Source organism: Exilispira thermophila (assembly GCF_055389015.1).
In genome coordinates this window covers 2,306,857-2,364,527 of the sequence record NZ_AP042476.1, presented here as the reverse complement: position 1 = coordinate 2,364,527, position 57,671 = coordinate 2,306,857, and the positions used below count along the sequence as shown (strand labels likewise).

Sequence of the window (57,671 nt, the reverse complement as noted above, 5' to 3'; positions counted from 1 at the left end):
TAAAACTTACCTTTATTTTTATAAAGGGAAGAAAAATAAAATTTTAGATGAATTTAATGTTGTAAAAAATATAAAAATAGGGTTAAATATTAGAAAAGCAAATTTATACCAGATAACAGGTTTTATTTTTGAAAGAAATATCTTGGAGTTATTATGGGAGAAATCATAACAATAGCAAATCAAAAAGGTGGTGTAGGAAAAACTACAACTGTAGTAAATTTAGCATATTCCCTATCCCATTATAAAGTAAAAGTTTTAATTATAGATTTAGATCCACAATCTAATGCTACTTCTGGATTTGGGTTTAGTGTTAAAGATACAGATTTTACAATTTATAATGTTTTGTTGGGTGATTGTCCAATTGAAAAGGCAATTTACCCATTGGAAGCTTCTAAAAATATTGATATTGTCCCCTCTAACATTCATCTTGCTGGAGTATCTGTTTCACTTTTAAACACAAAAAAAAGAGAATTTAAATTAAAAGAAAACCTTAAAAATATTAAAGACAAATATGATTTCATTTTAATTGACACACCTCCCTCTTTAGGTATTTTAACTATTAATGCACTTTCTGCTTCTGATTCATTTCTGATCCCTGTTCAATGTGAATATTATGCATTAGAAGGGTTAACTCAATTATTAAAAACCATAAAAATTGTACAAAATAAATTTAATCCAGGATTAAAACTAAAAGGTGTTGTATTAACCATGCATGATCCTAGAACAAATCTATCAAAACAGGTTGTTGATGAAGTTAAAAAATATTTCAAAGATTATGTATATAAAAGCATAATACCACGAAATATAGCTTTATCTGAAGCTCCTTCTTATGGAAAACCTTGCTATTTATATGATTCAAAATCAACAGGAGCTATTTCATATTTAAAATTAGCAAAAGAAATGCTTGGAGTATAATATGGGAAAAAAAGCTTTAGGAAAAGGATTGGATGCACTATTTAATTCTCTTGATATGGATGTAAACCCTGAAGAGATAAAAGAAAATGTTTTATATATTGATATATCTCAAATTGAAAGAAATCCTGAACAACCACGAAAACATATAAATAATGAAGAGATTGAAGCACTTGCACAATCAATCAAATCTAATGGTTTGATTCAACCAATTATAGTTAACAAACTAGATAATGGTAAATACTTAATTGTTGCAGGGGAAAGAAGATATCTTGCATCGAAACTGGCTGGACTAAAAAAAATACCAGCAATTGTAAGAGATATAGAAAATGCAAAGATACTTGAATTAGCTTTAATCGAAAATATCCAGAGAGAAAACCTTAATCCAATTGATGAAGCAAACGCTTTTAACTTACTAATTGAAAAATTTAATATTACACATGAAGAACTTTCTAAAAGGGTTGGCAAAAGCAGAGTTTATATTACTAATTCTTTAAGATTATTAAAACTTGATTTTAATATAAAAGAATTGGTTATTGAAAACAAGATTTCCAAAGGACATGCTGTAGCATTATTACAAGTTGATGACAAAGAAATACAAAAAGAACTTGTTAATGAAATTTTAGAAAAAAAACTTTCAGTTAGAGATTTAGAAAAGAAAATAAGAACTTTAAAAAAACCAGCTTCTTTAAAGAAAAAGAAAAATGAAAAATCTCCTTTCCTCTACGATATTGAACAAAAATTAACTTACAAATTCAACACTAAAGTTGAAATTAAAGGTAATCTTAATAAAGGTAAAATAATTATAGAATATTTTTCAAAAGAAGATCTTGAAAAAATTTTAAATACTAATTAATTTTTGAATCTTTTTTGTACAAAAAGTTGTCCATAAATAATAAAGGAGGTTGTTTATGGACAGCTTAACATTAATATCTTTCCTCAATTTTTTAAATAAATTAAATTTATCAAACAATAGAAAAACAACGATTATAAAACTTAATAAAATTTTTTTAGAAAAGATTGGGAAACACTATATTTCTATAACATATTTTGATATAATCAATTTTTTAAATTTTTTAAATGAAAAAGATTTTTATAATTATTCAGAAGCATTTTATTATTTTTATGTAAAATTTCTTGGTAAATATTACAAATTTTGAAATCATTTTTTACATTTCTAATAATATTAGGCAGGATGTTGAATAAAAATAAATATTGTTTAATATTTTTTAATCTTGTTAATTATTGTTTAAACACTTTACATTATTTACATTTTATATATTTTTTCAATATGCCAATAAAGAAAATAGAAAAAATATTTTCAGAATTTTATGAAAAACATCCATTGCGATTTGGCATAACTCCAGAGGAATTATCTTTAAAATTAAAACTAAGTACTGACAAAGTTTTTCAATTAATGGAAAAATATAATAATTTATATGACTATAATGGAAAATGCTTTTTTAAAAAAGGGCGCATTGTTTTATTAAATGAAAATTTAGAAAAAATCAAAGTTGAACTATTATCTATTTTTTCAAAAATTCAAAAATTAGATATAGATGAGTTTTCAATAAAATACAAAATTAACCAAAAAGCTATAATCAATCTTATCAATTACCTTGAAGATATAAATAAGATAGATGAAATAAAAAAACATAAAATTTATTTAACTACTTTAAAAATTAATGAAATTAAACAGCTGATTATAGATAATTTTCATGATTCTTTCTTTACTATTAAAGATATCAAATCACTTTTAAATATCCCAAGAGAACTGGCAATAGATTTAATGGAATATTTTGATAAAAAATATTTTACAATCTTTTATAATGGGAAACGATATTTAAACAGGCAATACAACAATTCTGATAAGATAATAAATAAAATTTAGAAATCTTTAAATCCCCATAATATATTATAAAGTTTTTTATCCCTTTTATTAACTTCTTTTTGTGGATTTCTTAATCTATGTACTGCATGGGGATAAATTATTTCAGTATTAACTTTTTGTATATAATAATGGGGGGAATCATAATAAGGTTTTGTTGTCCAGGTATATTTTGCTTCTGGATTAAAATATAAAGTAGCAATTCTTATATTTTTGTGGTTTAAATTTCTTCTAAGCCCTTCTTTTAGTTTATCAATAACAGAATTAATATGAACACCAGATCTATAAACAGTATCGATTAATAAAATTTTATCTTCATAATTAATATTATCGAATAAATAAGGTAACCCAATAATATTACTTTTATATGACAAATGAGAAGAAGTTGTATTAATAGCAATATGGTCTGGATTTTTCTTTTTATTATTGTTTTTTTTATTTAAATATTTAAAGGCTTCATGGAAATAAACCCCTGCTAGGACACCACCTGGCCATAATGCAATTAAATAATCCGGTTCGAAATCAGAATAATAAATATTAACAGCTAACTTTAAAGAGTTATAAAAAATATCTTCAGGATTACTCCAATAATAAGTAGAATCATAATTCACATTTTTTATTTCAAAGTTTTTTTGTTCTAGTATGTCAAATGCAATTTTATCCTTTTTCTGCAAATAATTTACACCGTTTATATTAAATAAATCAGATACCTCATGAGGATAATTAACCCAGATATCTTTTTTAAGATCTCTCAAATATATTAATTTTGGGAAATATTTGTTGTTTTCTGGTTTCCTTTCAAGTGTAGCAACAACTATTTCTTTTGGCATATTTTTTCTAGCTTTTGTTTTCAATATTTCAATAATTTTTCTTACAGTATTTCCAGAATCAAAAATATCATCAATTATAAGTAATTTGTCTTCTGGCACAACCACTTTTATAACATGTTCCATCCCTTTTACAATAATCTCCTTTTGTTGAAAATCATCGCCATAAGAAGAAGTTGAGATGGAGGTATGGTTAATAAATAATCCATGCATTCTAAAAAATTCATTTAATCCTAATCCAACAATAGTCCCACCTCTCCATAGAGAAATTGCATGGTTTGGTCTAAATCCACTAATATATAATTTTTTCCCTAACTCAAAAGAATCATGATAAACATCATATAAAGATTTAAAATAAAATTCCACTCTTATCTCCAATTTTAAATATTTTCATTTCATTTTAATTAAATATTAATCTATTTTTTTGTAATTTGATTTTATATTTACTTTATACCATCTAATTTTATAAATACTATATTGTTTTATTTGATATTTAATTACCTTAATATTATGAGATATATAAAATAAGTATATCATAAAAAAATAATTTTAAAAGATTATAAAGTAAAACTATTTTTAGTATTTTTGATTAACTTTTTTTAACCATAAATAATACTTTACCTTATTTATTTTCTTTTATTCAAATTTTTAATTATATTTTAAAAAAATGCATGAAATTGCTTAATTAATAATGTTTGACTAAATAATTTTTTATTTTAAATTAAATTAAAATTAATTAAAGTCAAGGGAGGATAAATTTATGGAAAAGAATTACCTTTTCACTTCTGAATCAGTAGGAGAAGGTCACCCTGATAAAGTTTGTGATCAAATATCTGATGCTATTTTAGATGAAGCAATAAAACTTCAAAAAAATTCAAGAGTGGCTATTGAAACTATGGCTTCTAATGGTGTTATATTTATTGGTGGTGAAATGACTTTAAAAGAAGGTTACATTGATATACAGAAAGTTGCTAGAGGTGTTATTAAAAGCATTGGATATACAGATCCTGATTTTGGATTAGATTATGAATCATGTGGAATTATTATAAATATTAATCAACAATCATCTGATATTGCTTTAGGTGTTAATCCTGATCAAAGACATCATAAAGATATTGGTGCAGGTGACCAGGGAATGATGTTTGGTTATGCATGTGATGAAACTCCTGAATTAATGCCCGCTCCAATTCAATTTGCTCATCAAATCATGTTAAAATCAGCAGAAGTAAGAAAAAAAGGGATTTTACATTATTTAAGACCTGATGGGAAATGTCAGGTTACAGTTGAATATAAAGATGACAAACCATATAGAATACATACTGTAGTATTATCTCAACAACATGATGAAAAGATAAATTCCCGTGATCCTGAATTTATAAAAGAAATTAAAGAAAAAATTATATTTCCTGCTCTACCTTCCAATCTTTTAGATGAAAATACTATTTATTATATTAATCCAACTGGTAGATTTGTAATTGGTGGACCACAGGGAGATACAGGTTTAACAGGAAGAAAAATTGTAGTAGATACTTATGGTGGAATGGGAAGAGTTGGAGGTGGTTGCTTTTCAGGAAAGGATCCAACTAAAGTTGATAGATCAGCAGCATATATGGCAAGATATATTGCAAAAAATATTGTAGCTGCAAAAATTGCAAGAAGATGTGAAATTGAATTAGCTTATGCAATTGGGATATCTGAACCTATTTCTATTAATTTAAATTTCTTTAATACTGGTAAAATAGAAGAATCTAAAGTTGAAAAAGTAATTCCTGAAATATTCCCTTTAACTCCACATGGAATTATAGACCATCTACAATTATTAAACCCTATTTATAGAGAAACAGCATCATATGGTCATTTTGGTAGAAATAAATTTTCCTGGGAAAAAACCGATAAAATAGAAGAACTAAAAAAAGCATTAAACTTATAATTTTTATTATAATTGTTTTGTATTATAAAAATAAAAAATATGAAATTTTAAAGATTTCAACTTCAAAACTTTAACAGGACTTTTTATGAGTAATAAAAGATTAACTGTAGATTCTAATTTAAAAATTAGTGAGATTCAGAAAAAAAAATACAAAATTTTGAAAAATTTTGTCTCTATTAAAAATGTTAATAATCCATTCTGGAAAAAAGTAAAAGAGATTATTAATAATAAAAATGATTTTAATACTTTTGAACATTGGGAAAAACATGTTTTTGAAGTTGCTTATAAAAAATACAGAAATTCTCATAATTCTGGAATTATTTTCAGAATATTTTTTTCTATTTTAATTTTAGGTATTTTAGGATACTTGATTTTTATTAAATCATTTATCCCTTTAGATCTTACAATAAAAACAGATACAACATTATTAATTTTATTTGTTAATTTTTTTATATTTTCTTTTTTTGAATTTAGAATTACTTCTCTTGAGGTATTTTCTTTTGTTTTTGCAACGCCAATTTTATTTACCCTACTTTATGGTCCTTTTGTCACCTCAGGTATAATTCTAATTCTGTTTCTTATTTTAACTATCCGTAATTATAATTCTAGAAAAAAAGTTTCTCCAGAAACTACTTCTATTATAAATTCTTTTTCCAGTTATTTAATTAACACAACCACATTTATATTTCTTACTTTCTTTTTTTATTTTGCAATTAACTATTATGGGATAGATTATAAAACTATTGATTTTCTAAATATCGGATATCTTTTCATAATTTTTTTAACCATATCAATCTTAAACTCTATTTTTATATTTTTATCATTGGGAATTGAAGGTTACTTTATCCCAATTCTATTAAATAAATCTTTTCTTGTTAACACAGTAATAGATATTGTAACTTTTTATTATGCCTATCTATTTGTCTTAATATTATATAAAATGCAATACCCTGGATTATTCCTTTACCTTTTATTAACTTATGGAATTATTGTATCCTTATATCAATTAAACAAATTTTCAATTGAATTAGAAAAACGAAATAAAAATATTGAAAAAGAGAGAAACATTGTCACTTCTCTTCTTAACAAATTAAAGTCATCTTCATTTTTTCTAATTGAAAAATCAAAAGATAATGAATCTATTGCAAAAGAAATTAGCAATAATTCTTCGAGTCTTTATAATCAGTTTAAAGAGACTAAAGGGATCCTTGATAATTTTAGTCAAAAAATACAGGTATTAAAAATAAACTTTGAATCTTTAAAAAACCAGGTCTCATTAATCTTTGATGATATTGAAAATTCTAAAGATATAATTTTTCTTTCCACTGAAGTTATCAACAAATTCAAACAAACTACAAATACAATGGAAGAATCTATTTCTTTAATTGAAGATATATCGGATCAAACAAATATGTTAGCATTAAATGCTTCTATTGAAGCAGCAAGAGCTGGTGAAGCTGGAAAAGGATTTGCTATTGTTGCTTCAGAAATCAGAAAACTTTCAGAAAAAACCTCATCAACAACTGACAAAATTTATGCCTTGCTATCTGAAACAAATGCTGAAGTTAAAAATATTCTATCTTATATAAATAAATTAAATACAAAATTTACAGACCTTGAAAATACAATCTCAAGTTTTTCAGAAATTTTTGATAGTGTTAATACAAGTTCTGATGAAATAATGTCTCAAATCAATTATATAAATAATAATGTTATTGGATATTTTGATTTAATTAATAACTTAAATGAAATAGCTGAAAGAATTAACAATTTAATTAATGACTTTTCTTTAACTAGAAAAGAATTGGAAAAATTTACAAAAAACAGATATTAAATTAAAATTTTGATTTTTAATTAATATTTTATTATATTATTTCATATTTTCTCTTATTATTATTTTCTTTATGTTGACATATTAATTTTTATAAATATATTTCTTTTACACCTTCTATCTCCTTTAGAGGTAGGGGATCATTAGACCAAAGGAGGAACAATGAGTAAAACAAACAAGTATGAGTTACTAACCATTTTTTCTTTAAAAGATTCAGTGGATGTTAAAACTTTAAAAGATGAGGTTACCCAGATCTTATCTAATAACAAATTTGAAATTTACAAAGACAATGAACTTGGAAAAAGAACTTTAGCTTACCCAATTAGAAAAGAAACTGAAGGTTATTATTGGGTTCCTATTATCTCTTCTTCTGAAAATTCTTCAATTGACAATCTTTTAATCCTTTTAAAAAGAAAACAATATATTTTAAGAACAATGATTTTAAAATATGATGAAGAAAAATTAAAACGATTAAAAGAAAAAGAAGAAAAATACAAAAAAGCTAAATTTGATGCTAGAAAAAGAAAAATGGAAAGATATAACTCTCAATATTCACAATCAGATAATTCTGATTCTACTGATGCTCGTAAGAACCCTGAATCAGAAAATAATTAATTTTAAGGGAAAGAGCAATGGGATTTGATATTAATAAAATTTTTATTTCTGGGAGATTGGTTAAAGACCCAGAACTAAAAAAAATTAACACAGCTGATGGTAACAGTTATGACCTTTTAACTTTTACAATAGCAAATAGTGGATCAAAAGACGGTGAAAATACTAATTTTTTTGATTGTCAATTATGGGGAAAATCTACCTCATATTTTTCAAATAAATTAACAAAAGGTTCACCATTAATAGTTGAAGGTTCATTAAAACAAAAACGATGGACTAACTCTCAGGACAATAGTAAACAAAGCAGAATTCTTATTAATGTAGAGAAAATTGTTTTAATAAACCCTAAATATAACGATTTTTCTACTACAAATAACTCTTCTTCATTTAATAATAAGAAAGATATTGCTGATGAAATTGAAATTGCTGATCAAGAAGATGTTCAGGACACTAATTTTTACCAAGATCAAATTGGTGATCCCAATTTTGATGAAGATGAAAACAACTTTTAGATTTACTTTTTGTTTTGAAAACTTAAAATTTATTTTAGTTAGTCTATTTTTTTAAAAATTGATTTTTTATTCTAATAACAATTCTTACATTTAAAAAAAATGTATATAAAAGGAGTATTTTATGTCAGATATGAATACACAAAACAACATGAAAGAAAATAAAAAAAGAAAATATTTATTTAAAAAGAAAGTTTGTAGATTTTGTAAAGAAGGGGTAGAGTATATTGATTATAAAGATGTTAATCTTTTACAAAGATACATTATGCCTGTAGGTAAAATATTACCAAGAAGAATAACAGGTACATGTGCAAAACATCAGAGAATGCTTTCTAAAGCCATTAAGAGAGCCAGACAGGCTGCATTATTACCATATAAAAAAGCAATATAATATTATGGCTATTCAGGATACAAGGAAACAAATTTTTCAATATTCTCTCGTTTCTTTACTATTGTTTTTCATATTTCCACCTTTAGCAATAGCACCAATTTTAATGTTGATCTTTAATCTTGGTTATATAAAAGGTGTTTTTTATCATCTTTCATATATTGGTATTGTATTTTTAATTGTGTTCATTATTGAAACAATTAAAGCACCCTACAATATTAAAGGAAACGCTTTTGAATTATTGATTAACCTTTTTACTTATATCATTCTTGTATCTTTGATTGCCATTTACAGTTTTTATATTTTTAAATCAAATAAAAACTTTTTAATTAAACTAATTTTAGTGTCGTTACCATATGTAATTATATTTTCACTATTTATTTATTATGAAACAAAAACAGGATTTTCTTTTATTACATTTTCAAAAACAATAGAATTTTTTAAAGATTTTAGTGAATTTAATAGTATTGCAAAAAAAATAGATTTTGTTTTAAAAACAATATTACCAAGACTATTTATTCCTATATCTTTTCTTTTATCATTTTTAATTGAACAGCATTTTTCTTTCTATTTGAATAGAAACTCATCATTCACAATATTGGAAGAGATTAGCCAAATTAAATTGAATAAATTTATATTATATTTAACTGTTCTTTTACTCTATATTCTTATTCTTTTTCAGTTTATTTTAAAAATAAATAATAATATAATTATGATTATTACTTATAATATTGTTTTTAGTTTTGTAATGATTTATGTAATATATGGATATTCTTTTTTATCCTATTTTTTAAAGAAGTCCGTATTTAACAAATTGTTTTTAAACACATTTTTTATAATTATACTATCTTTAGTTATTGTAATTTATAGTTACTATTTAATTCCATCACTAATTATAATTCTTTTTATTTTAGGAATTATAGACCATTCATTTAATATAAAAAAAATATGAAGTTATTTGTTATTTAGGAGGATATTATGCAAATAATATTGTTAAAAGATGTAGAAAATTTAGGGCTTGAAGGTGAGATTAAAAATGTTAAACCAGGATACGCCAGAAATTATTTAGTTCCATTTGGATTTGCAATTGAAGCTACTAAATCTAATCTCAAAAATCTTGAGAAAAAAATTAAACAACTTGAAGAATCCAGAAAGAAAAGGCTTGCTACTGCTTCTGAAAAAAAGGCAATGTTAGAAGAATTGAACATAAAAGTTTCAGCTAAAGTTGGAGAAAAAGGAAGATTATTTGGTTCAATTACTAACAATGATATTGCTGAAGAACTACATAAACTTGGATTTGAAGATGTAGATAAAAAATATATTAAAGTTCCTCATATTAAAGAAGTAGGTGAATATATTGCAACTATCAAAATACTTGAAGGTGTTAATGCAAACATTAAATTTAAAGTAGAAGGTATTGTTGAAGAAAAGAAAGAAAAAGAAAATAAACCATATCATAGAAAAAGAAGGTATACTAAAAAAGAAGAAAATAATTAATATTTAGAAGTATAATATGAATAAATTACCCCCTTTTTCTGAAGATGCAGAAAAAACCAGTCTTGGTTGTTTATTACAGGATGCTGATTCACTACTTGAAGCTATAAATATTTTAAATGAGGAGGATTTTTATTTTCCTCCTCATAAACTTATTTTCACAGCAATAAAAAATGTTTATCAACTCAATAAACCTGTTGATATTTTAACTGTTACCCAATACTTAAAAGAAAATAATTTGCTTGAAAAAATTGGGGGAATTAATTATATCAATGAAATTGTTGATTCTGTTCCAACAACTGAAAATTTTGAAATTTATTTAGAAATAGTCAAAGAAAAATCTTTAAGAAGAAATTTAATTAAGTTTGCTAATGAGATCATAAGCTATTCAATTGATAATTCACTTCAATTTAAAGATATTATTGAATTAATTGAAAGCAAATTACTTAAAATTACAGATGTAAATAGTAAAGAAAATTATCAAATTTTAAAAAACCTTTTAATTGATATAATTGATGATATAACTGATAGAATTAAAAATGATATTAAATATATTGGTCTTCAAACAGGATATAAAAATCTTGATGATTTAACATCTGGATTTGAAAAAGGAGACCTTATTATAATTGCAGCAAGACCATCTATGGGAAAAACAACTTTTGCACTTAATTTAGCAGCAAATATGGCATTTAAATTTAACTATAAAGTTGCTTTTTTCTCTATAGAAATGCCTGCAGCATCTTTAGGATATAAAATTATTTCCATGCAAACAAAAATAAGATTTGATGATATAAGGAAAGGAAATATCTCCTATCCAAAACTTTCTGATTTAATTAATGAAATTTCTAACTTTTATGAAAAAACTTTAATTTTTGATGATTCCTCAAACTTAACTCTTTTTGATATACAACAAAGATCAAGAAGAATTAAAATGAAATATGGTCTTGATGTTATTTTTATAGATTATTTACAATTAATATCTCCTCCTAAATCAATCAGACCTGATAATAGAAATATAATTATTGGAGAAATATCTAAAGGATTAAAAAGTCTGGCTAAAGAATTACAGGTACCTATCATAGCATTATCGCAACTATCAAGAAATGTAGAAAAAAGGGAAGATAAAAGACCAATGTTATCTGATTTAAGAGAATCAGGATCAATTGAACAGGATGCAGATATTGTTGCATTTTTATATAGAGAAGCGTATTATAAAAAACAGGAATCAGGGAATAATTATACTGAATTTTTAATTAAAAAAAATAGATTGGGTAGTACTGGTGTTTCTTATTTTAATTTTTTGCCTGATTTTTCTTTATTTGAGGAAATATCATTTCCAGAAAATAAATAATTTTTATTAAAATTTGTTTAAAAATATCTTTTTTATAATAAACTATTTTTATGAAAGAAAATATTTCTGAATTAAAACCCTCTTTCTTTAAAATTTCATGGACAATTATTTTTCTTACTATTTTTTTTATGTTTTTTGTATACTATAAAAATATTAGTTTATCTTTACTAAAATTTATAAATATCATAGATATTATAATTTTTTCTATTGTTTTTGTTTTAGAAATAATTAGAAAACAATTTTTTGTTAATTATAAACCTTTTTTTAAAAAGGCATTATTTCTATATTTGTTTCTTCTTTTTTATACATTTGGATTCAAAATATTTTTTAGAAATTTCTTTTTAAATTCCAATAATCTAAAATTTTATTTAACATTGTACCTTTTATTAAAACAAATATTTACTTTTCTTTTATTTTTATATGTTAATAATTTTTATTCACCTTTTTTTAAAAGAATAAACTTAAAAACCCCTCAAGTAATAGTTATAGGATTTTTTTCAGTTATTCTTTTAGGTTCATTTTTATTATATCAACCTTTCTCTGTTACCAATGATATAACTTATATAGATGCTCTTTTTACTTCAACTTCAGCTGTATGTGTTACTGGATTAATTGTTAAAGACACACCAAAAGATTTTACATTTATTGGGAAATTAATAATACTTGTTCTAATTCAAATTGGTGGTCTTGGAATAATGGTATTATATGCTTCAATTTTTATTTTGCTCCCTGGGAAATTTTCTTTAACAAGTTACTATTTTACCTCTTCTGCATTAGAAGTTCAATCCAATAAAATATCATTTATTGGGATAATAAAAATTATACTTTTATATACATTTTTCTTTGAACTTCTTGGTATTTTACTTTTATACTATAGATTTACAAATATAGGATTTTCAAAAATTAGATCTATAGAATTATCAACTTTTCATAGTATTTCAGCATTCTGTAATGCAGGATTTTCTTTATTTTCAAACTCTTTTGTAAATTACAAAAGTGATATTTTTTTAAATCTAACAATTATGTTTTTAATTATTTTTGGAGGGATTGGTTTTACTGTAGGTTATGAAATTTTCTACTATATTAAAAGAAAAATAATAAAAAAAGATTTAAATACAAAACTATCAGTTCAATCTAAAGCCGTTATTTTAATGTATACTATCCTTATTTTTTTAGGAGCTTTTTTATTCTTTATATCTGAAAAAAACAATATTTTGCAAAACCTTAATTTAAAAACAAAAATACTTGCTTCATTTTTTCAATCTATAACCACAAGAACAGCTGGATTTAATACAGTTGATATTTCTAAACTTAAACCTTCAACTTATTTTTTTATGGATATTTTTATGTTTATTGGAGCATCTTCTGGTTCAACAGGAGGTGGTATAAAAGTAACAACATTTTTTGTATTGATCATACTATTTTTATCCTATATAAAAGAAAGAAATAGTGTAGTTTTTAAAAACAAATCTTTTTCTGATGATACAATTAAAAAAGCTCAATCTGTGTTTTTCTCATTTCTGGGATTTGTTGTATTATGGATTTATTTATTGCTCTTATTAGAAAATTTTCCTTTTGAAAAGATTGTTTTTGAAGTTTTCTCAGCTTTTGGAACGGTTGGCCTTTCTGGTGGTATAACTCCATACTTAAAACCTGTATCAAAGTTTTTAATAGTTATAGCTATGTTTACAGGTAGAGTAGGACCTTTAACTTTAGTATCTGCAATGAGTAAAATAGTAATTGATAGAACTATAAAATATCCTAAAGCAAATATTATGATAGGATAAAGGGAGGATAAAATTGAAAGTATTAGTTATAGGATTGGGAATTTTTGGATTTTCTCTGGTAGATACACTACTAAAAGAAGGGGTTGAAGTTTTAGCAATAGACAACCATGAAAATAATATTGAACTAATTAAAAATAAAGTTTCAATGGCATTAACTTTAGATGCTAAAAATAAAGAAGACCTTAAAGTTTTACCATTAAAAGAACTTGACCATGTTATAGTTTGTATTGGGGATGATATGGAATCATCTATTTTAGCTACTTTACATTTAAAACAGCTTGGAGTTTCTCATGTTGTTGCCAGAGCAACTTCTAAACATCATGATACTATTTTAAAAGCTATTGGCGCTGATGAAGTAATTTTTCTAGAACAGGATGCAGGGGAAAGATTAGCAAGAAAACTTGTTAAAGGACATGTTTTCAATTATATCCCTTTATCAGATGATCATGTTATTGTAGAAGTAATCCCAACCCAAAATATGATAGGGAAAAAACTAGGAGAATTAAGATTAAGACAAAGATTCAATATAAATGTAGTTGCTATAAAACAAAAAGTCGCTTCTTTAAGTGAAAATAATGAAAATATTTTTGAGGAAAAAATAATTGATGTACCTATGGCAGATTATGAACTATCAGAAAAAGATATACTAATTGTTGTTGGTTCTTCCATATCTATTGAAAAATTTAAAGAAGAGATACAGAGCTAGTATCTATTATAAGTTAAAATATGAAATAAAAACATAAATAAAATAGAATAAAAATACAAATATATAAAGGATAAAAATGGGAACAAATAACAATAAAATTTTAATTATAACAACTGGTGGAACAATTGCTATGAAATATGATGAAAAATTAGGTGGCTCTGTTCCAGCACTTGATGGTAAAACATTATTATCTTCTATTCATAATTCACCAATTTTAAAAGAATTAGAAATTTATGAATATTCCAATAAACCTTCACCTCACTTAACTATTGAAGATCTATTTAATATAGCAAAATTAATAAAAGCTAATAAAAACAAATATAAAGGCTTTATTATTACATGTGGTACTGATGTTTTAGAAGAAGTTGCATTCTTTCTCGATACAGTTATTCCAGATGAAATCAAGGTTGTAATTACAGCTTCTATGAGATCAAACAATGAACTTGGAATTGATGGACCTAGAAATCTTTTAGGTGCAATTAAAACTATTGATTCAAAGTACTCCGATAATTATGGTGTTCTTGTAGTTCTAAATGATGAAATTCACGATCCTGATACAGTTACAAAAACTTATACATCTAATGTTTCTACATTTAATTCTCCAGGATTTGGTTTATTAGGAATTGTTGATGAAGATAAAATCTATATGGGTAGAAAAAAAGTTAGAAGAATCTTAATTGATACTAATAAATTTGAAAAAAATATTTACCTTTATAAAACATATATTGATGATAATGGAGAGTATTTAAAATATTTAGTTGAAAACAAAAAACCAAAAGGCTTAATAATTGAAGGATTTGGTAGAGGAAATGTCCCTCCAAAATTAGTCCCATACATTAAAAAATTACTCGATAATGGGACAATTATAATAATATCAACCAGATGCCACCTGGGTAGAGTGTTAGGTATATATTCCTATGTAGGAGGAGGGAAATTTCTTGAAAACATTGGAGTTCTACTTTCAGGTGATTTGAAACCACATAAAGCTTATATCCTTTTAGGATTATTGCTTGGAGCTAATTACCCAAAAGATAAAATTAAGAATATTTTACAAAAATTTTAATAAAGTACTTATAGAATTAATTAAAATAATATACAAATAGCAAATAAACAGTAAAACTAAATAAATTTATTTTTATAATACTATTTTATTTTTTTGTTTTTATTTTATTAATAAAATTTTTTAATTTATTTTTTTTCTTGTTTATTTTCTCTCCTATATTTTTATATTATTTACTTTAATATATATATCTTTTTCCTTTTTATATTTTTTATTATGTTTATATTTTTTATTATTTTGATTTTTTCATAATTTACTTTATAATTTTTTTACAAAAAGTTCTTTTTAAAATTGTTTAATATAACAATTATGTAAATATTGATTTTATTTTTTTAAGGAGGGTATTTTGAGATTTCTTGATATAATTAGAAAAAAAAGAGATGGTCAGAAATTGAATGAAAAAGAGATAAAGTTTTTCGTAGAAAGTATAAATTCAGCTGACGTTCCTGATTATCAAATTGCTGCTTTACTTATGGCTATTTTTTTTAAAGGGATGGATTTTGATGAAACTTCTATCTTAACAAGAGAAATGATAAATTCAGGAATAAAAGCTGATTTATCTTTTCTTAATGTTCCCACTGCTGATAAACATTCAACTGGAGGCGTTGGTGATAAAATTTCAATTGTTTTAGCTCCTGTCGTTGCTTCTTGTGGAGTTGCTGTTGGTATGATGAGTGGAAGAGCTTTGGGGCATACTGGCGGTACTCTAGATAAACTTGAATCAATACCTGGTTTTAATGTAAATTTGACTTTAGATGAATATTATAACATTTTAAAAAAATCTTATGTTGCAATGATTGGACAGACAAAAGAGATAGCTGTTGCTGACAAATACCTGTATTCTATGAGAGATGCAACTGCAACTGTTGAATCAATTCCCCTTATAACATCTTCAATTATGTCAAAAAAAATTGCAGAAGGTACAAAAAATTTAGTAATTGATTTAAAAATAGGAAAAGGGGCATTTATTAAAAATGTAAAAGATGGTGAAACTTTAGGTAAATACATGATAGAAGTAGGTAAACAAAATGGAGTTAACACAAAATGTGTTTTAACAGATATGAATAATCCTTTAGGTTATCAAGTTGGAAACGCTCTGGAAATAATGGAATGTATTGATATATTAAAAGGTGATTACAAAGCATATGATGTATATGAATTAATAGTTATATTATCTTCTTATATGGTATCTATGGCAAAAAAGATTTCTCTAAAAGAATCTGAAACTATGGTGAAAACTTCATTAAAATCAGGAAAAGCATTACAAAAATTTAAAGAAATGGTAGAAAATCAGGGTGGAAACTCAAAAATCATCAATGATTATTCCTTGTTTGGTAAAGCAAAATATAACAAAACTGCCACATTAAAAGATATTATAAATTTAAATCCTGAAATTAACAACAATGAATTTATGTCTCAAAATTATTTATATATTAAAGAGATTGATGCTTTTCAATTTGGTCTTGCTTCAACCATTTCTGGTGCAGGAAGAAGCAAAAAAGAAGATAAAGTATCTCCTCATGCAGGTATAACATTATACAAAAAACAAAGCGATAAAGTATCATTAGATGATAAAATTTTTACTATTTTTTCAGATGATGAAAAAAAATTAAATTCTGCTTTTGAATTAGCATGTGAATCTTATAAACTATCTAAAAATCAAGTAAAAAAACAGGATTTAATAATAAAAATTCTTGAATAATTAATTTTTAAAAAAATTTAATAATAAATTAGTAATAAAATTATTAAAAAAATACTATAAAGAGGATTTATGATACCAATAAAAGATTACAATAAAACTAAAAGTTTCCCTTTTTTTAATTACCTTTTAATCATATTAAATATTTTAGTTTTTATTTATGAAACAAGATTATCTTCTTTTGAACTACAGAAATTTATCTTTAAATATGGTTTTGTTCCTTCATTCTTTTTAGAAGATCCCATCCACTATTCATATATGTTAATAACTTCAACTTTTTTGCATGGTGGGTTTATGCATATAATTGGAAATATGCTTTTTCTATTTATTTTTGGTGATAATGTTGAAGATGCTTTAGGCCATTTTAGATATTTAATTTTTTATTTTCTTTCTGGTATATCTGGAAGCTTTTTGCAACTACTATTTACAACTAACCCTGCTATTCCTAACATAGGAGCATCTGCTGCAATTTCTGGAATTTTAGGTTCTTATTTAGTATTGTTTCCTTTAGCTAAAATATTAACTATTATTCCTATAGGATTTTTTCTACTTAATACTAAACTACCAGCATATATTTTCCTCTTTGTATGGATAGGAATTCAATTTTTAAATGGAATAGCTTCTGTTACTATCCAGACAATAAATAATGTTGCATATTTTGCTCATCTAGGTGGATTTTTGTATGGCTTTTTATATACATTACTTAAAAGAAGAAAATTTTTAAATAAACTTTATTCAAAACATCAAAATATTTTATTTTAATAAAGATTATTTTAAATATTTATTTTTCTTCAAAATTATTATTATTTTGCTATATATTTAATAAAACAATGCAATATTAAAAGGAGAAATAATGAGAAAATCAATTTATGAAAAATATGCCAAATTACTTATTAATTACTCTCTTGAACTTAAACCTGAAGAAAAACTAATAATTAGAGGCTCTTACTTATCTGCACCTTTAATAAAAGAAGCTTATAAAGAAGCTTTAAAAGTTGGTGCATATCCAGAAATTATGATCTCAATTGGTGAAACTTCTAAAATTTATTATGATTATTCTAATGAAAAACAACTAAAATATATCTCTCCTATACAAAAACTTGCTGTAAATGAATATGATGCATTTTTAAATATTAAATCTTCTATCAATTTGAAAGAGTTGCAAAATGTAGATCCTGAAAAGAAAAAAATAGCATCAATGGCACAGTCTGAAATTTCAAAAATCTTTATGAAACGAGCATCTGAAGGTTCCTTAAAATGGAGTTTATGTGAATTCCCAACTTATTCACAAGCTCAAGAATCAGGGTTTTCATTAGAAGAATATGAAGATTTTGTTTTTTCAGCTTGTTTCCTTTATGAAGATGATCCAGTTAAAAAATGGGAACAAATACATGATGAACAAGAAAGAATAGTTCAATTTTTAAATAAAAAGAAAAACATTAGATATAAAACTAAGGATACAGATATCAGTTTTTCTACTGAAGGTAGAATCTGGATAAATTCAGATGGAAAACATAATATGCCTTCTGGTGAAGTTTTTACAACTCCTGTTGAAAATTCTGTTAATGGTAAAATTAGATTTTCTTATCCAGGCATCTTTATGGGACAGGAAATTGAAGATATTTCATTTGTAGTAAAAAATGGTGAAATAATTGAATGGAATGCTAAAAAAGGGAAAAAATTATTGGATAGACTTTTTGAAATCCCAGGAACTAAAAGATTTGGTGAAGCAGCTATTGGCACTAACTATGGTATTAAAAAATTTATTAAAAACATGTTATTTGATGAAAAAATTGGTGGAACAATTCACATGGCTGTAGGTGCATCTTATCCTGAAACTGGTGGAAAAAATCAGTCTTCAGTTCATTGGGATCTTTTAGCAGATATGACAGAAAGTGGTGAAATTTACGCTGATAATGAATTAATTTATAAAAATGGTAAATTTATAATATAATTTTAATTGTAAAATAATTTTAATAATTGATTTTTAAAATTGAACTCAAATAAAGAATTTATAATTTTTTATAATTAAAATAAAGCTAAATTTTTGTTAATTTTCTTTTTTATATGCTAGATTATTATGTATATTAAATGTTAATATAACTAAAATTTTATTTATTACTAACTTGTTAAATATTATAAAATAATCAATTCAATATAATTTTAATAAAAGGTTTTTATATGTTTAATAAAAAAATTAAGGAATACAATATTATAAATGGAGCAGAATCATATATATCTTTTCATTCAAAAGAAAAAGGGATTATTTTTTTTCATGGCTTTTCAGGAAGTCCTGCTGAAATGATTCCATTTGCAAAACTTTTTGAAGAAAAAGGGATTTCTGTATATTGCCCCAGGACTCCAGGACATGGAACTGATACAGAGGATTTTATATCAACAAATCATGAAATGTGGTTACAATTTGCACTTGATTCTCTTATGGAATTTAAAAAACAAATAAAACATGTTGATATAGTTGGACTTTCAATGGGTGGTATCCTTGCATCTTATGCTTCTTTATTTTCAAAAGATTCTAAACTAGCTTTACTTTCCACACCTTATGACATACCAGATAAGAAAATGAAATATGCTGATTTTTATTCAAAATTTAAAAAAAAGGTCCCAATAGAAAATAATACTATTCCATGTAATTCACCTGAAGGGAGAAAAATAGTCATAGCATATAGAGATTATTTTTATTTAAAACCCATTCATGAGCTATATAAAATAATTAAAATATTTCATTCATTTATAAAAAAAATAAAGTCTGAAATAATAATAATTCAATCTGAAAAAGATAAAGTAGTTTCATTTAGGTCACCTCAGAAAATATACAATAAAGTAAAATCATATAATAAAAAATTAGTGTACTTAAAAAAATCAGGTCATGTAATAACTGTTGACCTTGAACAAAAAGAACTTTTTAATATGGTTTATAATTTTTTTTATCATAATCATTAAATCTTGTTTAAATTGTTCTTAATATTATACTAATTATTTTTTTTAATTACAAAAATATCTAAGGATACTCGATGGAAGAATTTAGACAAAAAGTTAAAGAATCTGCAACATATTTTAAAAAAAATTGGATAGAATTTGCAAAAATTTTACATGAAGTACATAATAATAAATTATATCTAAAATGGGGTTACAAAACAATTGTTGAGTATGCTAAAAAAGAATTAAGACTAAAAAAGGAAACAGTTTTCAAATTAATAAGTAGTTATTCTTACCTTGTTTCTGAAAATTTAGATAAAATAGATGAAGAAAAATTACCTTCAATTGATTCTATTTATTCTTTAAATAAGATTAAGGATAAAATATTTAATAATAATTCTGATAATGAAAATAAAGAGGATACAGAAGAAAAAAGAAAACTATATGAAGAGATAAAGCAAGAAGTGTTTGAAAAGGATCTATCACCTTCAACAATATATAAAAAATATGATAATTTTTCTTCAAATAATGAAAACTTAGAAAAAGCTGAAATTAAAAAATTAAAATTCCATTTAAAAAGGGCTTATAGTATAATGTCAAAAATCGAATTACCATCTAATATAAATAACTCTTTCTTAGAAATTATGGAATATATAGAAAATTTAGAATAGACATTACTTCTCCACCAATTAAGATTGATTCAATTTTTTAAACTTTTATTAAAGAATTTACTTTTTAATTATATTTAATTTTAATATTTTGAATAAATTCAACATTTATAATTTCAACACCTTTTTTACTTTCTAATTCAAGCCAATTTTCTTTTATATCGTTAATTTTACCTGTAATATTGGTTCCATAAGAACCAAAAGATATAGTAACACTTTTCCCTATATATTTTTTTAAAATTTCATTATTCATATTTTTTCCTTTTTTAATAATTTTTTTTATTCTTCTTTTAATTGATAACTTTTTTAAATTTCTATTTTTCTCTTCTTCCGGGAATATAATAAAAAACAAAACATATAAGGGTGCAAATAATGTTATAAACTTAGAATAATCCATATCTAAATTTTTAATAAAAAATACTAAAATGTCTATATTTTATTTAATTTTTTATATAATTAAAAATATTATTTCACTATAAAATACAATGTTTATTAATTTATTTATAAAATCTAATTAATATAAAAAATATAAAACAATTTCATAGTTTTTGGGAATACACCTAATAAGAGATTAACTTTAAATGGTTTCAAACCTATTAATGATATATTAAACTTTATTCCAATTCCAGAAGTAAAAGTCCATGTATTAAAGTATTCTAAATATAGATTAATATCTTTATTATAGAGATTATTCAAATAATTATTAAGTTCAATTAAATTAAAATTGGATTCATCAAATAAAATTAGATGGGTAAAAGCAAGGAAAGAAAAATTGTTAAAAATAAAAGTTTCTCCAAATGTAAAATTTATTCTATTTAAATTAAAACTTGAATCCAGATTTAATATTAACAATTTATCAGTATTAAACGATTCATTTAAACCATAAAAATAGTCATTATTTCTATATGAAAAATAAAGATTATTATTATTAATTAAATTTTTATTCATTACTCTAATTGAAAAATCACAAAAACTATTAACTCTTGAATTTAAAACAATTTCATTTTCAAATCCATTAGCTTTATTTTCAAGAAAATAATTACTCTTAATTTTTATATAGTTTTTTTTATTTTGAAATAAATTTACTTCCCCTTTGCTAAAAAATAAACTTAATTCCAATCCCGTTTTAATAATACTATCAATATTAAAATTACTATAAGAATTATCAAATCCCAATGTATAAAAAATATTGCCATTCAAATATTCAAATGATAAAAATGGTTTAACCATCAATCTATTAAAATAAAACTTTTGCAAAAACAATTCTTGATACAAATAATAGGTAATGAAATTAAAATTATTTTCAAATAAATTACTACTATATAAAAAACTTTCAAAATTGAAATGCAAATATCCAAAAGGGTTATAATTAAAATTAAAATACAATCCATAATTCTTATTAACACTTACAGTGGGACCAAATAAAATTTGATAATTCAAATTATAGTATTTAAAATTAATAGCAAAAAATTTATCTTTCAATAAATTATGTTTTTCAAAATATTTCTCATAATTAGAATATGAAAAGCTAATATTAAAAGATTTTTCATTTTTTTTAAAATAATAATCTTCTATAATTTTATATTTAGTAATTCTCCATTTGTCTTTAAAACTGTTTTTATTATATTCCCAATCATTTTTTTTCAATTTTTTATCTTTTAATTTAAAGTTATATTTTTTGGTTTTTAAATACTCTTTTAATTTGACAATAATTTTATCAGTTGATAAATACCCCCTGTTAATAATCTCATCTATTTTATCCCAATCCATAAAAGAGAATTTTTCAACATCACATCTAATCAAAAAAGGGGTAAATTTTTTTATATTTTTTACACCCTGTCTTCTTTTCCCTATATCAAATCCAACATTTACAATAGTTAAAGGGTTTTTAAGATTTAAGTTTTTATTATAGAAAGTTGTTGCAACTACATTGATATCGAATAAATTTGCAATATTTTCTAATGGAACAAGATTTGTAATCCCTCCATCAATTAGTAGAAAATTATCTATTTCTTGTGGAGAAAAATATACAGGTAAAGCAAATGCTGCTTTTAAAACTTTGTAGAAATCCCCTTTTGTTAAAAATACTTTTCTTTTTGATTTTAAATCCTCACATACAACAATAACTGGGATATTCAATTGTGAAATATCTTTATCTCCAATTAAAGAATGAAGAATAGCAATAAAATTAGAAACATCAAGAATACCACCATCTTTAGGAAAAACAGGATTGAATAGGTTTCCTAAATTCATATTTTTAAATATCTCTTCTATAATTTCAACAGGTATTCCAGCAGCATACATAAGTCCAATAATAGATCCCATTGAATTAGCAATAATTACATCAGGTTTAATCCCCTCTTCTTCTAACCTTTTTAAAACTCCTATATGAGCAAAAGCTCTTGCTGAACCACCAGATAAATGAAGAGCAAGTATTTTATGGTCTTCTTTTTCTTTTCTTATTTTTTCAATCCTATCAAGAAATTGCTTCTCTCCATAAAAAATTGGTATATCAGCTTTAAATAAATCATCTTCAGAAGCATAAATAGTATTTTCATTTTTATTAGTAAAAACAAAAATGTTTAAAAACATAACAAATAATATTATTGTTTTAATTAAAATAGAAATTCTTTTAATTAAAATTTTTTCTCTATAATATTTTATATTCTTACTAATTTTGTTTATAATCATTATACCCTCGTATAAATATATTAAAAATAAATGTATTTATATTTATTTTTATATAATAAATAAAAAAATATATTTTAAAAAATTTATTATATTTTTGTTTATAAACTATTATTTACATTCCTATTTATTATTTAAAATTTACCCATTTATTATATTCTAATTTTAATATTTTTTTCAATTCTTCGAGATTTTCAACTGATTCAATATAATAGTTCCTTCTATAATCAAGTTTTTTATTTGCATACTCTCTAGATACACCATCCAACCATGAACAACATATTATTTTTTTCCCATAATTCCATGCATAAGCAAGTTCAGTTAAAGTACCAGAACTTCCACCAACAATCACAGCTATATCCCCTGAAATTGCAGTAATAACATTTCTTGAAAAACCAATTGATGTTGGTATTACAATTGATAAATATTTATTACCTTCTTCAAAATTTGCAGAAGGTAATATCCCAACACTAATTCCATTTACAGAACTACACCCTTTTGCAGAAGCCTCCATAACACCAGATCTTCCCCCATTAATCAAAACCCATTTATTTTCACCAATAAATTTTCCAGCTTCATATGCAACTTTTTTTTCTTCTTCGCTGGCTTCTGAACTTCCTAAAATTGCAACCTGAAAAAATCGCATATACTCCCCTTTATAAATACCTTCAAATATTACAATAACTAATTTTGAATTTATTGACTTTTATATAATTTATATAATATTATATAAAAAAGTATATCATTAAAAAAACTCTTAAGAAAATTATTTTTAATTTTTTTGAAATGAGGGTCAAATGAAAATTTTAAAAATTTTAAAATTAATACTTATATTATCTATAATACTAATCTTATTTTATATAGGAATGATAGTTTATGATAATTACCTTGTTTCTTCACAAAAAATTGTTTTAGAATCTATAAAAGAATTAAAATCAGAAATAATACCTGTAAAAATAAAATTTGAAAGTTTTGAAAACAATAGAATAAAATATATAATTAATTTTTACGATTTAGATACAAAAAAAATTGGAACTTACAAGGGTTCAATAAATGGACAAATATTGTTTTTAGATTTTAAAGTATTAAAAGTAGGTTCTTTTTTTCTTTTTTTTCCAATTCAAGTTTTTTCTGATACTATAGCTCCCTATGCTGGTACTGATATCACATATTTTTACACAAAAAATAATTTCCCTATGATTTATTATTCTAACAATAATTCAAAAGAGTTTAATACATTAATAGATTCTGCATGGAAATTTGTAAACTCAGAAAATCAAGATTCTAATCATGACTTTACATTTAACTTTGGAAATGCAATTCATTTAATTCAAAAAATTGAAAAGATCAATCTGGATACAATATACTATTATGTTTGTCATATAAAAAAAGGTGGTATCGAAATTATCGAAAAATAGAAGTTAGAAAAATAAAAGATGATAATGTAAATAAATGGTTTTTGAATATACAAAAACGAAATATTTATAAATAAAATTACATAATTTATTTGATGATAAAAATTCTCCTTGTTGGAGTAGTTAGCAATAAAGTTGAAATTAGTATAACAATATATCATTATAGAAATTTTTAGAACAATTGTTAGTTGTCAAAGACAAAATAGAAAGTATTATTTCCGTGGTTGGTGTGGTTAATAATAAAATTGAAATTGTTATATTTGGTTAAATAAGTTAAATTTATATGTTTATCATTATTATAATTTTTCGAGTGGATGTCAGATGCCTAAGGCTAAAAAGAATATATTATTGGTATTTCCTAATTCTTTTAATAGATTAAATTAAAAAATTTACATATCTGACCTAATGAGAAAAATTATAATAATGATAGAATTATTTCTTATTTTTTAAATATCTTAATAATTTTAATTTTATTATTAACAAAAAGGATTGAAAATTGAATTTCAATATTCTTCATCAAATTATAATTATTTTTAACAATTTTAAAAATTATTTTCTAATAATTTTCATTATAGGAATTGTATTAAGTCTCATTTATACTTTTTTAGAATATATTCTCACTTTTAAAAAAAATACCAGAATTTCTAAAATCTATTTTTTTTTAAAAAAATTTTTTAATTCTCTAATTGTTATTATATTATTAACAATAATATTTTCAGGTTCATTATCACTTTATTTCTCAATAAAAAAAATTAATAATATTTATAATGAATATATAAAATTAAAAGAATTAAAAATTGTTCTAAAAAACCTTTCAGAAGAGAAAAGATTAGCAAAAATAAAAATATTGAATAATGTAAATGGAAATATTTCTTTTGATTTATCACTTTATTCACAGGATGGACAAAAAATATATAATAATACTTTTATAATATCAGGAAAAGAGATTTATTTTGACTTTATTACAATTAATTTTGATTATAAATTTGTAGAAAGTGGGGATAAATTTACCTTATCAATACCATATAAAATATTCTCAGATATGATCCCTTATACTAATGGATATAACCTTTTGATAAAAGATAATAAAAATATTCCATATTTTCTTGATTTTGTAGAAAAACAACCTTATTCAATAACAATAGAAAATTATAGAAAAATAATTAAATATCTTTTAAAAATAATTTCTGATAAAAATTTTGCTTTAAAAGAAGGAATTAGAAGTTACCATGGAAGTTCAATCCACTTTATTCCTGAAATTGGTTCAACTTATATAATAAGATCGGAAGCAACTGGTGGTATAATAGTCGAAAAATTAAATTTTTAATATTTTAATTTCTTCTTTATGTTTTTTAATCTATATACATCTTCTTTTATTAACTTTTTATAATTGTTTACTGAATTATTTTTTATAATATTTTTTATTTTTTTGTTTAAATAATTCCTTTGCTTCTTCACGCAAATCATAAATTTTTTCTAAAACAACATTTGCAAGTTCTTGCATCTCTTCTTTTGATATTTCTTTATCAAAGTATTCTTTAAAATAGATAGGTTCTCCAAAAACAACTCCATAGTTTGCTCTAAATTTAGGTCTATAATACTCCTGTTCATATTTAAATTTTTTAAATTTTATTTTTTTTATAACAATGTCTTTATCATCTATATATGCTCCAATTGGTATAATAGGGACTTTCATTTTTAAAGCAATTCTTACAACTCCCCTTTTAGCTCTAACTCTTTCACCTATATCAATCCTTTCCCCTTCTGGTGCAATTAACAAAGATTCTCCTCTTTTAAGTTTTTCAATTGATTCTTCAATAGTTAAATAAGATTTTTCCCCTCTTATTATTTTAATTTGATCTGTTAACTTGAAAATAATTCTTGGAATTGTAAAAGACCATACATTTTCTTCAATTAGGGTATGTACATAATCTTTTGCTACTATAAAAACAGGATATGCATCATATTCTGTAGGATGGTTTATAGCATAAATTTTTGGACCTTCTTCATATTTTTTAATTTTATATTTAAAGTTAGTAACACTATAAATAAACACTTTTAATATAAATTTAAAAAAATGATAGGCTATTTTGTTGTACCATCTCATATGTTTTACTTCAATTTTTTTTAAATAGTATTTCCCTATATCATCTAAATAAAATATTTAATATTTTTTTTATAAATCAAGATTAAAAATACCACTAATTTAAACTTTATTAAATATATAAAATTAAAAATCCTTTTTTTAAAAACAATTAAAATTTTTATCACTTCCTCCGATAATATAGGTGAATCTTCCTCCCTAAAATGAAGATGATGGACATAAAAGGATAGATTGTTAAAAATAGCAATCTATCCTTTTTCTTTTTTTAACAAAATTAAAAATTATTTAAAATTATTATTAAAAAGTTTTATAATTTTTATCAATAAATATAACTCTATTCTGTAAATCCAATAATCTTTAAAAATACATTAATGTTTCTAAAAAAATCTTTATATCAATAAAAATAGTTAATAAAACTTTACTAATTTAATTTAGGTGTTATTTATTATTCAATATTTAATAATGATAAATTATATTGATAAATAGTTATTATTATAATTTAATACTAAATTTAATTATATAAAATTTTGTATATAACAATTTTGAATTTAATTAAATTTTGAGGTTAAAATGGAATTAATAAAAATTACTTCATTACTACTTTTATTAATTATTTTTATAAGACTAAAGATTCATCTTGCTATATCGATTTTTCTAGTTTCAATTGTTACTATTATCATCTATAATATTCATTTAAAAATAGTTTTAGAATCAGTTATACAGATATTTACAAAAACAAATAACATCAGTTTAATTTTTGCTGTAATATTAATTACATATCTTGGAACAATTCTTTCTGTAAAAGGTAATTTTAAAAGAGTTTTTGATAACTTATCAAAATTAATTCCAGATTTGCGTTATTCTATTGCTTTAATTCCTGCTTTAATAGGAATGATACCAATGCCAGGAGGAGCTCTTTTTTCTGCACCAATGGTAAATGAAGGTGGTAATTTAATCAATCTAAAACCACATGAAAAACAATTGATTAATTTTGTATTCAGACACATGTGGGAGTTTGTACTACCCCTTTATCCAGCAATACTTTTAATAAACTCTTTTTTTAATATCCCTTTTACAATAATAATAAGATATCAATTCATCTACACAATAATTTATATCATAACAGGCTATTTTTTTATACTTTTTCCACTTAAAAAAAATGTTATTGACTATAAAAAAAATCATAAAGTTAAAAATGAATTTTCAAAAAAAGAGAAAAAAGTAATCTTATATAATTTATTAAAAGATTTTTACCCAATTTTGCTACTAATTTTTATATTAATTATTTTTAAAATTAATATAAATCTAATTGTAATTCCAATTATAATATTATTAGCTATAACTTTAAAAATTGATATTAAAAACATGATTAAAATATTTAAAAAATCATTTTCCTTTTCAATTGTTTCTATAATAATCTCAGTTTTGTTTTTTCAATCTCTTTTAGAAAATTCAAAGGTTTTATCCACCCTACCATCATATATGCAAAATATTGGAATAAATCCTCTAATTATAATTGGTTTTTCACCATTTATTGTTGGATTCTTAACTGGTATAACTGTGGGTTCAATAGGGATAACATTTCCAATATTAACCAGTTTTTTTCTGACCTCTACAACTATTAATTATTCTATGATTATGTTTTCATATGTTATGGGATTCGCTGGAATAATGTTATCTCCAATGCATCTTTGTCTTACATTAACAAAGGAATATTTCAAAGCAAATTTAATTGATATCTATAAAAAACTATTGCCTTTATTTTTAACATTAATTTTATTTTATTTGGGTTTATATTTTATTAATTACCCTGGAATTTTTAATTTATTTTAAAAATACATTTTTTAATAAATAAATTACAATAAATAAATTATTTTTAACAATTAAATTAAATATTCTTTAAAAAAAGAATAATAATTATAATTCTTGAATTTATAAATTGTTACTCATTATTTAAATCTTCAATCTCTTCATTCTTATTTTTTCCATATTTTTCACAATACATATTAATTGATTTTTCCAAAACTTTTATAGCTTCATCTCTTCCTACAATTTCTTTAACAGAAGTAACAGAATGTTCCAGAGTTTTATACACTTCAAAAAAGTGTGATATTTCACTTAAAAGGTGTTGAGGAATTGTAGAAATATCTCTAAATCCATTATAAGTTGGATCCTTAAAAGGGATAGCTAATATCTTTTCATCAATTTCTTCATTATCAATCATTCTAACAACACCAATTGGATAGCACTCAACTTCAGTTAATATATCAAGATCTTCTGTACAAAAAACCAAAACATCTAATGGATCTCCATCTTCCGATAATGTTCTGGGAATAAAACCATAATTCATAGGATAATGTGTAGAAGTATGTAAAATCCTATCTAATCTTATTAATCCAGTTTCTTTATCTAATTCATATTTTTTTTTACTTCCCTTTGGAATCTCAATAATAGCAACAAAATTATCAGGTTTTATTTTATCAGGATTAAAATCATGCCATGGATTCATATTTTACTCCTATTTTTAATTTGTAATTTTTTATATTTTATTTTATATTATATGTTAATTTACATATTAATATTAAGTATTATCTCTATTCTTTAATAATTCTATTTATAACTAATTTAAACATTTTCATTGATACAATCACATAACATATTATTTAGATGACTTATTTTTTTATTTTTTAATATAATTTTTATAATTTTTCTTAAGCATATTACGCCTTTTATAATATTTGTAAACATATTATCTACTATCATAAAAAATATACTTAATATACTTATTATATAAAATTTTAATATTATTCCCTCAAATATAATAAATCAAATCAAATAAAATACAATTTTTTTACATTTTTTCCTTAAATTTGGTTTACATAGATTATTTTATAACTATAATTATTTAAAAAATGGAGGTATTATGATTTCAAAACTTAAAAAAAACATAATGGACATTAAATTTGAAAAAATGAAAGATGAAAACATAATTTTATCTACTCTTAATGAATTTTTAGATAAATTAGATAATGGAAAAATTAGAGTTGTTAATAAAATAGATAATAAATACATTGTAAATGAATGGGTTAAAGATGGGATATTATTAATTTTTAAATATTTTAAAATGAAAAAAATTTTTAATCCATTTCTAGAAAATGTTTCACAATCTCAAAATATAGATAAAAATATAAATAACACTAATAATAGTAATGTTAATAATAAAAAAATGAATAATAAGTTTATAGGTTTTTTTGATAAGATAGACATTAAAGGATCAGATGGTTCATTTCGATTTGTACCAGGCGGAAGTAGTATTAGAAGAGGTTCATTTATTGGAAAAGGAACAATAGTAATGCCTCCTACCTTTATTAACATTGGTGCATATATTGATGAAAATACAATGATTGATTCAACAACTTTGGTGGGAAGTTGTGCACAAATTGGCAAACATTGCCACATTTCAGCTGGTACTATTCTAGGGGGAGTTTTAGAACCATTAAATGCAACTCCAGTTATTATAGAAGATAACTGTTTTATAGGTGGTAATTGTGGAATTTATGAAGGTGTAATAATCGAAAAAAACAGTATTATTGGCACTGGAACGATAATAAATGGTTCTACACCAATAATTGATGTTGAAACTGGAAAAAAATATTATAAAAGAGTTCCAGAAGGATCTGTTGTTATTCCAGGTGGAAAGAAAAAGACAATCAATGGGGAAGAATATATATTTCAAACACCTTTAATTATAAAAAAACGAAAAGATATTTCTGATTCTTCTAAAGTTGAATTAAACGAATTATTAAGAGATTTTTTGTAATTTAAGTTTTTTTATTTTCCTTTTTTTTATATTTTCTTTTTCACTAATATCTATTTTATTTTTATAATTTTTCTAATTTATAACTAATTGTACAACTTAATTAATAATATCAATTATATTTTTTATAAAATTGTATAATTGATGATAAAAATTAGGCAAATTAATATTGATTTTTTAATCTTTTATAATAAATTCTTCTAAACTGTTGCTTTTTTAAAAGCGCAAAAAAATTTTTTAGGAGCAAAAATTTATGACAGCAAAAATCCAGATGAAGACCCCCCTTGTTGAAATGGACGGGGACGAAATGACAAGAATTCTCTGGAAGTGGGTAAAAGAAAAATTACTTTTACCTTATGTTGATCTTAAAACTGAATACTATGACCTTCATATTAAAAGAAGAGATGATACCGATTACCAGATTGTTTATGATGCTGCTGAAGCTATTAAAAAATATGGTGTTGGTGTAAAATGTGCTACAATTACACCAAATAAAAAAAGAGTTGAAGAATATAGCTTAAAAAAAGAATGGCCCTCTCCAAATGGTATTATCAGGGCTATTTTAGATGGAACTGTTTTTAGAAAACCAATAATGACAAGAAACATTAGACCATTTGTAAGAACATGGATTAAACCAATTATAATTGGAAGACATGCTTATGGTGATGTTTATAAAAACAAAGAAATAAAAACTACAAAACCTGGAAAAGCTGAAATAGTTTTTACAAGTGAAGATGGTGAAATAATCAAAGAAAAAATTATTGATATGAAAGGACCTGGAATAATTCAGGGAATTCATAATCTTGATGATTCCATTAGAAATTTTGCAAGAGCTTGCTTTATATATGGTCTTTCTGAAAAAGTTGATGTATGGTTTGCTGCAAAAGATACTATTTCTAAAACTTATGATACCAATTTTAAAGATATTTTTGAAGATGTTTTTGAAAAAGAATTTAAAGATAAATTTGAGGAAGCAGGAATAAATTATTTTTATACATTAATTGATGATGCAGTTGCAAGAGTAGTTAAATCTACAGGTGGATTCTTGTGGGCTTTAAAAAACTATGATGGTGATGTTATGTCTGATTTTATTGCTTCAGCTTTTGGAAGTCTTGCTATGATGAAATCTGTATTGGTATCACCACATGGATATTTTGAATATGAAGCTGCTCATGGAACTGTTCAAAGACATTATTATAAACATCTTAAAGGGGAAAAGACTTCAACAAACTCAATGGCTTTAATTTTTGCATGGGCAGGAGCATTAAGAAAAAGAGGTGAACTGGATAATATCCCTGAACTTATAGATTTTTGCAACAAACTGGAACAAGCTTCAATTGATACTGTTGAACAGGGGAAAATGACTGGTGACCTTGCTAAATTAGCTGTTCCTCAACCTGACAAAATATTAAATTCTGAGGAATTTTTAGACTCAATTAAAGAAAATTTAGATAAATTGATGAAATAAAGTTATTTTGAGCTAATATAGGTCAATTTATTTTTATTTTCAATATTAATAATTTTTTTCTTTATTCATTTATTTAACTTTTATTTTTAATTATAGAACTGTCTCAAGATTTATGAGGCAGTTCTTTTTTTATTTAATATTACTTATAATTATAATAAAAGATGCTTACCTTAAATTTCAGTACAACTCTTTTTTAAAGATTTATTTTAATTCAATTTTTTTAAACTATAATAAATTTTTCCTTCTTAATATATTAATTCTTATACTGGTTTTTGTTAATGTTTTTATAATATTGTTCTCTTAAACGATGAAATAATCCATTTCTTTCAATCAATTCAGACAAAGTTCCTTGTTCTGATATACATCCATTTTCAATAACAATGAATTTTTCAGCGAGTTTTTCAAGAATATGAAAGCTATGAGAAATAATTATTCCGTTTTTATCCCTGATTTTATCTTTAATATGATAAATCAAATTATCTTCATTTATTGAATCTAAAGCTGTAAATGGTTCATCCAGAATAAAAAAATCATAATCGTTTTTTAATAAAAATCTTGCAATTGCTATTTTTTGTTTTTCTCCCCCACTTAAAAAATTTCCATTATCACCAAAATTTCTTCCCTTTAGTTTGATTAAATTCAGCTTTTGAATAATCTTTTCATATTCCTCTTTTTCAACAAAATTAAGTTCAAAAATTTGATTTGTTAAGAAATCAAGATTTATATTAATTTTTTCACAAAATTCTTTAAATATTTTTTGATCAATATTACCTGAATTATTAGATATATTATACATGAAAAAAAGAGGTAATAATTCTTCATCAATTCGGTTTAATGATTTAACTGTAGTTCTGCTAATTTTTTCAAGTTTTAATTTAATTTTTAATTTTTTCTCATATGATTTTTGTTTTTCAATTAGTTTTTTCCCTAATAAAAGATTAAACTCTAAATTTTTATTAAATATTTCAACTTCCTGAGATAAAATATTAAATCTGTTATAATAATAAAACAAAGGAATAGAATAATGATCAAATTTTTGATTAACAAGGATTTTACCATCTTTAATTTTTATTTCTCTATATAGAGTTTTTAGTATTGAGCTTTTCCCTTCACCAGAAATACCTACTAAACCAATTTTATTTTGAATTAAAAAAGAAAATGATTTATCATGATTTATATTTGGTATTTTAATTTTTTGAAATTCCAAAGATTTAAATTTCTCAAAAACCCAATTCTTTTTATATTCTGGATTTTCAAAATCTTCAATATTTGGATCATTAAAAGCATTCTCAAATTTATCAATCCAGGAACCAAATGAAATCATATTATTTAAAAAAGAATTATAATTCTGAAATGGCAAAAAAATACTTGAAAAATAATTTATAATAGCAATCAATTGTCCATAAGAAAATTCATTTTTTAATAAACTATTAATCATTAATACTAAAATAATAAGAAAAGTAAAAGACTGTATGCATGAAAATATAAACCTGTTAATTTCAATTGCTTTTTGAAATGAATTAAGATGTTTTCTACTGTCATTAAATTTCTGGAACATTGGTTTTATTAAAAATGAAAAGGAATTAAAAATCTTAATTGTAAAAATATTGGATAAAAAATTCTGATTTTGAGATGAGACTTCCATTATAGTTTCATTGTATTTATCAATATATTTTCTTCTTAATTTATGAAAAACAACAATATTGATAAATACTAACAGATAAGAACCACATAAAACATAAAAAACTGTTTTATGCCATTTATAAATAATTATATTAACTCCTACCATCATAATACTGCTAAAAAACAACTCAAAAATAGTAGGAGAAATAATGTTACTCAAACTATTTGTTAAAGAATTAATAATTGAATTATAATAACCTATACCTTTTAAAGAAATTTTTTGCTTAGGTAAACTGATTATCTTATAAATACAGTATTTATACAAATATTTACTCAAACTTATTTTTTGCTTTCTGAAAGAAAAATATTCCAATAATAACATTAAACTTGCAATAAAATACAAACCTATTAATTTATATAAATCCTTAGATATTAAAATCTTTGTTTTTATTGATATATCAATAAAAGCTTTTTGCTGTAATGGTAAAATATAATTTATAGAATATTTTACTAAAAAAATAAACAATCCTATAAAAAATCCAATTAAAAATTTTTTTGGTAAATTTCCAATAAAAATAAAAACTTTTTTTTCAGTTTTTGATAGCATATTTCTCCTTTATAATTATTAAAATAAGTATGGTGATATTGCCATTTCTTTAGGCATACAAATTCTTTTGTGATTCTTTAAAAAATATAATGGACAACTACTAAAACAAATAGGTAATAATTTACATTCTTTACATTTCTTATCATTAAATTGGTTGGTACTATACCATTTAGTTAAATTTTTATAATTCAACTGAACTTTTCCATCTTCTTTAATAAATCCTACTTTTGAATCCTCAAAAAGCAAATCATTCAAACATTTCCATAATCCTAAATCAGGTGTTATATAAAAAAAATTATTTCCTGTATTTGCTTCACAATAATGAATTATTTTTCTCTCATTTTCTGTAAAATTATCTAAAATTCTTTTAAAATCAGCCTTATTATTATTTATTAAGTTAATTCTTAACCTAAATAATGTATTAATATTATATTTTTTACTGATATTTATTGCATTTTTTAAATTAAAAATAATAACTTTAAAAGTTCCTTCATTAGTATTTTTAAGTTTTCTATTTTTATTATGAGTTTCTTCTGAACCATCTAGAGTAACTTGAATTGATTTACAACTATATTTTCTAATTAAGGCATCTGTTATTTCATAATTCAGTAAAAAACCATTAGTTACAATAGATGAAATAATAAATTTAAAATTTTCTTTAATTAAATAATCAAAAAATGAAAAAAAATTCATTTATTTTTAATAATGGCTCACCTCCAAAAATACTTAGCTGAATAAATTTTTTTAATTTTAATTCTAAATCAAAATATTTTTTTAATATAGCGAAATACTCAATATTTTCTTTTATTTTTTTAGAAACCTTTTCAAAACAATATGAACAATCAAAATTACAACCAAAAGTTGGAACTAATCCTAAATTAATATAATCATTTATAAAATAATTTTCTGCATATAAATAATTTAATAAATTTAACTCATTTATATTTTCATCAATTAAAAAACCATTTCTTATTAAAATATTTTGATAATTATTCAATTCATCAATATCATCAATTATATTTTTCTTATTTAATATTTTTCTTATTTAATATTTTTTTTATTTTATCAATCTTTGAATTTTTTATTTTTTATGCTGCTTTTGATAAAGAATTAAAGAAAATTAATTCATTATCTTTTTCAAGATAATAATTATATTTGCTTTCTTTTAAAATTTTCTACTCCATATCAAAATTAATTATTATTAATAATCTTATTTTTTTTAATATTAAAGGATCGCCCTTTTATATCGGACGATCCAAAAGACTTTTTCAAAATCCATCTTATAGTGTTAAATCTGGTGCACAATCAATACACTGACAAGTATCTAAACAAAGTGGTAAAACAATATCTGTCATACCACTATTTAATTCTTAAATAGTTACTTTTGCTTCTTGAATAACTTTCATATTTTTTTCCTTTCATAATTATTTTAAAAAAAGGACCATTTTTGTTAATTTATTAACATATTGTTTAAACTAAAAAAAATGTCAAATATTTTTCCTTACTTTCAAACAAACATTTAAAAGAAATCCTTTTTGTTAATAATTAAATGGAAATAATTAAAATATTTAAAAAACAAGAAATATTCTAATCTAGTTAAATTTTTTTTAAATGTGCTTGATTTCTATGCAATATTATAAATAAACATAATTTTACATCAAAATCTAAAATATTTTTGATAAACAATATTTTTAACAACAAATAATTTTCATTGACAAATATTTACTTTAATTTAAATTTGATGTAGAATTGTATCACTTTATTTAATTGTTTAATTAATGTTTAAAAAAAATAGGAGGTCAAAATGTCAAATCTTTTATGGCTCATTGCCCCTTTAGCAGCTATTTTATCATTATTCTGGGCATTTTTATTTTATAGACAAATAATGAAATATTCTGAAGGTAATGAACGAATGAAAGAAATTGCATCCTATGTTCGAGAAGGTGCCTATTCTTATCTTACTCAACAATATAAAGTAGTTGCATATTTTTTTGTAATCACAACTATTTTACTTTTTATTTTATCACTCTTTTTTCATTTTCAAAACAATTATGTGCCTATAGCATTTTTAGTGGGTGGATTTTTCTCAGGACTTGCAGGATTTTATGGAATGAAAACAGCCACAAATTCTTCAGCAAGAACAACTTATGCTGCTATGAAATCATTAAATCAAGGATTGAAAATAGCATTTAGAGCTGGTGCTGTAATGGGTTTAACTGTAGTTGGTTTAGGACTGCTGTATATATCTTTATGGTTTGCTATATTAAAATATATATTTCCAATATTTAACTTAACTTTATCAAATAGTGAAATATCAACACTAATGCTTTCTTTTGGAATGGGTGCTTCAACTCAAGCTTTATTTGCAAGAATTGGTGGTGGTATATTTACAAAAGCTGCAGATGTTGGTGCAGATCTTGTTGGAAAAGTAGAAGAAGGAATTCCAGAAGATGATCCAAGAAATCCTGCAACAATTGCAGATAATGTAGGTGATAATGTTGGTGATGTTGCAGGGATGGGAGCAGATTTATTTGAATCATATATTAACTCAATTTTAGCAGCAATAGCTCTTGGATCTTCTGCATATGCTTTAACAAGTCTACACTTCAATGCTATCATTCTTCCAATGGTAGTTGCAGGAGCTGGTATATTATCTTCAATTATTGGTATATATGCAGTAAAAACAGGTGAGGAACTTGACCAAAAAAAATTATTAAAAGCTTTAATGAATGGTGTTGTTCTATCATCCATTTTAGTAACAATATTTTCATTTTTAGCTGTTATTTTTCTATTACCAGGACATATTGGGCTTTTTGGTTCAATAATTGCAGGTTTATTAACAGGGATAATAATAGGTCAGGGAACAGAATATTACACTTCTTATGGTTATAAACCAACAGTTAAACTTGCTGAGCAGGCAAAAACAGGTAGTGGAACATTAATAATTGGTGGTTTTGCTCAGGGAATGATGTCAACATGGATACCAATTTTAGCAATTGTATTTGGTATGGTATTTGCATATCTATTCGCTGGTGGTAAAAATTCATTAACAAAAGGGTTATATGGTATTGGATTAGCTGCTGTTGGTATGCTTTCAACTCTAGGAATTACATTAGCAACTGATGCATATGGACCAGTTGCTGATAATGCAGGTGGTAATGCTGAAATGAGTGAACTTGGAGAAGAAGTTCGAAAAAGAACTGATGCATTAGATTCTTTAGGAAATACAACAGCTGCAACAGGAAAAGGATTTGCAATTGGATCTGCTGCATTAACAGCTTTAGCTTTAATTGTTGCATTTATAAATGAAATCAAATCAGCTATGATCAAATTGGGAATAAGCAGTATTAATTTAAATGGGCAGGTTTTAGAAACAGCTAAACTAAATGTTTATCAAATAGTTGATTATTATAAAATAAACTTTATAAACCCAAATGTTTTAATAGGTCTATTTTTAGGTGCTGCAACTGCCTTTTTATTTTCAGCATTAACATTAAAATCTGTTGGTAGAGCAGCTTTTGCAATGGTTGAAGAAGTAAGAAGACAATTTAAATCTGATCCAGGTATAATAAAAGGGGAATCAAAACCTGATTATAAAAGTTGTGTAAAAATATCAACATTAGCAGCTCAAAAAGAGATGATTTTACCTTCTTTATTGGTTATTTTTATTCCAATAATCACAGGTATATTTTTTGGTGTTGCTGGTGTTGTCGGTTTACTATCTGGTGGACTTGCAACAGGATTTGTATTGGCTGTAACTTTGAATAATGCTGGTGGAGCATGGGATAATGCAAAAAAATATGTTGAACTTGGAAATTTTGGTGGTAAAGGATCTTTAGTTCATAAATCAACTGTTGTAGGAGATACTGTTGGAGACCCTTTTAAAGATACAACTGGACCTTCTTTAAATATATTAATTAAACTTATGAGTGTTATTTCAATTGTATTTGCAGAATTAATAATAAAACTATACCCATATATCCATAATTGGTTGGGATTATAGTATGAATAACATATGAATAAAACTTAATAAATGGTGAATTATTTCCATTTTTATTAAAAGTGTTTTTTAATAAAAGTAATTGTTAATAAATTGTTACTTTATTTAACATCTTAAGTCCCTGTAAAAACAGGGACTTATTTTATTTATACATTTATAAACAACATTCATCACCATCATCAATTTATATATTTAATATAATTATAGTAATATTAATTAAGAATTGTTAATTTTTATGGTTCTAAAAATATATTATTTTTCAATTTTTTGTCTTAAGAATTTAAAATATACAAATGATAAAAATTATTGATTATTCTTATTAATAATTTATTATATGAAAAAGATTTAAAATATATCGTATTATAAAGGAGAATAATATGAAATTCATTGCTCCAAAATATAAAATAGAAAATTTAATTATTTTAGCAGACTCTATTATTGAAAATAAAGTATCATCAATAATTTTTTCAAACATTGTACTTGAAGTAAAAGAAAATAACCTAATTATAATGGCTTCAGATTCTCAAATATATTTTAAAGCTATGGAAGAAGTTGAAGTTGTTGAAGAAGGTAAAATTCTTTTGAATTCAAAAAAAATATCAGATATTATAAAAGTTTTACCTGACGAAGAAATTGAATTTGTTAGTGATGAAAATTATAATATAACTATTAAACCAACTAACCCTGAAATGAATATAAAATTTAATTTAAAAGGGATAGTTGAAGAAGAATTCGATATAAATGTTGTATATGATGAAGAAAAATTAATTGAATTCGATTTTAATTTATTTAAAAATATGACTTCTAAAGTTTTATTTGCGACAGCATTAAGTGATAAGCATTATACTTTAAATGGAGTATTACTGGAAAAATTTAGTAATAAAATATCCTTAGTTGCTACAGATAAAAGAAGATTAGCTTATTGTTATCAATTTAGAGAGGAAATACCTGATATCCAGGTATTAGTTCCAAAAAAGTTTTTCTCTGAAATTTTGAAGATAAAAAGTGTATCTGAAAAATTTTATCTTGGTATTGAAGAGAATAGAATTATATTTAAAATCGATAATATTATTTTAATATCTACTTTATTTGAATTAAATTTCCCTGACTATAAAAAAATAATTAATAGTAATTCTATTTATGAAGCAGTAATTGATGTAAAGGAATTATTATCAAAATTAAGAACAATATCAGTTTTGTTAAATTCATTAGAAGATGGTGTTATATTTAATTTTGACATGGATAAATTGATGCTCTATACAAAAGAAAGTGAAGTTGGTATGGCTGAAGATACTATGAGTGTTGAATATCGTCAGGATCCAGTTTCAATATCTTTAATGTATAACAATATTGCAGATTTACTTAAATCAATAGATTTTGATAAGATAAAATTTGGAATAAGTGAAAATAAAAAAATGGTAGTGATTAGACCTTTTGAAGAAAATAAAGATTTTAATTATTTGTATTTAACTGTTACAATAATAGAATAATATCCTGGAAATTATAGATTTATAAAATAGATGTATTTAAATAAAATTGATGCTTATAATTTTAGAAATTTTTCTAAATTGAATCTAGAATTTAAAAAAATAAATATTATTCAAGGAAAAAATGGGAGTGGTAAATCTAATTTACTTGAATTAATATATTATTTTTTTTCAAATACCAGTTTTAGATCTGTTACTGATAATCAAATTTTAAAATCTGATGAAAATTTTTTTTCAATAAAAGGAATATTTGATCTAGAAGAGATAGTTTTTAAAAATAATATTAGTATTAATAAGCAAAAAATAGATGAAAAATTTGAAAAGACATTAATGTATGTTATAAATAAAGGTAAAACAATAAAAATTGATGATAGTATAAAAGATCTTTTTTTTTATATTCCTGTTTTAGAAAATAAAACATTTTACAATATTTTATATATTCTGGATTTTAGAAGAAAGTTTTTTGATAAAGTTTTGTCTTTTCTGGATCCAGAATTTAAAAATAATTTATTAAACCATAACAAAATTTTAAAAATTAAAAAAGATTTTTATAATAAAATTCAAGATTTTAAAAAATTAAAAAACAATATTTCAATGTTAAATGAAAAATTAGCTCAATCAATTGTTTATATTACAAATGCAAGATCGAAATTTTATTATACTTTTTTTAAAAATATTAGTAATGACAATGATTTTGATTTTGATATTAATGAAGTTAAAGTTGTTTATAAATCTATATTTAAAGATTTGGAATTTGATCAAATCAAATATGTTTTAGATGAAGGGATTGAAAAAGAAATTAAGACTGAAAGATTATACGGAAACCATGTTGATGGAATTTATCTTTATTACAAAGGTAAAAATATAACTAATATTTTGAGTTTAGGTCAACTTAAAATATTATTTACCCTGATTGTTTTTAAAATAATTAAAATTTTAGAAAAACAAAATAATTATAAACCAATTATATTAATAGATGATTTTTTTGTAGACCTTGATAAAACTAATCAAATAAAAGTTTTAAAAATTATAAAATTATTTATAGAAAATAATTTTCAATTATTTTTAACGACATTGGATAAAATAGATATTAAGCAATATTTTAAAAATGAAAATATTGATGTGGATAAAAATTTTAAACTTATAAATTTAGACATTTTAGAGTTAAAATAATTTAATTTTATGTGATTTTAATTTATATAATTATTTTTTATTTTAAATAACTTTTTTACTTTTTCTATTTAAAATAATTTTTTATATTTTAATTCATAATTCAATGTATTGTTTAATTTTAAATAAAATACTGAGGAAAAAATGAAAAATAAAAATAAAAACAACAAAAAAAAAGGAAATTTTAAGGAATTTAAAGATATAATTCCAGCAGATATTAAATATAAAATCAAAAAAAAATATTTAGAAAAACAAATTATAGATCTTTTTAATTCTTCACTTCATGGAACAATTTCAAATCATGTTAAAGCTATTTATGTATATAAAAATGAGATATATTGCGGAGTTGATAATCCTTTATGGGGAAATGAAATAATTTCGTATAAAGATCTTTATTTAAAAAAGATAAATAAAAATTTAAATACCAGAATAAAAGGGATTAAATTTAAACTTATTCCTAACCTTTTTAATAAAGAAGAAATAAAAAAAGAGAAAGAATTTAATTTAACAGATAATCAAAAAGAAGAAATTGAAAAAAAACTTAAAAATGTCAAAGATGAGAAACTAAAAAAAGTGATGTATGATTTATTAGCTTCAAAATTTAATGATGATAATATTAATAAAAAATAAAAACCATTTACTTCAATAATTTACTCACAAATTTTAAGGTCATTTTAATTAATAATTTCTATCTAATTTTTGAAAAATTCAATAAAAATTATTTTACTTTTTATATTAAATATTTTGAAGATTTTGATTTATTTTTTTATTTTGATATACTGTTGAAAAAGAGATAAAAGGGTTATAGATGGATAAAAATAAAGCTTCTAAACTTTATAATTCAAATTCAATAAAATACTTAAAATCACTTGAACATGTTAGATTAAGGCCTGGAATGTATATTGGTAATACTTCTGAAAAAGGGCTTAATCATCTCTTATTTGAAGTGGTTGATAATTCAATTGATGAAGCTTTAGCTGGTGTTTGTGATCATATTAAAGTTACAATTACAAAAGATAATGAAGCTATAGTTGCTGATAATGGTAGAGGTATTCCTGTTGATAAGATGGATGTCGAAGGTAAAAAAGTTTCAGCTTTGGAATTGGTTTTAACAGAATTATTTGCTGGTGGGAAATTTGATAATAAAGCTTATAGAATTTCTGGTGGTTTGCATGGAGTTGGATTGTCAGTTGTAAATGCACTTTCTGATTATTTAGAAGCTTATATACATAAAGATGGAAAAATATATTTTCAAAAATTTAAAAGAGGTATCCCTGAAATTGATGTAAAAGTTATTGGCAAAACTGATAAACATGGAACTATTATTAAGTTTCATCCTGATCCTCAAATTTTTAAGAATGTTAAATTTTCTTTTTCTATTTTAAAAGAAAGGCTTGAAGAATTAACATACTTAAATAGTAATATAAAAATAGAATTTAATTTTGAACCGGAAGAAAAGAGTTTTACTTTTCACAACGAAGGGGGGATCCTTTCTTATATTTATCATTTAAACAATGAAAAGAAAATATTGCTTTCAAATCCATTTTATTTTAAAACTTCTGTTCCACATATGAATAAAGAAAAAGCTCCTGTTGAAATAGAAGCAGGTTTTGTATATAATACTTCAGATTATGAAACTTCAATCTCGTTTGTAAACAATATTAAAACTTATGAAGGTGGAATGCATGTTAAAGGTTTTTATAGTGCATTGTTGAATTTTTTAGATGAAAAATATAAAGAATCAAAAATATATAATAACTATAAAAATTTGCCAATAAAACCATCTAAAGAGGCAAAATTTGGTATTGTAATGGTTGTTAATGTTAAAATGCCAGATCCAGAATTTGAAGGACAAACAAAAGAAAAATTAGGAAATGTTTATATTAGAGATTTTGTATATAAAGTAGTTTATGAGAAATTACAACAACACTTTAAAGAGTATAAAGAGGATCTTGATAAGTTAATAGATTTTTTAACAAGAAAAGCTTATATAAAATATCAGGAAAGGTCAGCAAGAAAAATAAAAATTAAATCTTTTTTAGAATCAGATTCATTACCTGGAAAACTTGCTGATTGTTCAGATAAAGACCCTGCTAATCGTGAATTATTTATTGTCGAAGGAGATTCAGCAGGTGGTTCTGCAAAACAGGGAAGAAATAGAAATTTTCAAGCAATTTTACCTTTATGGGGTAAAATGCTTAATGTATCTAAATCTGATTATACAAATTCTATATCAAATAATAAATTACAACCTATTATTGCAGCTCTTGGGGCAGGTATTGGAGCATCATTTAATAAAGATAAATTGAGATACCACAAAATTATAATTATGGCAGATGCAGATGTTGATGGTTCTCATATCAGAACTTTATTGTTGACATTCTTTTTTAGAGTCATGCCTGAGTTAATTACAGAAGGTCATCTTTATTTTGCAGTTCCACCCTTATATAGAGTGACACATGGAAAAAACATTAGATATTTATACTCAGATGAGGAAAAAAATGAATTTATTTCATCTATAAAAGGTAAAAAATATGATATACAAAGATATAAAGGTCTTGGAGAAATGAATCCTCAACAATTATGGGAAACTACAATGGATCCTGAAAAGAGAAAATTGATTCAAGTTAAAATTGATGATTATCTTGAAGCTGATGAAGTTTTTGAAAAATTGATGGGGAAAGATGTTTCTCCTAGATATGAATTTATTATAGCAAATTCAAAAAATATTGATAAAGAAAAACTTGATATATAGTTAGCAAAATAGGTGAAATATTTATAAAAAATATATAAAAATAAAATATATAAAAATAGAAAAAAGAGAATAGAAAAATAATCTTAATTATAAAAATATCTTTAAAATTTCAAAAATATTAATAAGAGGAGACATAACATAAATGGATATTATTAAAAAACATATTTCTGAAGAAATTGAACAATCATATCTAACATATTCCCTTTCAGTAATAATAGGAAGAGCAATTCCTGATGTAAGAGATGGACTAAAACCAGTTCATAGAAGAATACTTTATTCTATGTGGGAAATGGGTTTAACTTCAGAAAAACCAACAAAGAAATGTGCAAGAATTGTTGGTGATGTTTTAGGTAAATTTCATCCTCATGGTGATATGGCTGTTTATGATGCTTTAGTTAGAATGGCTCAGGATTTTTCTTTAAGATACCCTTTAGTTTATGGACAGGGTAATTTTGGTTCTATTGATGGTGATACTGCAGCAGCAATGAGGTATACTGAAGCTAAATTAAACAAAATATCATCAAAATTACTTGAAGATTTAGATAAAGAAACAGTTAATTTTGTTAATAACTTTGATGATAGTTTAAAAGAACCTGAAGTTTTACCTGCTAACTTTCCAAATCTTTTAGTTAATGGGTCAGAAGGAATTGCAGTTGGTATGACAACATCGATTCCACCACATAATATTAGAGAAGTTATTGAAGCAATTATCCATCTTATTGACAATCCAGATACACAAATTGAAGATTTACTGAAATTTATAAAGGGTCCAGATTTTCCTACTGCAGGTTTTATTGTTGATAATGAAGGTTTGTATGAAACTTATAAAAAAGGTAGAGGTAAGATTTTAGTTCGAGGAAAAGCAAGAATAGAAAAAATTGATAATGCTAAATATATAATTATTGAGGAAATACCATATCAGGTTAATAAAGCTGAGTTAATTAAAAGAATAGCTGCTCTAGTTAAAAATGATGTAATTGAAGGGATTTCAGATCTTAGAGATGAATCGGATCAAAATGGGATAAGAGTGGTTATTAAATTAAAAAGTAATGCTAAACCAAAAGTTGTATTGAATAAACTATACAAACATACTAACTTACAAAAATATTATTATTCAAATTTTGTTGCAATTAAAGATAACCAACCTTATGTTTTTAATTTAAAAGATCTTTTAAATGAGTATTATCTATTTAAAAAAGAGATTGTTGTTAAACGATTTAATTACTTACTTAAAAAAGCAAAACATAGAAAATTAATTCTGGAAGGATTGGTAATTGCTCTTGATAATATTGATGAAGTTATATCTATTATTAAAAAATCTAAAAATGCTAAAGATGCTAAAATCAATTTAATAGCCAGATTTGATTTTAAAGATGAGCAAGCTCAAGCTATTCTTGATATGAGATTGCAACGATTAACATCACTTGAAATAGATAGAATTAAAGAGGAATATAAAAAGATATTAAAAGAAATTGAAAAAATGGAAACAATTCTGTCCTCTGACAAAAATATTGATATACAGATAAAAAAAGAGTTACTAGCTATTAAAGAAACATATCAGGATGCAAGAAGAACAAAAGTAGTTCAATTAACTGAAGATGAAGATATTGATCTTGTTATAATTCCAGAAGATATGGTTGTAATTATGACTAAAAATGGGTATATAAAAAGAATACCTGCTAATAAATTTTTTATTCAAAATAGAGGCGGAAAAGGTAGACGTGGAGTTACACTTTCTTCTCAAGATTCAGTAAAATTTATAATTAAATGCAATACAGTTGATACAATGATCTTTTTTACTAACAAAGGAAAATCTTATTCTGTAATTGTTAATGATATAATAGAAGGTAGTTTTTATTCTAAAGGAGATTTAATTGACAATTATATAAGTCTGGAACAGGATGAAACTATTAAAAATATTGAAGTTGTTAAAAATTTTGAAGAAAATAAGTCAATTATTTTTGTAACCAAAAAAGGGATAATTAAAAGAATTGAATTAAAATCTTTAAAAAATAGTATGAGGAAAAGTGGATTAAAATATGCAATATTGAGAGAAAATGATGATATTGTTGATTCTGTTATTGTTAATGAAGAAAATGAAGTGATTATTGGAACAAAATTTGGAAAAGGGTTAAGATTTAAAGCTAAAGATTTAAGAATACAGGGTAGAAACTCTATTGGTGTTAAAGGGATAAAACTTAAAAATAATGATCAGGTTGTATCAATGATTAAAATAATTCCTGAAATGGATATTCTGATAGCTACAGATGAAGGATATGCTAAAAAAGTTAGATATACAGATTTTCCTTTACAAAAAAGAGGTGGATTAGGTGTTAATATTATTTCTGATGTAAAGAAAGCTGGAAATATATTAATATTAAAAAATGTTGAAAAAAATTCTAAAATACTTGTTATAACAAATGATGGAAAAACAATTAAAATTGACACTTCATCGATTAAAATACAAAAGAGAAATACAAAAGGGGTAAAAATAATAAGATTAAATCCTGGTTCTAAAGTAACTGACCTAACTTTTGCATAAATTAAAATTTTTCTAATAAAGCTATAAGTTCATCAGCTGTAAATGGTTTTTTTAAGTAAGCTTTAAAACCATATTTTTTTAGATTATTTAAAATAGAATTATTGTAATATCCTGTTGTAACTATTAGATTAATGTTTTTATCAATTTTAAGAAGTTTTTTTGCTGTTTCAATTCCACCAGAACTTCCTTTAATTGTTAGATCTAAAATTATAAATTTTATTTGAATCTTTTCTTTTCTTAATTCTTTAAATTTTTTTATAATTTCATAACTTTTATCACTTATAAATAGATCATAATTTAATTTCGTAAGAATTGATTTGAATGAATTTTGAACAATAGTATTATCTTCAAGAATTAAAATTGATTTAGCCTTGTTTTTACTATGTATTTCTTTTAATTCAGATAGACTTTTGTTATTTATGTTTTCTTTTTTTATTCTTTTTAAAGTTGCTTTTAAATAAATAGTAAATTTAGTTCCCACACCCTCTTTTGATTCAACTTCAATATAACCATTGTGCTTTTTTATAATTGAATAAACAATAGATAAACCTAATCCATTACCATTTTTTTTTGTAGTAAAATACGGGTTAAATATTTTTGAGAGTATATCTTCAGGAATCCCTTTTCCATTGTCCTGAAAAATAATTTTGACATAGTTTCCAGGTTTTAATATATTGTTTTTTACATAAAAATTTTTTTTAAAAAGTTTTGTATTGGATAAAATGATAGTAATTTTTCCATTCTTTTTAATTGCTGCAATAGAATTTAATAATAGGTTAGTAAAAACCTGACTGATCTGATTTTTATCAATGTGAACATTCCATAAATTATCTGGTGCCTTAATTACTGTTTTAATTTCTGAACCTGAAGTATAAAATCCTATTGTTTCTTTAATAATTTCTTTTATAGATTCTGGTTTTAAAACAGGAGTACCACCTTTAGCAAAAGTTAATAATTGAGATGATAAGTTTAAAGCTTTTTTTGAAGCTTTTTCTATATCGGTTATAGTATCATAAAAAGAATTGTTTTTACCAATTTGCATTTTTAACAATGAAATATTTGCACTTATCCCAGTTAAAATATTATTAAAATCGTGAGCAATTCCACCAGCTAAGATTCCAAGACTTTCAAGATTTTTCATTTTTTGAAGTTGTATTTCCATATTTTTTATATCAGTTATATCTTCTCCTGACCCAAATTCACCTAAAATATTACCATGTTCATCTTTTAAGTAAAAAGATGCCCATTTTATAAGTCTTTTTTTACCCTTTGAATTAACAATATAATTTTCATAATATTGAATTTCAGAGCTACCTAATTTCATTTGCTTAAAGAAAAACTTTTTTCTTTTTTCTTTAATATCATCAGGTAGAAATTTATCAAACCAATTTTGTCCTATAATTTCATTTTCTTTATAACCTAAAATTTCACATCCTGTTTTATTAATTAGTTGAACAATTCCTTTGTTATCCATTACTACCATTATTACTGGAGCAGTATCTAAAAATTTTTTTATTTTTTGTTGTTCCTGTATAAGTTTTTTTTCAAATTCCTTTTGTTTTGTTAAATCTATAACACTAACAAGCTTGTAATCTTTATTATAAATTTTTATATTTGTTACATTAACAAGACATGGGAATATAGTCCCATCTTTTTTTTTATTTTTATATTCAAAAGAGAATACATTATCAAGGATTTCAATTTTTATTTTATCATCAAAAGTTTTAAGTAAATAATCAGGTACAATTAAAGATAGGTCTTTACCAATAAGCTCTTCTTTTTTAAATCCATAGAGTTTTTCAACAGCTAAATTACAATCTACAATTATTTTATCTTGAGTTTCTAAGAATAAAGGTACTGGTAATAGCTCAAATAGAGATTTTAGAAATGTTAAATTTTCATTAAGTTTATTTATATATTTATTGATAAAACTGGCTATATTTTTTGATTCATTGAAAGTAAATAAAGAAGTATCTATATTTTCATTTTCTTCTGAATTTTTTTCTAAAAATTTTTTTATTAAATTAAAATCAAATTGAAATTTAATAATTAATTTTTTGAATATTATAAAAATTAAAATCAAAATTAATACTAAAAATCCAATATTAGCATAAATTTTAATATTATTTATCTTTTTTAAAGAAATAAAAGCTTTATTATACTCTTCTATTAAATCTTCTAAGTAAATACCTGAACATACAATTATGTTAAGGTTTTTATTAGAATTGAAATATGTTAATTTTTTTGTTATTTTTTTGGTTGAAGGATTTTCCCAATAATATTCTACAAATCCTGATTTTTTTTGTTTTGCAATGTTAATAATGTCCTGTACAAATAATTTATTTTTTTCATCTTTTAAATAATATAAATTTTGATTAATTAATTCTGGTTTTATTGGGTGGGCTAACATTTTCCCATTAAAATCAATAATATATAAATAAAGATTTTTGTTTTTACCAAATTTATAATTAATAATTTTTTGAAGAAAATTTTGATCAATTTTTAAAGAACTATTGTTGGATTTATAAAAATTGCCAATTATTTCTAAAGTATTATTAACATTTGTTTCTATAAGTTCGATTTGTGATTTTTTATAAAGGTCAGTGCTCCTTTTAAGATTTTTATTAAATGCTTTTTTGTTAATAAAAAACCATACTAGAGCAAATAAAATAATTATTAATATTAATAGATAAAAAAATAAGATAAGAATTTTTAAAAAGGATTTGTCTTTCATAAAACAATTTTAGTATTAAAATTTAAAAATTCAAATTTCATTTCATAATAACTTTAAATTAATGTGAAAATGTATAACAATAATATTGATTTTATATATTTAAAAAAATAGGTTAATAAAAAGAATCGGAAAAATAGAATTATTAAATTAATTAATAGAAAAAATTTGAAAAAATAAAGTAGAAAATATGATTATTATATTAATGTGATTATTACATTATTTGCTATTCATTGTTTAATAATATAACTCCACTATAAGCAGGTATAATAATCTGTTTAGCTTTGATTTTTGTTATATTTATATTATTTTCTTTACCATCAATAATTGAACCGGAAAATTTTAATTTTGTATAATATTTATCAAGTGTAACTATTTTTGAAAAAGGAAAAGGGTTAACCATTACTATCCCTTTTTCGAATTTTCTTTTATAAATTTGAATATATTTATCATAATAAAAAGTTATGTCCTGAAAACTTTCAACAGGATTTCCTAAATCAATATCCATTTCAGGATAATATTGGACTGGGGTTTTTATTGATAAATCTTCAATTAAATAGTAAATATTTGGATTAAATATGAATAAATATGAGGTAAAAGAGTACAATCTTTCTTCTACTGTTAACTTATCCATGTAAATACCTTTTAATTTATTATAAGCAATATAGAAATTTGATTTTGAAAAATTATTAACTAAATTTAAAAATTTAACATATATTTTTTCATTAGAACTATTAAATATCTTAAAAATAGAATAAACAAAATTGTTTGTTATTCCACCATAATTTAGATTATTGAAAAAGTTAACTGAGTTAAAAGAGGAAATATTTTCATAAATTCCTGATACCAATATATTTTTTATGTTTGTTTCAGATTTAACTTTTTTAAGTAAGTATAAAATTTGTTCTGTATATTTATTTTTATCATAACCATCAGGTGCATAATCAATAAAACTACTCAGGTTAAAATTGACATCTTTAAACAAAATACCAAAGAATTGTTTTCCTTTAGTAATTTCTACCAAATTATTTAAAACAAAATTTTCATATTCTTTAGAAAAAATATTCATTAAAAATTTATTATTGTTTTTATTTTTAATTCTTTTTTTTTCAAATGGAGATTTAATTGAATGAGTATAAGCTGTTTCTGGTAAATCTTTATTCTCATCTGAAAACAAAAGATTATATACTAAAATTTGATGTTTGTTTTTAAATTTATCATTATATTTATTTACTAAAATAAGATTATATTTTTCATTTATAAATTGAACTTGAGAATCTGAGATGTTGTTGTAAGTAGATAGATCTATAGCATAATTTTTAAATGAAATAGTGTTGTTATCAGCTGAGAGAAAAATAGTCAGAATTAGAGTTATTGTAAAAACAAATATAATAGCTATACCCTTTTTCATTAACTTTTCCTTTAAATTAATAAAAAATTAATAATTTGATTATTTATTAGAAAAAAATAGTTTAGTTTATAATTTACTTAATTATTTATTTGAATAAGTTACTTTTATTATAATTATAAATGTCAAAATGTAAATTTTATTTATAAATTATTGAAAAAATTCTTCAATATCTTCTTCAGTTAATGAATTAAATATATTTTCAACATTAACAACAGAATCAAATAATTGTTTTTTCTTTTCCTGTAATTTTAATATTTTTTCTTCAATTGTGTTTTTAGATATTAATTTATAAACATTAACAGTATTTTTTTGACCCATTCTATATGCTCTATCTATAGCTTGCATTTCAACCATAGGATTCCACCATGGATCAAATATAATAACCATATCTGCTTCAGATAAATTTAATCCATAACCACCAGCTTTCAAACTAATAAGAAATATTGGTATATCTTCTTTTTTAAATTTATCAATTTCAATTCTTCTTTTGTTTTCAGGAATAGATCCATCCAGATATGAAAATTTAAAACCCAATTTTTGAATTTCACTTCTAATTAAATGTAACATTTGTGTAAATTGAGAAAAGAGTAATATTTTATGATTTGAATCAACAGATTCAATTAAAATTTCTTTTAAAAGATCTGCTTTTCCTGAAATATTATCTCCTATTCCAATTGCAGGATTAATTAATGAAGGGTGATTTGAAATTTGTCTTAATTTTAAAAGTGCAGTTAAAATATGTATTTTAGATTTTTTAAGTCCATCTTTTTTAATTCTATAAAGGATAGATTCTCTTGTTTCATCTAAAATTTCCTGATACAATTTTTGTTGTATAGGGGATAAATCAGAAAATAAAGTCTGAATAATTTTTGGAGGTAATTCAGGTAAAACATCTTTTTTGATTCTTCTTAATATAAAAGGAGAAATTCTTTTTTTTAATTCTTCTAATTTTTCTTCAGTAAAATTATCTACAAAATTTTCTTTAAATGGTTTAAATTTTCCAAGTAATTGAGGTGATACAAATGAAAAAATTGACCAGAGTTCTTTAAGGTTATTTTCAACTGGAGTACCTGTTAACACAAATCTATAAGCTGAATTAATTCTTTTTACTGTATTGGATATTTTTGTATTTGGATTTTTAATATGGTTTGCTTCATCAAGTACTACTGCTTCAAAATCATAAAGTTCATATTCTTCTATATCATTTCTAATTAAGGAATAAGAAGTAATGATAACATCGTACCTGTTTAAATGAGAAATAAGTTTTTTTCTTTCATTTACATTACCAACAATAATTAAGTATTTCATATTTGGAAAAAACTTCAAAATTTCATTTTCCCAATTATGTAATAAAGAAGTTGGACAAATTATTAGAGATGGTTTTGGTGAATTAAGAGATTTAATAAATGTAAGAATTTGAATTGTTTTACCAAGACCCATGTCATCAGCTAATATACCTCCAAAATGGAACTCTTTTAAAAAATAGAACCAGAAAAAACCATATTTCTGATAATTTCTAAGTTTTTTAGATACCTCTTTTGGAATTGTAATTTTTGTTTTCAGTATAGATATATCCTGTTTCTCTACAAAAGTTTCTCGTAAATAAATCATCTTTTTTAATTTTTCTGGTAATATTAAAGAAATTTTTGAATTTTCACTTTTATTTTTTATCTTTTTAACTTCATCGTAGAAGTAAAAAAATTGCGACATATGAATAGTATTACTTTTTTTATCAAGGACATCATGGATTAGTTGTTTTAAAAGTTTAATTTCTTCATAATTTTCAACTAAGGTTAGATTGTTTTTTATATTAATAAATCTTTTTCCATGTACTATTTTTTCAATTGCATCCTTGGTAACTTTTGATCCATCAGAAAAAATATATTCCTCTTTTATTTTTAAATGATCCTGACTAATAGTTGATTCGCTAAGTTTAATATCAGCTAAAATATATGCTTTTTCTAACATTATTTTTTTAAAGTTTTCAGTAAATACAATTTCAACTTCTTGTTTTAATATGTTAGGTCCTTCTTCTAAAAATTTTTTATAATATAATTTATCCTGTTGTTTTAAATATTTATTTTCAAGTTTAAAATGGTATTTTTTTAAAAGAAATAAGATCTTTTTTTCTTTAATTAAATTTCTTTTAATTACAAGATATCTATTCTGGTAAAATTTACATATATAAATATTTTCAGGAGATCCAATGGTGAACTCTTCAAATAAAATTTTTTCTTTTACCTTTTTGCCTTCAGAATCATTAATATCAAAATTTAAACTAATTTTTGGATAAAGGGTTATTTCATCAACATAATCAAATACAAAATGGTATTTATAATCTTTAATTTCTTCTAATTTAACATCGCCCTTTACATTGATTTTAAAGGAATTTTGTATTTTAGGTAATATTTCATAATAAAAAGTAGAAATTTCGTTATCTTTCAAAATTAAATTATCTTGAGATAAAAAGTTCCAGATATCTTCAGAAAGTTTAACTCTTAAAGGGTAAATAATGTTATTGATTAATATCCATTGATAAAAGAAACCTGAAAAAATCTTAAAATCTTCTTCTATATCAAGTGATATATAAGCTCCACTTTTTGTAAAATTTAATGTTAATTGTGGTTTAAAATATTTTTCTGAAAATTTGAGTTTTTCCCCACTATCTTCTTCATAAAATTCAGGAAAATCTGATAATATTTTTAAGAATAGATCTAAATTATTTTTTGGTAACGAGAACTCTTCTTCAGGTATATGACCAAGCCAATCAGTTATTGCTTTAACAATTAGTCTATCTTTTAATGGAAATAAAGTATAATTAAATTGTCTTAGTTCATCCCATTTTTCTAAATATGATATGTCAGTATAAAAATTTATAAGTTTTTCATCTTTATAAAAGTCAATTTTAAATTGTGCTTCTTGATTAAATTTTTCTTCTAAAATTATAGTTATTTTAACAGAATATTTTTCTGAAACAGTTTTTAGAGTTTTAATTAATCTATCTTTAGCCAGTTCCCTTTTAAGTGAAACAAATTTTTCTTTATTAATCTTATTTTTATCTAAGAATTTATCCGAGATGCTTAATAATTTGAATACCAATGCAGCTCTATGGGCACAAAAGTCTCCCATTTCATCGCATGTACAAAAAGAACTTAAAATTTCATTTTTTGAAGTAGATATAATTAATTCAGAGTTGTATCTTTTATCATCAACAACTTGATTGCCTTTTATATTTATAGTAGTATCATCAATTAAAATGATATCAAAATCTTTAATTGAGTTATTTTTAAAATATTTTTCACCATTTTCTAGAATAATTTTTTCTTTTATTGAATCAAAAATTGAAATATCCATGATTTTCCCTTCTAATTCTCCTTTACTCAGTTTTGTGTTAATTTTAAAAAAAATTCTTAATACAAAAATTATAATTAAAAAAAAATAAAAATAAACAAAAAATTTAAAAATAGATTATATAATACTTTGATACAGATAATATAAGTTATTTAATAAAATAATACAATATAAAAAATAAAAAGAAGCTATCAATATTATATAAAAAAATATTATTAAAATAATATTTGCATAAACACTAAATTATGTTTTAACGATATTATAAAGAAAATCAAAAGTTAAGTATAATCTAACTTACTTTAAAATAATAAAGGGTATTTTCAAATTTTCAATAAAATTCTTTTTATGTTTAAAAGTTTTTAAAACCGATTTGAAAAAAATATAAATTGATATAAAATATAAAATATAAAAATAAAAATTATCAGGATTGAAAAATGAATGGAAAAAGAAAAAATGGATTTCATATCAAAAACATTGGATTTATCTCTACAAGATTTAAAGGTACTGATGGGGTTTCATTAGAAACTCAAAAATGGGATGAAGTCTTAACTTCAATGGGGTATAATACTTTTTATTTCGCTGGGGTTTCCGATAGACCTGTTGAAAAAACAATGATTGTACCCGAAGCTTTTTTTGACCATCCTGAAATAAGGTTGATTCAATCAAAATGTTTTAACACTTTAAGAAGAACTTCTTGTATTACTGGTAAAATTCATAAAATGAGAAGAATTTTAAAAGAAGCACTCTATAGATTTGTAGAAAAATTTTCTATAGATTTAATTATACCACAAAATTGTTTAGCTATACCTATGAATTTACCTCTTGGGTTAGCATTAACTGAATTTATTGCTGAAACTGGTATTCCAACCATTTCTCATAACCATGATTTTTACTGGGAAAGACAAAGATTTTTAGTTAATGCAGTAGAAGATATTATTTTTGCATCTTTTCCTCCAGCTTTACCATCTATACAACATGTATCAATTAATACCTGGGCAAAAAAAGAGTTAAGCTATAGAAAAGGGATCTCATCAGAGGTTATTCCCAATGTAGTAGATTTTGATAAAAAACCAGTTGGTATCGATGATTTTAATAAAGATGCAAGAAAGGATTTAGGAGTAGGTGATGATGAATTGTTATTTTTACAACCTACCAGGATTGTAGCAAGAAAAGGGATTGAACATTCAATAGAATTGATAAGTCGTTTAAAACATAGAAAAGTAAAGCTTGTTATAACCCATTCGGCAAAAGATGAAGGTTCCACTTATATGGAAAGAATTATAAGTTATGCAAACCATTTAGGGGTTAAGTTGATTATAAAACCAGAAATTATTGGTGAGAAGAGAGGATATGATAAAAATGGTAATAAAGTATATACTTTATGGGATATTTATCCACACGCTGATTTTATTACATATCCTTCAACTTATGAAGGATTTGGTAATGCATTTATTGAATCGATATATTTTAGAAAACCAATTTTAGTAAACAAATATTCTATTTATTCTATGGATATTGCTCCTTTAGGTTTTGAAGCAATAGAGATGAATGGTTTTATTACAGATGATGTAATAAAGAAAACAGATAACTTATTAGATGATCCAAAGAAAATAAAACAGATGACTGATAAGAATTTTAAATTAGCTAAAAGGTATTTTTCATATAAAATATTAAAAAAGAAACTTGAAACAATAATAGGTAATTTTGAAGGAATAATTGAATTAATTGATAGTAATGATAAAAAATAAAAAATCTAATCAATTAAAATTAATAAATTGTTAAATTTAAAAAAAATAAAATTAATAATTTCCTACAATTTTTATTTTATAATTATTGGATTAAAATGTCTATAATTGTAAAAGAGATTTTTTAAATCAATATATTTGTGTTAAATGAGGGTTGTCCATAAATTTAATGGATAGTTTATTTTTTATATTTCTAAGTTATATTTTTCAATAAAAGAAAACAGTCTTATAAGTTTTGAGACAAAATATTACTAAATTAATATCATATTTTTATATTTTCATTTTTATGTAAAAATATAATATTACCAAGTGGAATATTTAAGTATTTTGAAATTACATCACATTTAATTTTCAATATAAAAAAAATTTCTCTCAAAGAGTCAGATAAACCCTCAAAATTACCCTGGCCTTTTGAAATGATTAAATCTGCATTATTAAAAGATTTAATAAAGTTTTTATTACATTTATCAATTATAATTCCAGGTGTATCAACACCTGAAGAAATTATTTTAGCATATTTATCAATTTTTGATTCAATTGCATCTTCCACTACAACATCGTTAATTATTGGAAAACCTCTTGTTGCAAAGCTAATTTTAATATCATGGAATTCTTTTTTAATTTCTTTAATAAAAAGCATATCAAAAACAGATTCCCCTGCATTATCTCCAATATAAAGTAAGTTTTTAGCTTTTTTTAATTTAAAATAAAATTGTTCAAAGTCATCTAAATAATAATCTTTTTCTAATAATTTCTCTATTAAAAGATTAAAATCTTCTTCCATATTTTTATTATCATTTATACCAAAATCAATCACATTTCCAATGCTTGCAATTTTAGAAGCTGTTTTTAAAGGGTTTGTGCTTGTTTTTATCTCTTTTTCAAGAAATGGGATTAAGTTTAAAGCTTTTTGAATAAAATCATGTTTTATATATTCATATGGATTATAGTTATTAGATATTTTATGAAAAATTTTATAAACTTCTCCTCCAATTGCAGCTGGTGGCAAATTATAATCAATTTTATCCAAAAAATCTTTAACCTTTTGCAAGATAAGTTTTTCTTTTTCTTTATCAAGATTGATAAGTTTAGAGGTTTTTAATACTTGATTTTTAAAGCAATCAATACAACCTGGAAAAGTTTTCATTTGTTCTCCTTAAATTTTAAAAGTAAAAAAATTATTAGATTTATAAAATAAAACATAAAAAATATACAAAAATAGTTGAAAAAAGGAAATATTTAATTATAATATATAATGGTGGGGATAGTACGGGAAATCATGTGGAATAGGCCGTTATGGAGCCTGAAATTTATCAAATTGAATTGACCACATTGTACATCCCCACCATTTTTTATTTATCAATAAAATTTTTTTAAATATATCAATTTAATATATCAATATTATTTTTAAAATATCATTATAATATAAGTAATTTTATATATTATTTAATTTTTTTAAATATTCTTCAGTTTTAATTATGCTTTCTTTTATACAATTTATTATTTCATCCTTTTTTATACAATTGTGGGAAAATAATATATTTTCTTTTTTTTCTAATATTTTTGAAAGATTTTCAATTACTTTTGAAAAAAGATAATCTCCAGCACCATTGGTTGATTTTAAATTTAATTTTTCATTTGGATAGAAATCAATTTTTTTTAACCTATCTTTTTCTATAAAATAAAGAGTACTACCATTTCTACCTTTAGTGACAAGTAGATATTTAATATTTTTATTTTTTAATAAAGAAAATGTTTTATTTTTAATAAACTTAGATAAAGGAATTGTTCTCAAATTTATTAGAGTTTTAAATTCATTTATTTCTGGGGAACTAAAAAAAATATTGTTAAAATATTTTTTTACTCTTTTTGTTTTCTCAATACTTATTGTTTCAAAAAAAATAAAAATTTCTTTTTTTTCTAAATATTTTATTAACAATTTTATGAGTTCAGAGTTTAAATTTGCATCTAAAACAACAATATCTTTTGGTTTTAAATTATTTAAAATTTTAGTTATAAAGTTAAAACTCAAATGGTTTTCAAGTATATCAAAATTAGATGCTCCATATAATAATTCACCATTCTGCATCAATGCATTGTAAAAAGAGGTTTTAGAATTGTTTATTGATTGTAAAAATATTGTAGGTCTTGAGTTAGA

General features: G+C 22.9%; 47 protein-coding genes (2 of these 47 only partly in view). 33 read left to right on the top strand and 14 right to left on the bottom strand.

What is annotated here, in order from left to right:
• The 5 genes from rsmG to ACZ5EC_RS10005 form a co-directional block, all read left to right on the top strand.
• Nucleotides 1-169: the end of a 16S rRNA (guanine(527)-N(7))-methyltransferase RsmG gene (gene rsmG, locus ACZ5EC_RS10025; protein ID WP_464302346.1), read on the top strand. The gene continues 488 nt to the left of window position 1, outside the view; the window shows 169 of its 657 coding nt (coding positions 489-657); its start codon lies off the left edge, out of view; its stop codon occupies nucleotides 167-169.
• Complete coding sequence (locus ACZ5EC_RS10020; RefSeq protein WP_464302345.1) at nucleotides 154-915, top strand: ParA family protein; 762 nt, start codon at nucleotides 154-156, stop codon at nucleotides 913-915. Before rsmG ends, ACZ5EC_RS10020 begins: the two co-directional genes overlap by 16 nt.
• A gap of 1 nt (nucleotide 916) precedes the next feature.
• A complete protein-coding gene (locus tag ACZ5EC_RS10015; protein WP_464302344.1) occupies nucleotides 917-1,768 on the top strand; it encodes a ParB/RepB/Spo0J family partition protein in 852 nt (283 codons plus the stop codon).
• Between the two features lie 55 nt (nucleotides 1,769-1,823).
• Nucleotides 1,824-2,072 (top strand): hypothetical protein, encoded by a 249-nt coding sequence (locus ACZ5EC_RS10010; protein WP_464302343.1) that lies wholly within the window; start codon nucleotides 1,824-1,826, stop codon nucleotides 2,070-2,072.
• Between the two features lie 131 nt (nucleotides 2,073-2,203).
• Nucleotides 2,204-2,803, top strand: a complete 600-nt coding sequence (locus tag ACZ5EC_RS10005) for a SelB domain-containing protein (RefSeq protein WP_464302342.1) — start codon at nucleotides 2,204-2,206, stop codon at nucleotides 2,801-2,803.
• On the opposite strand, the gene ACZ5EC_RS10000 is transcribed toward ACZ5EC_RS10005, so the two are convergent.
• The gene (locus ACZ5EC_RS10000) at nucleotides 2,800-3,993 is read right to left on the bottom strand and encodes a hypothetical protein (RefSeq protein WP_464302341.1); all 1,194 of its coding nucleotides are present in this window, start codon (nucleotides 3,991-3,993) and stop codon (nucleotides 2,800-2,802) included. The genes ACZ5EC_RS10005 and ACZ5EC_RS10000 overlap by 4 nt on opposite strands.
• 394 nt (nucleotides 3,994-4,387) lie before the next feature.
• On the opposite strand from ACZ5EC_RS10000, the gene metK reads away from it, so the two are divergent.
• From metK to ACZ5EC_RS09920, 16 genes are all read left to right on the top strand, one after another.
• Nucleotides 4,388-5,557 (top strand): methionine adenosyltransferase, encoded by a 1,170-nt coding sequence (metK, locus tag ACZ5EC_RS09995; protein ID WP_464302340.1) that lies wholly within the window; start codon nucleotides 4,388-4,390, stop codon nucleotides 5,555-5,557.
• A gap of 85 nt (nucleotides 5,558-5,642) precedes the next feature.
• Nucleotides 5,643-7,391, top strand: a complete 1,749-nt coding sequence (locus ACZ5EC_RS09990) for a methyl-accepting chemotaxis protein (RefSeq protein WP_464302339.1) — start codon at nucleotides 5,643-5,645, stop codon at nucleotides 7,389-7,391.
• Between the two features lie 159 nt (nucleotides 7,392-7,550).
• The gene (rpsF, locus tag ACZ5EC_RS09985) at nucleotides 7,551-8,003 is read left to right on the top strand and encodes a 30S ribosomal protein S6 (protein WP_464302338.1); all 453 of its coding nucleotides are present in this window, start codon (nucleotides 7,551-7,553) and stop codon (nucleotides 8,001-8,003) included.
• A gap of 17 nt (nucleotides 8,004-8,020) precedes the next feature.
• A complete protein-coding gene (locus ACZ5EC_RS09980; protein WP_464302337.1) occupies nucleotides 8,021-8,512 on the top strand; it encodes a single-stranded DNA-binding protein in 492 nt (163 codons plus the stop codon).
• Between the two features lie 121 nt (nucleotides 8,513-8,633).
• On the top strand, nucleotides 8,634-8,900 hold the full coding sequence (rpsR, locus tag ACZ5EC_RS09975) for a 30S ribosomal protein S18 (RefSeq protein WP_464302336.1): 267 nt from the start codon (nucleotides 8,634-8,636) through the stop codon (nucleotides 8,898-8,900).
• A gap of 4 nt (nucleotides 8,901-8,904) precedes the next feature.
• Entirely contained in the window at nucleotides 8,905-9,849 is a 945-nt protein-coding gene (locus ACZ5EC_RS09970; protein WP_464302335.1) for a hypothetical protein, read from the top strand.
• Between the two features lie 26 nt (nucleotides 9,850-9,875).
• On the top strand, nucleotides 9,876-10,394 hold the full coding sequence (gene rplI / locus ACZ5EC_RS09965; RefSeq protein WP_464302334.1) for a 50S ribosomal protein L9: 519 nt from the start codon (nucleotides 9,876-9,878) through the stop codon (nucleotides 10,392-10,394).
• A 16-nt stretch (nucleotides 10,395-10,410) separates the two neighbouring features.
• Entirely contained in the window at nucleotides 10,411-11,742 is a 1,332-nt protein-coding gene (dnaB, locus tag ACZ5EC_RS09960) for a replicative DNA helicase (RefSeq protein WP_464302333.1), read from the top strand.
• A gap of 50 nt (nucleotides 11,743-11,792) precedes the next feature.
• Nucleotides 11,793-13,529: a TrkH family potassium uptake protein gene (locus ACZ5EC_RS09955; protein ID WP_464302332.1), complete on the top strand. Its 1,737-nt coding sequence runs from the start codon at nucleotides 11,793-11,795 to the stop codon at nucleotides 13,527-13,529.
• A gap of 13 nt (nucleotides 13,530-13,542) precedes the next feature.
• Complete coding sequence (locus ACZ5EC_RS09950; protein ID WP_464302331.1) at nucleotides 13,543-14,235, top strand: potassium channel family protein; 693 nt, start codon at nucleotides 13,543-13,545, stop codon at nucleotides 14,233-14,235.
• 76 nt (nucleotides 14,236-14,311) lie between these two features.
• Nucleotides 14,312-15,298, top strand: a complete 987-nt coding sequence (locus ACZ5EC_RS09945; RefSeq protein WP_464302330.1) for an asparaginase — start codon at nucleotides 14,312-14,314, stop codon at nucleotides 15,296-15,298.
• 343 nt (nucleotides 15,299-15,641) lie between these two features.
• A complete protein-coding gene (locus tag ACZ5EC_RS09940; protein WP_464302329.1) occupies nucleotides 15,642-16,997 on the top strand; it encodes a thymidine phosphorylase in 1,356 nt (451 codons plus the stop codon).
• Between the two features lie 69 nt (nucleotides 16,998-17,066).
• A complete protein-coding gene (locus ACZ5EC_RS09935) occupies nucleotides 17,067-17,756 on the top strand; it encodes a rhomboid family intramembrane serine protease (RefSeq protein WP_464302328.1) in 690 nt (229 codons plus the stop codon).
• Nucleotides 17,757-17,847: 91 nt separating this feature from the next.
• On the top strand, nucleotides 17,848-18,948 hold the full coding sequence (locus tag ACZ5EC_RS09930) for an aminopeptidase (RefSeq protein WP_464302327.1): 1,101 nt from the start codon (nucleotides 17,848-17,850) through the stop codon (nucleotides 18,946-18,948).
• Nucleotides 18,949-19,175: 227 nt separating this feature from the next.
• Nucleotides 19,176-19,955: an alpha/beta hydrolase gene (locus ACZ5EC_RS09925; protein WP_464302326.1), complete on the top strand. Its 780-nt coding sequence runs from the start codon at nucleotides 19,176-19,178 to the stop codon at nucleotides 19,953-19,955.
• A 71-nt stretch (nucleotides 19,956-20,026) separates the two neighbouring features.
• Entirely contained in the window at nucleotides 20,027-20,602 is a 576-nt protein-coding gene (locus tag ACZ5EC_RS09920; RefSeq protein WP_464302325.1) for a hypothetical protein, read from the top strand.
• Between the two features lie 64 nt (nucleotides 20,603-20,666).
• Here the strand turns inward: ACZ5EC_RS09920 and ACZ5EC_RS09915 are convergent, their stop codons facing one another.
• From ACZ5EC_RS09915 to ACZ5EC_RS09905, 3 genes are all read right to left on the bottom strand, one after another.
• The gene (locus ACZ5EC_RS09915; RefSeq protein ID WP_464302324.1) at nucleotides 20,667-20,996 is read right to left on the bottom strand and encodes a DUF6897 domain-containing protein; all 330 of its coding nucleotides are present in this window, start codon (nucleotides 20,994-20,996) and stop codon (nucleotides 20,667-20,669) included.
• A gap of 113 nt (nucleotides 20,997-21,109) precedes the next feature.
• A complete protein-coding gene (locus ACZ5EC_RS09910) occupies nucleotides 21,110-23,290 on the bottom strand; it encodes a patatin-like phospholipase family protein (RefSeq protein ID WP_464302323.1) in 2,181 nt (726 codons plus the stop codon).
• Nucleotides 23,291-23,417: 127 nt separating this feature from the next.
• Nucleotides 23,418-23,933: a TIGR00725 family protein gene (locus ACZ5EC_RS09905; protein ID WP_464302322.1), complete on the bottom strand. Its 516-nt coding sequence runs from the start codon at nucleotides 23,931-23,933 to the stop codon at nucleotides 23,418-23,420.
• A 151-nt stretch (nucleotides 23,934-24,084) separates the two neighbouring features.
• Here ACZ5EC_RS09905 and ACZ5EC_RS09900 point away from each other — a divergent pair, with 151 nt between their 5' ends.
• Together ACZ5EC_RS09900 and ACZ5EC_RS09895 are read left to right on the top strand one after the other, a co-directional pair.
• The gene (locus ACZ5EC_RS09900; protein WP_464302321.1) at nucleotides 24,085-24,705 is read left to right on the top strand and encodes a hypothetical protein; all 621 of its coding nucleotides are present in this window, start codon (nucleotides 24,085-24,087) and stop codon (nucleotides 24,703-24,705) included.
• 493 nt (nucleotides 24,706-25,198) lie between these two features.
• Nucleotides 25,199-26,029 (top strand): hypothetical protein, encoded by an 831-nt coding sequence (locus ACZ5EC_RS09895; protein WP_464302320.1) that lies wholly within the window; start codon nucleotides 25,199-25,201, stop codon nucleotides 26,027-26,029.
• 75 nt (nucleotides 26,030-26,104) lie between these two features.
• On the opposite strand, the gene ACZ5EC_RS09890 is transcribed toward ACZ5EC_RS09895, so the two are convergent.
• Entirely contained in the window at nucleotides 26,105-26,809 is a 705-nt protein-coding gene (locus ACZ5EC_RS09890) for a lysophospholipid acyltransferase family protein (protein WP_464302319.1), read from the bottom strand.
• Nucleotides 26,810-27,376: 567 nt separating this feature from the next.
• Here ACZ5EC_RS09890 and ACZ5EC_RS09885 point away from each other — a divergent pair.
• Nucleotides 27,377-28,639 carry a DUF401 family protein gene (locus ACZ5EC_RS09885; RefSeq protein WP_464302318.1) on the top strand — a complete coding sequence of 421 codons (1,263 nt, stop codon included), beginning with the start codon at nucleotides 27,377-27,379 and terminating at the stop codon, nucleotides 28,637-28,639.
• A gap of 109 nt (nucleotides 28,640-28,748) precedes the next feature.
• Here ACZ5EC_RS09885 and ACZ5EC_RS09880 read toward each other — a convergent pair whose 3' ends face one another.
• Nucleotides 28,749-29,315 carry an inorganic diphosphatase gene (locus ACZ5EC_RS09880; protein WP_464302317.1) on the bottom strand — a complete coding sequence of 189 codons (567 nt, stop codon included), beginning with the start codon at nucleotides 29,313-29,315 and terminating at the stop codon, nucleotides 28,749-28,751.
• A 414-nt stretch (nucleotides 29,316-29,729) separates the two neighbouring features.
• Here ACZ5EC_RS09880 and ACZ5EC_RS09875 point away from each other — a divergent pair, with 414 nt between their 5' ends.
• Together ACZ5EC_RS09875 and ACZ5EC_RS09870 are read left to right on the top strand one after the other, a co-directional pair.
• Nucleotides 29,730-30,626 carry a 2,3,4,5-tetrahydropyridine-2,6-dicarboxylate N-succinyltransferase gene (locus tag ACZ5EC_RS09875; protein ID WP_464302316.1) on the top strand — a complete coding sequence of 299 codons (897 nt, stop codon included), beginning with the start codon at nucleotides 29,730-29,732 and terminating at the stop codon, nucleotides 30,624-30,626.
• A gap of 250 nt (nucleotides 30,627-30,876) precedes the next feature.
• Entirely contained in the window at nucleotides 30,877-32,091 is a 1,215-nt protein-coding gene (locus tag ACZ5EC_RS09870) for an NADP-dependent isocitrate dehydrogenase (RefSeq protein WP_464302315.1), read from the top strand.
• A 253-nt stretch (nucleotides 32,092-32,344) separates the two neighbouring features.
• Here ACZ5EC_RS09870 and ACZ5EC_RS09865 read toward each other — a convergent pair whose 3' ends face one another.
• Genes ACZ5EC_RS09865 through ACZ5EC_RS09855 form a run of 3 tightly spaced genes read right to left on the bottom strand, consistent with a single transcriptional unit; the run spans nucleotide 32,345 to nucleotide 35,318 of the window.
• The gene (locus ACZ5EC_RS09865) at nucleotides 32,345-34,321 is read right to left on the bottom strand and encodes an ATP-binding cassette domain-containing protein (RefSeq protein WP_464302314.1); all 1,977 of its coding nucleotides are present in this window, start codon (nucleotides 34,319-34,321) and stop codon (nucleotides 32,345-32,347) included.
• A gap of 18 nt (nucleotides 34,322-34,339) precedes the next feature.
• Nucleotides 34,340-35,014, bottom strand: coding sequence for an SPASM domain-containing protein (locus ACZ5EC_RS09860; protein WP_464302313.1), 675 nt, complete (start codon nucleotides 35,012-35,014; stop codon nucleotides 34,340-34,342).
• Entirely contained in the window at nucleotides 34,992-35,318 is a 327-nt protein-coding gene (locus ACZ5EC_RS09855) for a 4Fe-4S cluster-binding domain-containing protein (protein WP_464302312.1), read from the bottom strand. Before ACZ5EC_RS09855 ends, ACZ5EC_RS09860 begins: the two co-directional genes overlap by 23 nt.
• 807 nt (nucleotides 35,319-36,125) lie before the next feature.
• Here ACZ5EC_RS09855 and ACZ5EC_RS09850 point away from each other — a divergent pair.
• From ACZ5EC_RS09850 to gyrA, 6 genes are all read left to right on the top strand, one after another.
• Nucleotides 36,126-38,324 carry a sodium-translocating pyrophosphatase gene (locus tag ACZ5EC_RS09850; protein WP_464302311.1) on the top strand — a complete coding sequence of 733 codons (2,199 nt, stop codon included), beginning with the start codon at nucleotides 36,126-36,128 and terminating at the stop codon, nucleotides 38,322-38,324.
• Between the two features lie 374 nt (nucleotides 38,325-38,698).
• The gene (gene dnaN / locus ACZ5EC_RS09845; RefSeq protein WP_464302310.1) at nucleotides 38,699-39,811 is read left to right on the top strand and encodes a DNA polymerase III subunit beta; all 1,113 of its coding nucleotides are present in this window, start codon (nucleotides 38,699-38,701) and stop codon (nucleotides 39,809-39,811) included.
• A gap of 30 nt (nucleotides 39,812-39,841) precedes the next feature.
• Nucleotides 39,842-40,981: an AAA family ATPase gene (locus ACZ5EC_RS09840; protein WP_464302309.1), complete on the top strand. Its 1,140-nt coding sequence runs from the start codon at nucleotides 39,842-39,844 to the stop codon at nucleotides 40,979-40,981.
• A 141-nt stretch (nucleotides 40,982-41,122) separates the two neighbouring features.
• Nucleotides 41,123-41,608, top strand: a complete 486-nt coding sequence (locus ACZ5EC_RS09835; protein ID WP_464302308.1) for a hypothetical protein — start codon at nucleotides 41,123-41,125, stop codon at nucleotides 41,606-41,608.
• Between the two features lie 178 nt (nucleotides 41,609-41,786).
• Entirely contained in the window at nucleotides 41,787-43,733 is a 1,947-nt protein-coding gene (locus ACZ5EC_RS09830) for a DNA gyrase/topoisomerase IV subunit B (RefSeq protein WP_464302307.1), read from the top strand.
• Between the two features lie 142 nt (nucleotides 43,734-43,875).
• Nucleotides 43,876-46,275 carry a DNA gyrase subunit A gene (gene gyrA, locus ACZ5EC_RS09825; protein ID WP_464302306.1) on the top strand — a complete coding sequence of 800 codons (2,400 nt, stop codon included), beginning with the start codon at nucleotides 43,876-43,878 and terminating at the stop codon, nucleotides 46,273-46,275.
• Nucleotide 46,276: 1 nt separating this feature from the next.
• On the opposite strand, the gene ACZ5EC_RS09820 is transcribed toward gyrA, so the two are convergent.
• The 3 genes from ACZ5EC_RS09820 to ACZ5EC_RS09810 all read right to left on the bottom strand — a co-directional run bounded on the left by ACZ5EC_RS09820 (nucleotide 46,277) and on the right by ACZ5EC_RS09810 (nucleotide 53,771).
• Nucleotides 46,277-49,009 carry a PAS domain S-box protein gene (locus ACZ5EC_RS09820; protein WP_464302305.1) on the bottom strand — a complete coding sequence of 911 codons (2,733 nt, stop codon included), beginning with the start codon at nucleotides 49,007-49,009 and terminating at the stop codon, nucleotides 46,277-46,279.
• Between the two features lie 223 nt (nucleotides 49,010-49,232).
• A complete protein-coding gene (locus ACZ5EC_RS09815) occupies nucleotides 49,233-50,417 on the bottom strand; it encodes a hypothetical protein (protein ID WP_464302304.1) in 1,185 nt (394 codons plus the stop codon).
• 147 nt (nucleotides 50,418-50,564) lie between these two features.
• Nucleotides 50,565-53,771, bottom strand: a complete 3,207-nt coding sequence (locus tag ACZ5EC_RS09810; protein WP_464302303.1) for an SNF2-related protein — start codon at nucleotides 53,769-53,771, stop codon at nucleotides 50,565-50,567.
• Nucleotides 53,772-54,202: 431 nt separating this feature from the next.
• Here ACZ5EC_RS09810 and ACZ5EC_RS09805 point away from each other — a divergent pair, with 431 nt between their 5' ends.
• The gene (locus tag ACZ5EC_RS09805; RefSeq protein ID WP_464302302.1) at nucleotides 54,203-55,516 is read left to right on the top strand and encodes a glycosyltransferase; all 1,314 of its coding nucleotides are present in this window, start codon (nucleotides 54,203-54,205) and stop codon (nucleotides 55,514-55,516) included.
• 259 nt (nucleotides 55,517-55,775) lie between these two features.
• On the opposite strand, the gene ACZ5EC_RS09800 is transcribed toward ACZ5EC_RS09805, so the two are convergent.
• Both ACZ5EC_RS09800 and ACZ5EC_RS09795 read right to left on the bottom strand, forming a co-directional pair.
• Complete coding sequence (locus ACZ5EC_RS09800) at nucleotides 55,776-56,660, bottom strand: damage-control phosphatase ARMT1 family protein (protein ID WP_464302301.1); 885 nt, start codon at nucleotides 56,658-56,660, stop codon at nucleotides 55,776-55,778.
• Between the two features lie 288 nt (nucleotides 56,661-56,948).
• Nucleotides 56,949-57,671 carry the 3' portion of a carbohydrate kinase family protein gene (locus tag ACZ5EC_RS09795; RefSeq protein ID WP_464302300.1) on the bottom strand. The gene runs 273 nt beyond the window's last position, so only the last 723 of its 996 coding nucleotides appear in the window; the start codon falls outside the window, past its right edge — the gene reads right to left on this strand; its stop codon occupies nucleotides 56,949-56,951.

What these genes read in the sequence shown, in the direction of transcription:
- ACZ5EC_RS10020 (WP_464302345.1), top strand. Translation starts at nt 154, where the DNA reads ATGGGAGAAATCATAACAATAGCAAATCAAAAAGGTGGTGTAGGAAAA.
- ACZ5EC_RS10015 (WP_464302344.1), top strand. Translation starts at nt 917, where the DNA reads ATGGGAAAAAAAGCTTTAGGAAAAGGATTGGATGCACTATTTAATTCT.
- ACZ5EC_RS10010 (WP_464302343.1), top strand. Translation starts at nt 1,824, where the DNA reads ATGGACAGCTTAACATTAATATCTTTCCTCAATTTTTTAAATAAATTA.
- ACZ5EC_RS10005 (WP_464302342.1), top strand. Translation starts at nt 2,204, where the DNA reads ATGCCAATAAAGAAAATAGAAAAAATATTTTCAGAATTTTATGAAAAA.
- metK (WP_464302340.1), top strand. Translation starts at nt 4,388, where the DNA reads ATGGAAAAGAATTACCTTTTCACTTCTGAATCAGTAGGAGAAGGTCAC.
- ACZ5EC_RS09990 (WP_464302339.1), top strand. Translation starts at nt 5,643, where the DNA reads ATGAGTAATAAAAGATTAACTGTAGATTCTAATTTAAAAATTAGTGAG.
- rpsF (WP_464302338.1), top strand. Translation starts at nt 7,551, where the DNA reads ATGAGTAAAACAAACAAGTATGAGTTACTAACCATTTTTTCTTTAAAA.
- ACZ5EC_RS09980 (WP_464302337.1), top strand. Translation starts at nt 8,021, where the DNA reads ATGGGATTTGATATTAATAAAATTTTTATTTCTGGGAGATTGGTTAAA.
- rpsR (WP_464302336.1), top strand. Translation starts at nt 8,634, where the DNA reads ATGTCAGATATGAATACACAAAACAACATGAAAGAAAATAAAAAAAGA.
- ACZ5EC_RS09970 (WP_464302335.1), top strand. Translation starts at nt 8,905, where the DNA reads ATGGCTATTCAGGATACAAGGAAACAAATTTTTCAATATTCTCTCGTT.
- rplI (WP_464302334.1), top strand. Translation starts at nt 9,876, where the DNA reads ATGCAAATAATATTGTTAAAAGATGTAGAAAATTTAGGGCTTGAAGGT.
- dnaB (WP_464302333.1), top strand. Translation starts at nt 10,411, where the DNA reads ATGAATAAATTACCCCCTTTTTCTGAAGATGCAGAAAAAACCAGTCTT.
- ACZ5EC_RS09955 (WP_464302332.1), top strand. Translation starts at nt 11,793, where the DNA reads ATGAAAGAAAATATTTCTGAATTAAAACCCTCTTTCTTTAAAATTTCA.
- ACZ5EC_RS09945 (WP_464302330.1), top strand. Translation starts at nt 14,312, where the DNA reads ATGGGAACAAATAACAATAAAATTTTAATTATAACAACTGGTGGAACA.
- ACZ5EC_RS09935 (WP_464302328.1), top strand. Translation starts at nt 17,067, where the DNA reads ATGATACCAATAAAAGATTACAATAAAACTAAAAGTTTCCCTTTTTTT.
- ACZ5EC_RS09930 (WP_464302327.1), top strand. Translation starts at nt 17,848, where the DNA reads ATGAGAAAATCAATTTATGAAAAATATGCCAAATTACTTATTAATTAC.
- ACZ5EC_RS09925 (WP_464302326.1), top strand. Translation starts at nt 19,176, where the DNA reads ATGTTTAATAAAAAAATTAAGGAATACAATATTATAAATGGAGCAGAA.
- ACZ5EC_RS09920 (WP_464302325.1), top strand. Translation starts at nt 20,027, where the DNA reads ATGGAAGAATTTAGACAAAAAGTTAAAGAATCTGCAACATATTTTAAA.
- ACZ5EC_RS09915 (WP_464302324.1), bottom strand. Translation starts at nt 20,996, where the DNA reads ATGGATTATTCTAAGTTTATAACATTATTTGCACCCTTATATGTTTTG.
- ACZ5EC_RS09910 (WP_464302323.1), bottom strand. Translation starts at nt 23,290, where the DNA reads ATGATTATAAACAAAATTAGTAAGAATATAAAATATTATAGAGAAAAA.
- ACZ5EC_RS09905 (WP_464302322.1), bottom strand. Translation starts at nt 23,933, where the DNA reads ATGCGATTTTTTCAGGTTGCAATTTTAGGAAGTTCAGAAGCCAGCGAA.
- ACZ5EC_RS09900 (WP_464302321.1), top strand. Translation starts at nt 24,085, where the DNA reads ATGAAAATTTTAAAAATTTTAAAATTAATACTTATATTATCTATAATA.
- ACZ5EC_RS09890 (WP_464302319.1), bottom strand. Translation starts at nt 26,809, where the DNA reads ATGAGATGGTACAACAAAATAGCCTATCATTTTTTTAAATTTATATTA.
- ACZ5EC_RS09885 (WP_464302318.1), top strand. Translation starts at nt 27,377, where the DNA reads ATGGAATTAATAAAAATTACTTCATTACTACTTTTATTAATTATTTTT.
- ACZ5EC_RS09880 (WP_464302317.1), bottom strand. Translation starts at nt 29,315, where the DNA reads ATGAATCCATGGCATGATTTTAATCCTGATAAAATAAAACCTGATAAT.
- ACZ5EC_RS09875 (WP_464302316.1), top strand. Translation starts at nt 29,730, where the DNA reads ATGATTTCAAAACTTAAAAAAAACATAATGGACATTAAATTTGAAAAA.
- ACZ5EC_RS09870 (WP_464302315.1), top strand. Translation starts at nt 30,877, where the DNA reads ATGACAGCAAAAATCCAGATGAAGACCCCCCTTGTTGAAATGGACGGG.
- ACZ5EC_RS09865 (WP_464302314.1), bottom strand. Translation starts at nt 34,321, where the DNA reads ATGCTATCAAAAACTGAAAAAAAAGTTTTTATTTTTATTGGAAATTTA.
- ACZ5EC_RS09860 (WP_464302313.1), bottom strand. Translation starts at nt 35,014, where the DNA reads ATGAATTTTTTTTCATTTTTTGATTATTTAATTAAAGAAAATTTTAAA.
- ACZ5EC_RS09850 (WP_464302311.1), top strand. Translation starts at nt 36,126, where the DNA reads ATGTCAAATCTTTTATGGCTCATTGCCCCTTTAGCAGCTATTTTATCA.
- dnaN (WP_464302310.1), top strand. Translation starts at nt 38,699, where the DNA reads ATGAAATTCATTGCTCCAAAATATAAAATAGAAAATTTAATTATTTTA.
- ACZ5EC_RS09840 (WP_464302309.1), top strand. Translation starts at nt 39,842, where the DNA reads ATGTATTTAAATAAAATTGATGCTTATAATTTTAGAAATTTTTCTAAA.
- ACZ5EC_RS09835 (WP_464302308.1), top strand. Translation starts at nt 41,123, where the DNA reads ATGAAAAATAAAAATAAAAACAACAAAAAAAAAGGAAATTTTAAGGAA.
- ACZ5EC_RS09830 (WP_464302307.1), top strand. Translation starts at nt 41,787, where the DNA reads ATGGATAAAAATAAAGCTTCTAAACTTTATAATTCAAATTCAATAAAA.
- gyrA (WP_464302306.1), top strand. Translation starts at nt 43,876, where the DNA reads ATGGATATTATTAAAAAACATATTTCTGAAGAAATTGAACAATCATAT.
- ACZ5EC_RS09820 (WP_464302305.1), bottom strand. Translation starts at nt 49,009, where the DNA reads ATGAAAGACAAATCCTTTTTAAAAATTCTTATCTTATTTTTTTATCTA.
- ACZ5EC_RS09815 (WP_464302304.1), bottom strand. Translation starts at nt 50,417, where the DNA reads ATGAAAAAGGGTATAGCTATTATATTTGTTTTTACAATAACTCTAATT.
- ACZ5EC_RS09810 (WP_464302303.1), bottom strand. Translation starts at nt 53,771, where the DNA reads ATGGATATTTCAATTTTTGATTCAATAAAAGAAAAAATTATTCTAGAA.
- ACZ5EC_RS09805 (WP_464302302.1), top strand. Translation starts at nt 54,203, where the DNA reads ATGAATGGAAAAAGAAAAAATGGATTTCATATCAAAAACATTGGATTT.
- ACZ5EC_RS09800 (WP_464302301.1), bottom strand. Translation starts at nt 56,660, where the DNA reads ATGAAAACTTTTCCAGGTTGTATTGATTGCTTTAAAAATCAAGTATTA.